Here is a 55,206-nt window from a genome sequence, read left to right on the forward strand (position 1 = left end):
CCGCGGCGTGGAGATCGATTCGGCCGTGGCCGACGGTCCGCAGGCGGTGATCCTGCCGCAGGTGACGTTCGGTATCGCCGTGCGCATGGCGGTGATGAGTATTTTGGCTGGTAATCAGGGCTGATAGCCCAAGGACGAGTAAGCAAGCATGACGACACTACATATCAAGAACGGCCACCTGATCGACCCCGCCAACGGCATCGATGGCTTGCAAGACCTGTTCATCGCCGACGGCAAGGTGCTGGCCGTGGGCAGCGCCCCGGCCGGCTTCACCGCCGACACCACGTTCGACGCGGCCGGGCTGGTGGTTTCCCCCGGCCTGGTCGACCTGTCGGCCCGCCTGCGCGAACCTGGCTACGAATACAAGGCGACGCTGGAATCGGAATTGCAGGCGGCGCTGCAAGGCGGCGTGACGAGCCTGGTCTGCCCGCCCGACACCGATCCCGTACTCGACGAGCCGGGCCTGGTGGAGATGCTGAAATACCGCGCCAAGACGCAGAACAAGGCGCACGTGCACCCGCTGGGCGCACTGACCATGGGATTGAAGGGCAAGTCGCTGACGGAAATGGCGGAACTGACGGAAGCGGGCTGCATCGGCTTTGCGCAGGCGGAAGAGCCGATCGAGGACACCACCGTGCTGCTGCGCGCCATGCAGTATGCGAACACCTTCGGCTACACCGTCTGGCTGCGTCCGCAGGATCCGCACATCGGCCGCGGCGGCATCGCCCACAGCGGCCCGCTGGCTTCGCGCCTGGGCCTGTCCGGCGTGCCCGTGATGTCCGAAACCATCGCGCTGCATACGATTTTCGAGTTGATGCGCGCCAGCCGCGCGCGCGTGCACCTGTGCCGCATCTCGTCGGCGGCGGGCCTGGAGCTGATCCGCGCCGCCAAGGCCGAAGGCTTGCCCGTCACCTGCGACGTGGGCGTGCACCATGTGCACCTGACGGACGCCGATATCGGCTTCTTCGACCCGAATGCGCGCGTCACGCCGCCGTTCCGCAGCCAGCGCGACCGCGATGCGATCCGCGCCGGCCTGTTTGACGGCACGGTCGACGCCATGTGCTCGGACCACACGCCGGTCGACGACGATGAAAAACTGCTGCCGTTCGGCGAAGCCTCGCCGGGCGCCACGGGCCTGGAGCTGCTGCTGTCGCTGGCCTTGAAATGGGCCGACGACTATGCGCTGGCACAGCCGCAGGCCGGTGCGCGTCCGCTGGCGCGCGCCGTGGCCAAGGTCACGTCCGACGCGGCCCGTGTCGCGGGTATCCCGGCCGGCAGCCTGGCCGTGGGCGAAGCGGCGGACATCTGCGTCTTCGACCCAGCCGCGCGCTGGACGGTGTCGTCGGCGTCGCTGGCCAGCCAGGGCAAGCACACGCCTTTCCTCGGCTATGAGCTGAGCGGCATCGTCAAGGCGACCATCGTTGCCGGACAGGTGGCGTTTCAGCGCTAATTATTTGTATCGGGGCCGCAGGTCGGATGAGCGGTACGCGTAATCCGACAAGTCCATGGCGGCTCCTTGTCGGCTTGCACCGCGCCTCACCGGCGCAGCCAGGCCGACCTACGTGGCTGTATGGATTTGCTTCCAACCTTGGTGTGATTTGAAACTTCTGCTTACCTACCGCCTCGCGCGCATCGCCATTCACCTGAGCTGCGGCATGGCCAAGAGCGCCGTGCTGTTTCCCTGGCTGGACCTGGAGGGGCGCAACCGGCGCATCCGCCGCTGGTCGACGCAGCTGCTCGATATCTGTGGCGTGCATGTGGCGCAGCCGGCGGCCAGCCTGCCGGCGCTCGACCACGCGATGGTGGTGGCGAACCACGTTTCGTGGCTCGACATCTTCGTCATCAACGCCGTCCATCCCTGCCGTTTCGTCGCCAAGGCGGAAATCCGCGCCTGGCCCATCCTGGGCTGGCTGGCGGGGCGTGCCGGCACGATCTTCATCTCGCGCGGCAGCAAGCGCGACCTGCGGTTGATCTTCCAGGGCCTGGTCGACAAGCTGCAGGCGGGCGAGCGCATCGCGTTCTTCCCCGAAGGCACCACCGCCGCGCAAGGGCAGATCCTGCCGTTCCACGCCAACCTGTTCGAGGCGGCCATCGACGCGCAGGTGCCGGTGCAGCCGTTCGCGCTCGTGTATGTGGATGACAAGGGAGCGCTGCACCATGCCGTCGACTTCATCGGCGACATGAGCTTTGCGCAAAGCATGGTGGCGATCCTGAGCGGCCCGCCGATCACGGCGCGCCTGACCTGTCTGGCGCCGGTGGCGACCCTGGACGCGCACCGGCGCGAACTGGCGGCGGCAACGCAGGCGGCGGTGGCCGCCGCGCTGCCGCTGGACGAGGCGGCTTAGCCCTTCACATGCAGCCAGCGCGCATGGGCGGCGCGGGCCAGGTAGTCGAGGATGAAGCCTAGAATCCCGATCAGCACGATGGCGGCCATCAGCTCCGAGTACGCGAGGCGGTCGCGCGTATCGAGGATGAAGTAGCCGAGGCCGGCCGAGACGCCCAGCATTTCCGCCGGCACCAGCACGATCCAGATGATGCCGATGGCCAGGCGCACGCCCGTCAGGATGTCGGCCGTGATGCCCGGTAAAATCACCTTGAAGACGATCTCGCTGCGCGTGGCCGACAGGCTGCGCGCCAGCAGCAGCCAGTTCGGATCGAGCCGCGCCACGCCGGCCGCCGTATTGAGCAGAATCGGCCAGACAGCGGCAAACGCCAGCAGGAAGTACACGGGCGCGTCGCCCACCCCCAGCACCATCACGGCGATCGGCATCCACGACAGCGGCGAAATCATGCGCAGCAGCTGGAACAGCGGCATGGCCGCGCCGGAAAAGCTCTTCGACATGGCCACCAGCACGCCCAGCGGCACGCCGATGACAATCGCCAGCCCCAGTCCCACGGCCACCCGTTGCAGGCTCAGTACCACGTGCAGCCAGATATCCGGGCCGCCCAGCATGTCCTTGAACGCCAGCGCCGTCGGTAGCGGCGCAAACGCGGTGGCGATCGGCGTGGATTTCTCCAGCGCCGTCACGCCCAGCGACCATAACAGCAAGGCACAGGCCAGCCCCACCAGGGGCAGGCCGAATTTCATCAACAACCTGCTCGTCATCGTCAGACCGCCACGGTTTCGCTGCGCAGCAGGTTGGCCCGCAAACCGAAGGCGGCCGGGCCGCCGACAGCCGTGATGGCCTTGCGCACGAAGCGGTCATCGACCAGGTCGCGTGCGGCGAACTTCGGATCGAGGTTGGCCAGGAAGCGGGTATCGCCTTCCACCTTGGTGCGGCCGATGGCGCGCACCAGTTCTTCCGTGTACGAGGCAAACGGATACGGCTGGAAGTCGATGCGGCGCTGCTGCCAGTTTTTGTGCACGATCAGGCCCTGCTTTTCGTAGCCGGCGTAGTCGGTGGTGGCCAGCACCTTGGTCAGCACCTGCAGCGGATGCGGCGTGTAGCGGTGCTCGCCCACGTTCGACAGCAGCTTGGCCGTGTCGACCTGGTTCGAGCGCGTCCACAGCTGCGCCTTGACGATGGCGTTGGTGACCTTTTGCGCCCATTCCGGACGCGTATTGATGTCGCGCTCGGAGAGGAAGGTGACGCAGCATGCATGGTTCTTCCACACGTCGCCCGAGAAGCGCAGGATCTTGCCGATGCCGGCGTTTTCCGCCGCCGCGTTGAACGGCTCGGCGACGATGTAGCCGGCGATCGACTTGCTGGCCAGCGCCGAGACCATTTCGGCCGGCGCCAGCACGATCAGGTTCACTTCGTTCGGCTTGATGGCGGCGTTGCGCGCGCGCGTGACCGGGGTCAGGCCGTTGGCGCTCAAAATCTGCTGCAGCAGGATGTTGTGGATCGAGTACCAGAACGGGATGGCGACCGTGCGCCCGCCCAGGGCGGACACCTTGTTGATCTCGTTGGCCACCGTCAGCGCTGAACCGTTGACGTGGTTCCAGGCGACGACTTTCGCGGGGAACTTGGCGCCATAGCGCACCCACAGGGTGGCCGGCGACAGCAGGTGGATCACGTTGACCTGGCCGGCCACGAAGGCTTCGATGATCTGTGCCCAGCTGCGGAACAGGCGCGGCGTTTCCGCCTGCAAGCCCTCGGCCTCGAACAGCTTGCGCGCGTGGGCGACGAGCAGCGGCGTGGCGTCGGTGATCGGCAGGTAGCCGATTTTCACGGGCTGGTCGTCGCCTTTCGGGCCTTGCTGGGCCATGGCGTCGCCGGCGAACAGCAGCGGCGAGGCGACGCTGGCGGTGGCCAGCGCCGACATGCGCAGGAAGTCGCGCCGCGTCAGGCCGCAGTCGCAGTCGGAAGAGGCGCAGATGTGCAGCGGTTTGTTATTTTCCTGGAAGGACATGGGAGTGCTCCGATTGGTTATAGGGGGGCGAAGGCTGGCTGCTGGTCCTGTCGTTGCAGGGTTTGCAGGGCGTCGAGGATATCCATCTTGAGGGCGATGACGTCGGCGCTGTGGCCTATGCGCGGCTGGTCGATGGCGACGGGCCATTCGCGCACGATGTTGCCTGGCTTGCCACCCATCAGCAGGATGCGGTCGGCCACGAGGATCGCTTCGTCGATATCGTGGGTGACGAGCAGCACGGCCGTATGCCAGCGGTGCACGACGTCGACCAGCAGCGATTGCATCTCGGCGCGCGTGATGGCGTCGAGCGCGGAAAACGGTTCGTCGGCAAACAGCAATTCCGGTTCGCGCGCCAGCGCGCGCGCCAGCGCCACGCGCTGCGCCATGCCGCCCGACAGCGCGGAAGGGTACAGTTTTTCGCGGCCCTTCAAGCCCACCGCGTCGATGGCTTGCGCCACGCGCGCCTGGTGCGCCTCGCGCGTCAGCTGCGGCTGGTGCTTGAAGTCCAGGCCGAAGCCGGCGTTGCCCGTGACGTTCAGCCAGGGCAAGAGGCTCGCTTGCTGGAAGACGAGGGCGCTGCGCGGGTCCGGCTCGCGCATGGGCGCGCCGAGGAACTGGATCTCGCCCGTCGATGGCGGCTGCAGGCCGGCCAGCACGCGCAACAGGCTCGATTTGCCGCAGCCGCTGCCACCGAGCAGGCAAACGATTTCACGCTTGCGCACGCCCAGCGCGACGTGCCGGAACACGGGCGCGGCGCCAGGATAGGCAAAGCTCAGGTCCTGCGCCTGCAGCGCCCAGTCCTGCGGTTCCGCTGCTGCCGTCATGCCTGTGCTCCCGCCGCCTTCGCGGCCTGCTGGCTGTCGAACAGCTGCAAGGCCGCCTGCAATTGCGTCAGGCTGGGAGTGACGATGGGGATGAACGAGGATTCGCGCCAGCGGCGGGCAAAGCCCTGCTGTTCGGCGTTCAGGTAGGCGCGCCCGCCCATCGCCTGCAGTTCCAGCATCAGCGCCTGTTGCAGCAGTTCTGCCAGCTGTATGCGCAGGCGGAACATGGCCGGTGCCTGCGTCTTGAAACGGCCATCGTGCACGCCGGCCAGCAGGGTGTCGACGGCCGTCGCCAGCGTCGTTTGCAGCGCCTCGATGCGCGGCGTGAGCTGGTTGCGCGAGCCGGCGGAAATTTGCGCCGCCTGCGCCAGGCTGGCGCGCGCCAGTCCGATCGACAGGCCGCACTGCATGCCGAGGAACGATGGGCGCACCTGCGGCAGCCAGGCCGGCGCGTTGTCGCTGATGATGTCAGCGGCGGGTATGTGCACCTGCGCCAGCTTGACGGACGCCGTATTGCTGCCGCGCAGGGCGATCAGGTCCAGGTCATCGCTGCGCTGCACGCCCGGCTCGCTGCTGTCGAACGCGACGATGACGGGGGGCGCGCCATCATTCGGCGCCACGGCGGCGGCGGCGACAAAGCCCGCCTTGCGCAAGTTCGTCACCCAGGCCAGGCCGCCATCGATCAGCAAGCCATCCTGGTGACGCGCGCCCGTGATTTGCAGCTGTTCGATGCCGGACAAGAATTTCATGGCGTTCGACAGGCCGCTGGCGCCCGCCTGCGTGCCTGCCAGCAGGGCCGGCAAGCGCCGCTCGGCCAGCGCGCGGTTCCCGCTTTGCAGCAGGAATTCGATGAAGCAGCGCTGGCCCCAGAAGACAAAGGCCGCCGTCACCGATTGCTCGGCCACCTTGGCGATGGCGTCGATGGCATCGCGCACGTCGCCGCCCGCGCCGCCATGTTCCTGCGGCACGCCGATGGCCAGCAGCTTGTCGCCGGCCAGCGCCGGCAGGACGGTTTCAGCCAGCTGCGACGATTGGTCGAGCTGGTCGGCATGCATGTGCAGCCAGTGAGTGAGGTTCGCCATCTCAGACGGCGCCGGGCAGGTAGGGCGTCAACTGCGGATTGACGGGCGTGCCGGCCAGGCTGTTGGAGAAATTGCACAGGGTGGCCAGGCTGATGCCCAGCACCACTTCCAGCGCCTGCTGTTCGTTGTAGCCGGCCGCCAGGAAGGCTTGATACTCGCTGTCGGCGACGGCGCCGCGCGTGGCGATGACGGCCGTGGCGAAGGCGGCGACGGCGTCCAGTTGCGCGTCGCCCGTTGGCTTGCCATGCTGCAGGGCGCGCACGAGATCGGGTGTCTGGCCGGCTTTTTTCAGCGAGATGGCGCTATGGCCGGCGATGCAGAAGTCGCAGCCGTGGATGCGCGCGGCCGTGATCTGCACCACTTCGCGCTCCATCAGGCTCAGGCTGGCGCGCGCATTGATGCCGGAGACGGTCAGATAGGTTTCCAGTGCCAGCGGGGCATTCGCCAGCACGCCGATCAGGTTGGGCAGGAAGCCATTGTTGGCGATGGCCTTTTCCACGAAGGGGCGGCTGTCGGCCGGGGCGGTGTCGAGGGTGTGCAGCGTCAGACGGGACATGGGGTACCTTGCTAAGTTAGTAAGTCACCCAGGCATTATATCGGCCATATCGTGCGTGCAACAGACGTGAGCGTCGCCCTTTTGTGCTCGTTCGTCTGCGATTTCCTGATCCTTGATCTCAGCTGGCCAGCTGGCGCAAGCGCTGGTCGCGCCGGTACGCGCCTGGCTGTTCGCCCGTGACCCGCTTGAAGGCGCGCGTAAACGCGGCGTGCGAACGGTAGCCCACCAGTTCGGCCGCGCGCTCGACGGATGCGCCATCGTGCAGCCGGCGCGCGGCGATCTTCATGCGCAGCATGAGCAAAAACTGGGCTGGCGAGTGGCCGCTGGCGCTGGCGAAATGCTTGCAGAAGCTGGCGCGCGACATGCAGGCCGCCTTGGCCATGTTCTCGATCGACCAGTCGTCGGCGGGCGCGTCGAGCATGCGTTCGAGCAGCGGCGAGAATTCGGGCCGGTACAACAGCGACAGCAGGCCGGCCGCCACGTGCTCGCCCTGCGCCACATGGCGTATCAGGTAAAAGAACAGCAGTTCGACCAGGCGGGCGATCAGCGGCGACGGCTGTTCAGGATCGCCGCCCGCTTCGCCGAGGATCAGGTCGAACAGCGAGGCGGCGGCGCTGAAGGCGGGGGCGTCGCCGCGTATCAGCAGGTAGGGCGGGAACGAGTCGACGATCAGTTTTGACGCCACGCCGCGGAACTGGAAGAAGCCGCAGGCGAGCGAGGTTGCCAGGCCGTTGGTGGGCGCCTGCAGCGGCAGCATCGCCTGCGCGCTGACGGCCTGCAGCGGATCGCTGTGGGGACTGAGGAAGTGCGGCAGGTCGCGCAACAGGAAGACGCCGTCGCGCGGGCCGAGGGCAATCGGCGCGGCACCATCGAAATGCAGGTAGCAGTGGCCATCGAGGACCAGGTGGAAGCTGCCCAGCTCCCGGCCGGCCGTGGAGGCGCGCCAGCGGCCGCAATACTGGCCCACGTGCAGCACGGCGGTGTCGAGCTCCAGGCTGCCAAGCAGCCAGCGTGCCAGCCTGTCGGTATCAGGATTCATCTGCGTGGAGGGGCAAAAATACCATCATACGATGGACGCGACGCGGTACCAACGACACATTTTGACTAAGCATATGCGGCCGCTGATTTACTGCTTGCCACTGTGTTGCTGAAACGCGGGACAGGCCACCTGCAGCAGCGAACGGTCTTCCAGGCACACGGCGGAGAGTTTTCCACCCCAGACGCAGCCGCTATCGAGGCCGATCAGGTGGGGCCGCAATTGCAGTCCCAGCGCCGACCAGTGGCCGAAGACCACCGTGTCGCCGGCGCTGCGCCGGCCCGGCACGTCGAACCACGGCAGCAGGCCTGAACCGGGCGGCGCACTGCCGCTTTCCTTCATCTTGAAATCCATCACGCCGTCCGGCGTGCAAAAACGCAGCCGCGTCATGGCATTGACGATGCAGCGCAGGCGGTCGGCACCCTGCAAGTCGTCGCGCCAGGCGGCCGGCTCGTTGCCGTACATCGTGCGCAGGAAACCGGCCCAGTCATCGCTGCGCAGCATGGCCGACACTTCGCCGCTCAAGGCCAGCGCCTGCTGCGCGCTCCATTGCGGCAGCAAGCCCGCATGCACGAGCAGATGGCCGTCATGCGCCAGCGCCAGGGGGCGGCAACGCAGCCAGGCGATCAATTCCTCGCGGTCGGGTGCATCGAGGATTTCGGCCAGCGTGTCGGACGCGTGCTGTGGACGGATGCCGTTGGCCACGGCCAGCAGGTGCAGGTCATGGTTGCCCAGCACGCTGTCGGCCAGGCCTTGCCGCGCCAGCGCATGGACATGGCGCAAGGTGGCCAGCGAGGCGGGGCCGCGGTTGATCAGGTCGCCCGCGAACAGGAGGCGGTAAGGGCCATCGGCTGCCGCCTGGATCTGTTCGATCAATTCGACAGTCTGTGCATGGCAGCCTTGCAGATCGCCGATAAAATAGGTTTTCATGTGTGCTGGGGATGGTGGATGGCTGGACGATCTCATTATTACATGCATGATGCCTGAAACCGGCTGCCTTGACGGCGACAGGCCGGATGGCGCGCCCGCCATGCCGGGAAGGGCGGCAGCATCGCCGATTATCGCGGCTGGCCATTTCCGTTTTATTCTGCCGCGGCCGCTATCGGAACACCGCGCGTGATACCGAGAATAAAATGCTGCCGCGGGCGATTACGTTATGCATGCCGTGCTGCCAGCATGGCAAATAGATCGCTGCTGAATAATATGCGCCGGCATGCTGCGGATTGGCTGGCTTGCACGCCGCCTTTCTTATAAGAAAGCGATGCGCGCTGTTTTGAGAAAAACGAATCCCGCCATGTTTATTGATTATCCATTTCGCCCTGCCGTCATATTCTTCATTTAATCTTAATGTTGGCCATGTAAATAAAATTCCGAATGCAAAGCTATGGCTGGTGATTATTCAGGCGGCACGCAGATATTTTTACAATGTAGTATATTTCATGGGATTTTATTATTACTCAGATTAACGTAAAGGATGTAAGTGATGGATCTGTCAACGATGACGATGCTGGAATTGCGTAAACTGGACGATGGCGTCAAGCAGGAATTGCAGGGCCGCGAACGTGACGATTTGAACAAGGCGCGCGAACAGATCATGGCGATTGCGCAGCAGGCAGGCATTCCACTGAAGCAATTGATACTCGACGGCCTGCATCCGCGCACGGGCAAGGTCGCGGTGCGCTATCGCCATCCGGACAATGCGGCCGAGCAGTGGACAGGCCGTGGCCGCCAGCCGTTGTGGGTCAGGCAGTGGGTGGAATCGGGCAAGTCCATCGATCTGCTGCGCGTATAATCCGGTATACTTTTGGCGCAGTTGCAAGCGTATGCCTGCCATGCACCATACCTTGGGCCCAACTTCATACCGACCAAACCATGCTTCCACTGTCAAGAACGATCTTCAAAGCCTACGATATTCGCGGCATCATCGCTCAAACCCTCGATGCCGGCGTAGCCCACAAGATTGGACAGGCGTTTGGCGCGGCGGCCCTGGAAAAGGGAGAAAAGCGGGTAGTGATCGGCCGCGATGGCCGGCTGTCCGGCCCCGAATTGACGGTGGCACTGGCGCAGGGCCTGCAGGCCGCAGGCGTCGACGTGATCGACCTGGGCGTGGTGGCCACGCCGATGGTGTACTTCGGTACCAATGTGCTCGATACGCGCTCCGGCATCATGGTCACGGGCAGCCACAATCCGCGCGACTACAACGGTTTCAAGATGGTGCTGGATGGCGAAGCGATACACGGCGAGGCGATCCAGGCACTGTACCACCGCATCGTGGCGCAGGACGGCGGCACCACTGACATTGCCCGTGTGGGCAGCTACGCCACGCACGACATCCGCGCCGCCTACCTGGAGCGCATCCTCGGCGACGTGAAGCTGGCGCGCCCGATCAAGATCGCCGTCGATTGCGGCAATGGCGTCGCTGGCGCGTTCGCGGGCGATCTGTTCCGCGGCCTGGGCTGCGATGTCATCGAGTTGTTCTGCGACGTCGATGGCAATTTCCCCAATCACCACCCCGATCCGGCGCATCCGGAAAACCTGCAGGACCTGATCCGCTGCCTGGCCGGGACGGATGCCGAAATCGGCATCGCCTTCGACGGCGACGGCGACCGCCTGGGCGTGGTCACCAAGGATGGCCAGATCATCTACCCTGACCGCCAGATGATGCTGTTTGCGGCCGACGTGCTGAGTCGCCATCCGGGCGCGCAAATCCTGTATGACGTGAAATGCACGCGCCACCTGGCGCCGTGGATCAGCAAGCATGGCGGCGTGCCGTTGATGTGCAAGACGGGCCACTCGCTGGTGAAAGCCGAGCTGCGCGCGACGGGGGCGCCGCTGGGCGGCGAAATGAGCGGCCATATCTTCTTCAAGGACCGCTGGTATGGCTTCGACGACGGCCTGTATGCGGCTGCGCGCCTGCTGGAAATCCTCACGCGCGAGGCCGATCCTTCCGCTTTGCTGAATAGCCTGCCGCAGTCTGACAGCACGCCTGAATTGCAGCTGGAACTGGAGGAGGGCGAGAACGTCGCGCTGATGGACGTGCTGCGCCGCGACGCCGTCTTTCCCGGCAATGAACGGATCATCACCATCGATGGCTTGCGCGTGGAGTACGCCGACGGTTTCGGCCTGGCCCGCTCGTCGAACACCACGCCGGTGATCGTCATGCGCTTCGAGGCGGAAACGCCGGCAGCCCTGGCGCGCATACAGGATCAGTTCAAGCGCGTGATCCTCGCTGCCAAGCCTGACGCTGTCCTGCCGTTCTGACGCCATGACCGCTCAATCCGGCGCACAGGCGCCCCTGAAAATCCTGCTGGTGCGCGTTTCCTCGTTGGGCGACGTGCTGCACAACCTGCCGATGGTGCATGACATCGCCCGTCATTATCCGGACGCCACCATCGACTGGGTGGTCGAGGAGGGCTACACGAGCCTGGTGCGCCTGAATTCGCGTGTCGGCACCATCTTCCCATTCGCGCTGCGGCGCTGGCGCAAGAGCCTGGGCAAGAAAGAGACGCGCGCGGAAATTGCCGCCTTTTTCCGCAGCCTGCGCCAGACGCGCTACGATTATGTGTTCGATACCCAGGGCTTGCTCAAGACAGGCATCATCATGGGCGCCGCGCGCCTGGCGCCGGGCGGCCAGAAAGTCGGCCTGGCCAACGGCAGCGAAGGCTCGGGCTACGAAGGCATCTCGCGCCTGTTTCACACGAAAAGCATACCCCTCGACCCGCGCACGCATGCGGTAGCGCGTGGCCGGCTGGTGGCCGCTGCCGCCCTGGGCTACACGGTCGACACGCCGGCCGATTTCGGCTTGCCGGAAGTATCAGGCAGCGAGCCGCGCCCGGACTGGATGGGTGAGGCGCCGTATGCCGTGTATTTCCATGGTACGGCGCGCGACGCCAAGAAATGGGCGCCGGAAAACTGGATCGCCCTTGGCCACGCGCTCTCGCCCATGCCGATTTTGCTGCCCTGGGGTTCGCCCAAGGAGAAGCTTGAGGCCGAATTGCTGGCGGCGAGCCTGCCGAATGCGCGCGTGCTGCCGAAACTGTCGATGAGCGACGCCACCATGCTGGCGCGCCGCGCCGCGCTGGTAATCGGCGTCGATACGGGCCTGACGCATATCGCCGCCGCCTTTTTGCGGCCAACGGTGGAAATCTATGCCGATTCGCCGCTGTGGAAAACGGAAGGCAACTGGTCGCCGAAAATCATCAACCTGGGCGATAAAGGTACGCCGCCCGGCGTGCCGGAAGTGCTGGCCGCGGCACAGCGCCTGCTGGCCGACTATCCTCCCGCCTGACTTCAACGTTCAAATCATCATGCGACTTCTTTATACCCTTGCCTGGTGGCTGGCCTTGCCACTGGTGCTGGCGCGGCTGTGGCTGCGCGGCCGCCAGGAGCCCGGCTATCGCCAGCACTGGGGCGAACGCCTCGGCTTCTATGGCCGCCGGCCTGCCCCTGTTCCTCCTACGATCTGGCTGCACGCCGTCTCCGTCGGCGAGACGCGCGCGGCCGAGCCGCTGATCGATGCGCTGCTGGCTGAATGGCCCGCTTGCCGCATCGTCCTCACGCACATGACGCCGACGGGGCGCGCCACGGGTAAGTCGCTGTTCGCCAAGCACGGCGCACGCCTCGTGCAAAGCTACCTGCCCTACGATACGGGCACCATGCCGGCCAGTTTCATCCGTCACTTTGCGCCGCGCATCTGCATCCTGATGGAGACGGAAGTGTGGCCGAACCTGATCCACCAATGCAATCGCCACGGCGTGCCGGTGGTGCTGGCCAATGCGCGCCTGTCGCAGCGTTCGCTGGGCAAGGCGCAGCGCCTGGGCAAGCTGATAGGCGACGCCGCGCGCGGCATCACGCTGGTGGCGGCGCAGACGCAGGACGACGCGCAGCGCGTGCGCCAGCTGGGCGTGCCGGACGTGGTGGTCACGGGCAGCATCAAGTTTGACGTCGTCGTACCCGATGCCGCGCTGGCGACCGGAGCGTGGCTGCGCGGCGCCATCGGCGCCCGCCCCGTGCTGCTGTGCGCCAGCACGCGCGAAGGGGAGGAGCCATTGATCCTCGACGCCTGGCTGCGCGCCAGCCTGCCTGCCGGCGCGCTGCTGCTGATCGTGCCGCGCCACCCGCAGCGCTTCGACGAGGTGGAAAAAATGGTGCTGGCGCACGGCCTGGCCGTGCAGCGCCGCTCCAGCCTGACCGGGGATGGCGTCGTGGCGGCGGGCACGCAGGTGCTGCTGGGCGATACCATGGGCGAGATGTTTGCCTATTACGCGGCTTGCGACTGCGCGTTTGTCGGCGGCAGCCTGCTGCCGCTGGGCGGGCAAAACCTGATCGAGCCGGCGGCGCTGGGCAAGCCCGTGCTGATCGGGCCGCATACCTTCAATTTTGCGCTGGTGACGGAGCAGGCGATTGCCGCCGGCGGCGCCGCGCTGGTGGCCGATGCCGATGCCTTGATGACGCAAGCGTCGGCACTGCTGCGGGATCCGGCGCGCCTGGCGGCGATGGGAGCTAAAGCGCTGGCGTTCGCGGCGCAGCACCGCGGCGCCACGCCGCGCACGATAGCGGCCATCAAGCCCCTGTTGCCGTGATGGATGCACGGCCAACAATGTTGTCGGATTACGGCCTGCGGCCTAATCCGACCTACTGCCGTGATCGAGGTAGGTTGGATTAGGGCCTGCACGTAATCCGACAGGCGACTACTGCCGTGATCGAGGTAGGTCGGATTAGCGCTTGCGCGTAATCCGACAGGCGATGCCAACAATGTTGTTTACGCGAACAGGACTGGCAGCTCCTGCGAGCGCTTCCTCAGCGCCTGCTTGGCGCCGTCGTAATCGGGATAGATCGATTCCACGGTGGCCCAGAAGCGGGGGCTGTGGTTCATTTCCAGCAGGTGCGACAATTCGTGCGCGACCACGTAGTCGACCAGCGGCAGGGCGAAATGGATCAGGCGCCAGTTCAGGCGGATCTTGCGCTCGATGGTGCAGCTGCCCCAGCGCGTACCGGCCGAGGACAGCGACAGCGAGTCGTAGCGCACGCCCAGCTTGTCCGCATACAGGTCCAGCCGCGCCTCGAACAGCTGGCGCGCCTCGTGCTGGAACCAGGCTTTCACTTTTTCCTTCAATTGCTGTTCGCTGCCTGCGGGTGTGACCCATACGTGCAGCTCGTTCGTCTCGCGCTGGAAGCTGGCGCGGTGGCGCGGCGCCTGGTGCAATCGCAGGGTGATTTCGCCACCGAGATAGGGCAGCGTGGCGCCATCGATCCATTCCATCGGGGCCCGCTGCTGGCGCTGCACCTTGCGCTCGCCCCGTTCCAGCAGCTTCGAGACGATCCAGCCCTGCTTGGCGCGGATGGCGCTGTCGATTTCGGCCAGGGTGACGCGCTTGGGCGCCGTGACGCGCAAGCCGTTATCGTCGATCATGAAGCCGATGGAACGGCGCGTGGAGCGGCGCAGGGCAAATTCGACCAGGTGGCTGCCCAGCTGCAGCTGGCGCAACGGCGGGCCGTCGGCGGTGCGTGGCGGGGAAGGCAGGGCAGGGGGAGCGGGAACAGGAACAGCGATGGGCGAGACGGGCGCCACGGGCGGCGGCGCAAGGTGGACCGGCGCCACCACGGGCGGCGCTGGCGGTGCCGTGGGGCGCACCGCCGGGGGCGTGCTGGTCGAGACGTCGTGCGCGAACAGATCCAGTTGCTGGTCGCCGACCTTGATGGTCTTCATCTGCTGGCGCAGGGTCGGCTCCTGGATGACCGCGCTGATGCCGTCTAGCCAGCGTTGTAGGCGTGAGGCGAAATGACGCGCATTTCTGATTCTATCCAATTTTCCACCTGTTGCATCATGCTGTCCGGGGTGTGCCCTTCCGGCGAAATCGGTTTGCCTATCGAGACGGTGATCAATCCCGGGCGTTTGAGGAATGACTGCTTGGGCCAGCATTCGCCTGAATTATGCGCAATCGGCACCACCACGGCGCCCGTGGCAATGGCCAGGCGCGTGCCGCCGCTCTTGTACTTGCCCGTCTGGCCCACCGGGATGCGGGTGCCTTCGGGGAACATGATAATCCATTGGCCGTCCGCCAGGCGGCGCTTGCCATGCGCGACCACGCTCTTGAACGCATGCTTGCCCTGTTTGCGGTCGATCGGGATCATGCGCAGCAGCGCCATGGCCCAGCCGAAGAACGGGATGTACAGGATCTCCTTCTTGAACACATATACCAGCGGACGGGGCAGGCTGGGCAGCAGGAAGATGGTTTCCCAGGCCGACTGGTGCTTCGACAGCACGATGGCCGGCGCGTCGGGGAAGTTCTCGGCGCCCTTGACTTCGTAGCGGATGCCGCAAATGACCTTGGCACACCACAGGATAAACACATTCCAGCGCGAGGTGACCCAATAGCGCTTGTTGTAGCTCAATGGCGCGGCAAAAAAGCACACGCAGGCCCAGACGATGGTGGCCACGATCATGATGATCATGAACAGCAGGGAGCGCAGGAACAGGGAAATATTACGCAATGCGGTTCTCCGAAGATTAGATACTGAATGCTACGGTGGGCGCCGGTACGGCTGGCGCCTTGAGCAGGTGGCCGACCACGGCCGCCAGGTCGGGGAAGACCTGGGTGCCGGGTGGCAGGCCGCCCGTCTCGTTGGTTTTTTCGCCCTTGCCCGTCAATACCAGGTAGGGCGTGCAGCCGCTGATGAAACCGGCCTGCAGGTCGCGCAGCGAATCGCCAACGGTCGGCACGCCTTTCAGGCTGGTGTTGTAGCGCTGCGAAATTTCATGGAACATGCCTGGCTTGGGCTTGCGGCAGTCGCAATTGTCCGCACCCGCATGCGGGCAAAAGAAGATGGCATCGATATCGGCGCCCACCTGCTGCGCCAGCGTGTGCATCTTCTGGTGGATCGCGTTCAAGACCGTCATGTCGAAGTACTCGCGCGCGATGCCCGACTGGTTCGAGGCGATCACCACGCGATAGCCTGCCTGGTTCAGGCGGGCGATCGCTTCGAGCGAGCCGGGAATCGGCAGCCATTCGGCCGGCGACTTGATGAAGTCCGGCGAGTCATGATTAATGACGCCGTCGCGGTCGAGAATAATCAGTTTCAGCGCCGGAATGCCCATTATGCCGCCAGCTTGGAAATGTCGGCCACGCGGTTCATCATGCCGTGCAGCGACGACAGCAATGCCAGGCGGTTGTTGCGCAGGGCGACATCCTCGGCCATCACCATGACGTCGTTGAAGAAGCCGTCGACGTCGTCGCGCAGCTGCGCCAGCGTTTGCAGGGTGCCCGCAAAATCGCCCTTGGCAAACGCCGCGTCGATTTCCGGCTGCACGCGCGAGACGGCGGCGGCGAGTTTTTTCTCCGCCTCGTCCTGCAGCAGCGCCACGTTGACGCCGCCGGCAGCCACCTGGCTTACGGCTTCCTCGTTCTTTTTCAGGATATTCGTGATGCGCTTGTTGGCGGCGGCCAGCGAGGCGCTTTCCGGCAGGGCGGCAAAGGCCTGCACTGCCTCCAGGCGCTGCACGATGTCGTCCAGGCGGTCGGGATTCTGCGCCACGACGGCTTCGATTTCATTCGGCGAGAAGCCGCGCTCGCGCAGGATGCCGCGCAGGCGGTCGAGCATGAAGGTGGTGACATCCGCCACCGGATCCTTGAAGCCGGGGATGGCGGCAAATTGCGCGGCCGCGTCGGCCAGCAAGCCCTGGATCGACAGGGGCAGGCGCTTTTCCAGCAGCATGCGCAGCACGCCGAGGGCATGGCGGCGCAGCGCGAACGGGTCCTTGTCGCCCGTCGGCGCCAGGCCGATGGACCAGATGCCGACCAGGGTTTCGAGCTTGTCGGCCAGCGCCACGGCGGTGCCAGTGGCGGTGGTCGGCAGGCTGTCGCCGGCAAAGCGCGGCTGGTAGTGCTCGGAGGCGGCCAGCGCCACTTCCTCGGCTTCGGCGTCATGGCGCGCGTAATACGTGCCCATGATGCCTTGCAGCTCGGGGAATTCGCCCACCATGTCGGTCAGCAGGTCGGCCTTGGCCAGCAGGGCGCCGCGTTCGGCCAGGGCCACGTCGTAGTGCAATTTGGCGGCGATGGCGCCGGCCAGCGACTTGACGCGCTCCGTGCGGGTCGCCTGCGTGCCCAGCTTGTTGTGATAGACGACATTGGCCAGCAGCGGCAGGCGCGCTGCCAGCGTCTTCTTCTTGTCCTGCTCGAAGAAGAACTTGGCGTCCGACAGGCGCGGTCGCACCACGCGCTCGTTGCCGCCGATGATGTGCTCGGGCGTGTCCGTTGCGATGTTCGAGACGATCAGGAAGCGCGAGCGCAGCTTGCCGTCGCTGTCGGTCAGGGCGAAGTACTTCTGGTTCGTCTGCATGGTGAGGATCAGGCATTCCTGCGGCACGGCCAGGAATTCTTCCTCGAAGTGGCATTCATACACGACTGGCCATTCGACCAGGGCCGTCACTTCGTCGAGCAGCGCCTCGGGCATCAGCACCTGGTCGGCGCCAGCCTTGTCCAGCAACTGGGCGCGGATGCGCTCCTTGCGTTCCTCGTTGCTGGCGATGACGCTGGCGTTGAGGATCAGCGAGGCCGCATAGTTTTCCGCGTGCGCGATGGTGATCGGCGCGCCATCGGTGAGGAAGCGGTGGCCCAGCGTCGTGCGGCCGGCGGCGAGGCCCAGCAGGGTCAGGGGCAGCACGTTGATGCCGTGCAGGGCGATCAGGCTGTGGGCCGGGCGCACGAATTGCACGGTGGTGCCGTCCGGGCGCTGGTAGCTCATCAGTTTTGGAATCGGCAGCTTGGCGGCCGCTTCCGTCAATGCCGCCTGCGCGCCGGTGGCGAGCTGGCTGCCTGGCGCCGTGTACGTGTAGAAGAAGCTTTCGGCCTTGCCGTCGACGGCGCGTTCCAGCTCGGCCAGCGTCAGTTCGGGGAAGCCCAGTGCGGCCAGTTTCTTGGCCAGCGGCGGCGTGCCGTTGCCGTTCGCGTCCAGCGCCACGGAGACGGGCAAGACCTTTTCGCGGATCGATTTGTCGGGCGAGACTTCGCGTACATTGGTGATGGAGACGGCCAGGCGGCGCGGCGAGGCGTAGCTGGTGGCGACGCTGTCGGCTTCCAGGAAGTCGCGCGATTTCAGTCCGTTGACGATGCCGGCGGCAAAGGCGGCGCCCAGTTTGGCCAGCGCTTTCGGCGGCAGTTCTTCGGTCAGCAGTTCGATGAGCAGTGTTTGGTTCATGGTGTTCTTGTCTGGTACGGCGGTGTGGAGGCTCGAATTAGGCGGCGGATTGGTCTGCGGCGGGCAGCATCGGGAAACCGAGGCGCTCGCGCGAGTCGTAATACGCTTGCGCCACCAGGCGCGACAGGGTGCGCACGCGGCCGATGTAGGCGGCGCGTTCCGTCACCGAAATGGCGCCGCGCGCATCGAGCATGTTGAAGCTGTGCGACGCCTTCATGATCTTTTCGTAGGCGGGCAGGGTCAGCTGCAGCTCGATCAGGCGCTTGGCTTCCGCTTCGTAGTTGCCGAATTGTTCGAACAGCAAGTCCGTATTCGCGTGTTCGAAGTTGTAGGTCGATTGCTCCACTTCGTTCTGGTGGAAGACGTCGCCGTAGGTCAGTTTCTTGGTCGTGCCGTTTTCTTCCCACTCGGTCCACACCAGGTCGTACACGTTTTCCACGCCTTGCAGGTACATGGCCAGGCGTTCGATGCCGTAGGTGATCTCGCCCAGCACGGGCTTGCAATCGAGGCCGCCCACTTGCTGGAAGTAGGTAAACTGGGTCACTTCCATGCCGTTCAGCCAGACTTCCCAGCCCAGGCCCCAGGCGCCCAGGGTCGGGCTTTCCCAGTCGTCTTCGACGAAGCGCACGTCATTCTGCTTCAAGTCCAGGCCCAGCGCGGCCAGCGAGCCCAGATACAGGTCGAGGATGTTTTCCGGCGCCGGCTTCAGGACCACCTGGTACTGGTAGTAGTGCTGCATGCGGTTCGGGTTTTCGCCATAGCGGCCATCTTTCGGCCGGCGCGACGGCTGCACATACGCGGCGCGCCAGGGTTCCGGGCCGATCGCGCGCAGGAAGGTGCCGGTGTGGAAGGTGCCGGCGCCGACTTCCATGTCGTAGGGCTGGAGCAGGGCGCAACCTTGCTTGTCCCAATAGGTTTGCAAGGTCAGGATAATTTGTTGAAATGTGAGCATCGTATGAGTTCGCCGCGCGGACAGGCTGCGCGCTGTAAGGGGTTTGCTTGAAGCCCGGGCGCCTGTTTGGAAAGCGCGTCCGGGCCGGGGTTTTGCTAATTTTAGCGGTTTTTACGGGCCCACTGTGACTCTTCGGGCAATATCGGCCGCTTATTCCTGCCTGGCGGCGCCACGGCGGGCGGCGCGCGACAGCAGGAAGGCCGTCAGCAGGGCCAGCGCGGCCAGGGCCAGCACCAGTTTGTTACCGTACAGGATGTATGGCGTCATGCCGCCCATGCCCTGCACCTTGGCCGCCAGCGTGGCTTGCTGTTCCGGCGGCAGCAGGCTTTGCACCACGCCCTTGCCGTCGATGACGGCCGTGGCGCCCGTGTTCGTCGAGCGCAGCATCGGGCGGCCCGTTTCCAGGCTGCGCATCTGCGAAATCTGCAGATGCTGCGGGATGGCGATCGAGTCGCCGAACCACGCCAGGTTCGAGATATTCAGCAGCACCGACGCCGATTGCTTGCCGCTGCGGTGGGCGCTGGCCAGCTGGCCGGCGATTTCCTCGCCAAACAGGTCTTCATAGCAGATATTCGGCAGCACCAGCTGGTCGCGCACGGGCAAAGGCGCTTGCACTTCGGCGCCGCGGCCCATGTCGCCCAGCGGGATGGCCATCATGGCGACAAACCAGTGCAGGCCAGGCGGCACGAATTCGCCGAACGGCACCAGGTGGTGCTTGCGGTACTGGTAGTACGGGCCCGGCGTGCTGTTGGGCGTGATCCCCAGCGCCGCATTGTAGAAGCGCTGCTGCTCGTCGAGCACGGGCATGCCGACCAGGATCGTGCTGCCCGTCTGCTGCGCGTACGTGGCCAGGTTGTCGAGATAGCCGGCCGGCAGCTGGTGCGGCAGCACCGTGACGGCCGTCTCCGGCGTGGCGATCAGGTCGGCCGGGGCGCTGGTGATGGCGTTCTGGTACATCTGCAGGGCGCCGAGCACGAAGCCGGGGTCGAATTTCTGCTGCTGCGGCACATTGCCCTGCAACAGGCGCACCGTGATCGGACGTCCCACCGGGTGGGTCCAGTTCACGTATTGCAGGCCGATACCGGCCGCGTACAGCGCCACCAGGCCGCCCAGCGCGTTCCAGCGCGTGCGGTGCGTCAGCAAGAGCAGGGCGCCGGCGGACAGGGCGGCCAGCCAGCCCAAGCCATACGCGCCGACGATGGGGGCAAAGCCGCTCAGCGGGCCGGTATTGTGGGCGTAGCCCGTAGCCAGCCACGGGAAGCCCGTAAACAGCCAGCCGCGCGTCCATTCGAACAGGGTCCACAGGGATGGCAAGATCAACAGCGTCATTGCCGGCAGCGACAGCACCCAGCGGCGGCGCAGCCAGGCGGCCGCGCCCATGGCCAGCGCCACGTAGATGGCCATCAGCAGCGCGAGCAGGGCCACGGCGATGACGGCGATCGGCGCGGCCATGTCGCCATAGCGGTGCATGGAGATATACAGCCAGTGCGTGCCGGCCGCGCACCAGCCGAAGCCATAGGCCCAGCCGATCAGCGCACCGCTTTTCACGCTCGCGGCGCGCAGCACCTGGTAGAACAGCACGCCCAGGCTGAGGATTTGCAGCGGCCAGTAGCCGAAAGGGGCGAACGCCAGCACGGCGACGGCGCCGGCGATGGCGGCAGTCAGCATGCGCGCCCACGTGCTGCGGGGCGGTTTGGCGGGGGCGTTGGGGTCGGCGCGTCTGAAACGCATTTACAGCACGCGCATGTCAGAGTTCCAGTTCCGGCACGTTGGGCAGGCGCTCGACGAGCAGCACGTGCACCTGGCGCGCATCGGCGCGCAGCACCTCGAAGCGCAGGTTGCCCAGGTCGAAGATATCGCCCTTGTGCGCCATGCGGCCCAGGTACTTCGAGACCAGGCCGCCGATGGTGTCGACGTCGTCGTCCACCAGGTGGCTGCCCACTTCCTCGTTGAATTGTTCGATTTCCGTCAGCGCCTTGACGCGCCAGCGGGGGCCGAACTGGCCTTCCTTGAGCGACAGGATATTGTCCTCGGCTTCGTCGAAGTCGTATTCGTCCTCGATGTCGCCGACGATCTGTTCCAGCACGTCTTCGATGGTGATCAGGCCGGCGACGCCGCTGTATTCATCGACGACGATGGCCATGTGATTGTGGTTGGCGCGGAAATCGCGCAGCAGCACATTCAGGCGTTTCGATTCGGGGATGAAGATGGCGGGGCGCAGCATGTCGCGGACGTCGAAAGTTTCTTCCGCGTAATAACGCAGCAAGTCTTTCGCCAGCAGGATGCCGATAACCTTGTCGCGCTCGCCTTCGATCGCGGGGAAGCGCGAGTGGGCGGTGGACAGGACTTCGGGCATCCATTCCTCGATCGGCTTGCTGATGTCGATGACATCCATTTGCGAGCGGGGAATCATGATGTCGCGCGCACAGAGATCCGATACCTGGAACACGCCTTCGATCATCGACAGGGCGTCGGCGTCGATCAGCTTGCGTTCATGCGCATCGTGTAGAACATCGAGCAATTCTGCACGGTTCTCTGGCTCGGGGGAAATGAGTGCGGTCAGGCGTTCAAACAGTGACCGGTGGGGCTTGACGTCAGTTCTGACGCCACTAGGGTGCTCGGGCATAGGAGGCGTGAGCCGTTGTTGCGAAGGGATATAGGATACACCAAAAGTGGGGCGCTACCGGATTTCCCCGCTTTTGATGTAAATTTAATACGCATAATGCGCCGTAGCGCGACGTTTCAAGCCTCCGGGCCCAGCACGCGGGCGCGCAAGTCCGCCACGTCCGCCTGCCAGTCGGCGTAATGCTCGCTGTCCTGCCACAGCTGGCGCAGTTCCGACGCATCGGCCGTGATGCGCTCGAAGGCCAGGCGCGCCTTGTCCAGCAGCGGCGGCGTGACTTTTTTCTTGCAGGCCGCTACCCATTCGTCCACTTCCGCGGTGGCCGGGTCATCCTCGCCCGGTTTTCCCCGCAGGCGGGCGATCACTTCCAGCGCGGCCAGCGCCTCGGCGGCGAACGGCGCCTCGAGTTCGGCTTGCGGGCTGTCGATGACGTTGTCGAGCGTCGTCTCGACCAGTTCCAGGGTTTTATATTCGTGCAAGTCCTGCGCCCAATCCATGGCGTAGTCGTTGCCGAAGGCGTCAGTGGCCCAGGTTCCCATGCGCTTACTCCTTGTACGGGTCGGTAATGCCGAGCTTGGCCAGGATTTCCGTTTCCAGCCCTTCCATCTCGCTTGCTTCCTCGTCATCCATGTGGTCGTAGCCTTGCGCATGCAGCACGCCATGCACGATCAGGTGGGCCGTGTGTTCTTCCACGCTCTTCTTTTGCTCCTGCGCTTCTTTTTCCAGCACGTCCGTGCACAGGATGATGTCGGCGCGCGTCGGCTCGTCGTCGCCCAGCTCTTCGCCTTCGTTGTAGGCAAAGGTCAGCACGTTGGTGGCGTAGTCCTTTTCGCGGTAGTCGCGGTTCAGGGTACGGCCTTCCTCGGCGTCGACGAAGCGGATGGTGAATTCGGCCGGGGCGAACAGGGCCGCCTTGACCCAGCGGCGCACTTTCGGGCGCGTGATCAGGGTTTCCAGGCGGGCGTCCGGGTATTGCACGGACAGGGACAGTTTATTTTTTTCGGACATTTTTGGCGCTGGCTGGTTTCAATAGGGGGAGCAACTGGGCGGCGTCGGCACTGGCTGCCTGCGCCGTTTCATAGGCGTCGACGATGCGGGCGACGAGCGGATGGCGCACCACGTCGGTGCTGTTAAATTGCGTGAAGCCGATGCCGCGCACGTCTTTCAGCACGTGCACGGCGTCGATCAGGCCGCTCGTCTGGCTCTTGTGCAGGTCGACCTGCGTGACGTCGCCCGTCACCACGGCCTTGCTGCCAAAGCCGATGCGTGTCAGGAACATCTTCATCTGTTCGACGGTGGTGTTCTGCGCCTCGTCGAGGATGACGAAGGCGTGGTTCAGGGTGCGCCCGCGCATGTAGGCCAGCGGGGCGATCTCGATCACCTGTTTTTCAAACAGTTTTTGCGTGCGGTCAAAGCCCAGCAAATCATACAGCGCATCGTACAGGGGACGCAGGTAGGGATCGACCTTTTGCGCCAGGTCGCCCGGCAGGAAGCCCAGGCGCTCGCCCGCTTCGACGGCGGGGCGCGTCAGGATGATGCGCTTGACGGCGTCGCGTTCGAGCGCGTCGACGGCGCAGGCGACGGCCAGGTAGGTCTTGCCCGTGCCGGCCGGGCCCACGCCGAAGCTGATGTCGTGTTCGAGGATGTCGCGCAGGTAGGCGATCTGGTGCGGCGTGCGCCCGCGCAGGTCGCTGCGCCGCGTCTTCAGCACGGGGCTGGCGATGTCCGGCTCGACGAAGGTGCTGACGGGCGCGTTGGCATGGTGTTCCGAGGCGGCGGACAGGCCCGCGCGCTGCTCCACCAGGGCCAGCTGAACTTCTTCCAGCGGCACGACCTTGTTGGCGATGGCGTAGAACTGTTCGAGGATTTCCACGGCGCGCGCGGCATTGCTGCCGCCGACGATGAATTTCTCGCCGCGGCGGAAGATCGTCACGTCGAGGGCGGCGGAAATCTGGCGCAGGTTTTCATCGAGCGGTCCGCACAGGTGCGCCAGGCGCGTGTTGTCGAGCGGTTCGGGGATGAAATAATGCGGCTGTATCGGGGCTTTGGTTTTCAACTGGCTCTTTTCAATGCTTGGGCGCCGGCGACGAGTTCGCCGCGCAGGGTGTAGGAATGGCTTTCGGTGATGCGCACGTCGACCAGCTGGCCGATCAGTTGCAAACCGTCGGGGCCGGCGTCGAAATTGACCACGCGGTTGTTTTCCGTGCGGCCTTGCAGTTCGCGATCAATCGTGTCCTTCTTCGAGCGGCCTTCGACGAGGATGGTTTGCACCGTGCCGACCATGGCCAGGCTGTACTTACGCGTGTTGGCGTCGATGGCTGCCTGCAGTTGTTGTAAGCGGGCAAGTTTTACGTCGTGCGGCGTGTCGTCTTCCAGGTTGGCGGCCGGCGTGCCGGGGCGCTTGCTGAAGATGAAGCTGTAACTGTTGTCGAAGCCGACGTCGGCGATCAGTTTCATCATGGCGTCGAAGTCGGCCTGGGTTTCACCGGGGAAACCGACGATGAAATCCGAGGAAATGGCCATGTTCGGGCGCACGGCGCGGATGCGGCGGATGATGGACTTGTATTCGAGGCCCGTGTAGCCGCGCTTCATGGCGCCCAGCACCTTGTCGGAGCCGTGCTGCGCAGGCAGGTACAGGTGGTCGACCAGCTGCGGGATCTTCGCGTAGGCGTCGATCAGGCGCTGCGTGAATTCCTTCGGATGGCTGGTGACGAAGCGCATGCGTTCGATGCCGGGAATGTCGGCCACGTATTCGAGCAGCAGGGCGAAGTCGGCGATGTCGCCGCCTTCCATCGCGCCGCGGTAGGCATTCACGTTCTGTCCCAGCAGGGTGATTTCCTTGACGCCCTGGGCGGCCAGCCCGGCCACTTCCGTCAGCACGTCCTCGAAGCGGCGCGACACTTCCTCGCCGCGCGTGTAGGGCACCACGCAATAGCTGCAGTACTTGCTGCAACCTTCCATGATGGAGACGAAGGCCGAGGCGCCCTCCACCTTGGCCGGCGGCATGTGGTCGAACTTTTCGATTTCGGGGAAGCTGATGTCGACTTGCGAGGCGCCGCTGGCGCGGCGCAGCTCGATCATCTGCGGCAGGCGGTGCAGCGTCTGCGGGCCGAACACCATGTCGACATACGGCGCGCGCTTGACGATGGCGTCGCCTTCCTGCGAGGCCACGCAGCCGCCCACGCCGATCAACAGGTGCGGCTTGGCCAGCTTCAGCTCGCGCAGGCGGCCCAGGTCGGAAAACACTTTTTCCTGCGCCTTTTCGCGCACGGAGCAGGTATTGAGCAGGATGACGTCGGCGTCTTCCGGGTGCTCGGTGCGCACCAGGCCATCGGAGGCGCCCAGCACATCGGCCATCTTGTCCGAGTCGTACTCGTTCATCTGGCAGCCGAAGGTTTTGATGAATACTTTTTTCTGCATGGAGTCTGGCGCTTATCGGTAAATGTGGCGGCAAATAAGATGGCTGGGCAGGATGCTGTCGGGCAGGGGAGCGCTCAGGGCGGGGCGCGGTGGATGACCGGCCGGGCGTCTCTGGCTGCCCGGTGGCAGGCTCGCTGCAAGTTCAGTCCATAGTTTAGCGTAAATCGCCGGGACGGGCCATGTCGTGCTTACCTTGCCGACAAGATTTCGAGATGGAAACGTTGACGATGATGGCGATGCTGCAAAGCATTTATTGCCCTGCGTCACCATTGATTTGTAACAAGTTGCTGCAAGGCCTTGTGTGCGCCCGCAGGCATCCTAATGTGTTGAAAAGGCATCGTTGTTAAGCCAACCAGCACCTTGATTGATCTTTAACAATCAAGAAGGTTGCGCGAGGCGCGGATGCTGCCTGTTTGGGCTAGTATATTGCCTTATATGCAATTCATTTCATCGGATTGCAGTGCTATTTACTCACGCGGCAAGCTGCGCACGTTGGCTGGACGTGGCTGTGCGAGTCCTGTGCAGGCAGTGCGATAGGAGGGGAGGGGCTGACGGTTTTGAAATACTTTTAAACACTCTAAGCCAGCCTTAAGTTCGTATCGGCATTATTTTCAACATTCACTAGACGAGGAAAAATCATGGCACATCATGCATTAGCATCGCAAGAGACGTACAACCCTAACCACCTGCTCGATATTCTGCTGAGCAAGATGCAGCTGAAAAACGACGCAGCCCTGTCGCGCCTGCTCGAAGTGGCGCCACCGGTCATCAGCAAGATCCGCCACCACCGCTTGCCGGTCGGCGCGTCGCTGCTGATCCGCATGCACGAAGTGACGGGCATGAGCATCCGCGACCTGCGTGACTTGATGGGCGACCGCCGCACCAAGTACCGTTTGTCCGACGCCCAGGGCCGTCCAAAAGCGGAAGACCGCGGCGATGCGCAAGAATCGAATTACGCGCACTGATGTGGCGGTCGCGCGCTGACTGTTCCGCTTGCGTAGCTGCTGGCGGCAACAGGCTGGCGTGGACCGGGCAGGATGGATGTGTTGCAGTACCCATAACGGCTTTCGCCTCCAGGCGAGGGCCGTTTGCGTTTGCGGCTTTGTCTGCCGAGCCAGCTTGATGGCGTCAGCTTAGCAAGGCCGTGGTGATTTCGTCGTAGCGCAATTCCGTTTCGCGGAACAGCTGCAGATACGTTTCCTCGCCCAGGCCCAGCGCATCCCAGGCCACCGGCGACACGCGCGGCACCATGTCGTCGCCCGCCTGCGCCAGGTCGAGCGCGCAGACGATGGCATTGGCCACGTGGATCAGTGCGGCCAGGAAACCTGCCCCCGGCGCTTCCGGCTGCAGGTAGTTGCCGATCGCCAGGCGCATGGTGTCGGAGAAATTCCAGTGTTCGGCCAGCGCCACGCCCGCCTGTACATGGTCGACGCCGAGCACGGCTTGCTCCGCTTCGAGCAGGCTGCAATCGTGCGCCGCCTGGTGGGCGATGACTTGCGCGTATTGCGTGGGGAAACTGCTGACCAGCACGAGGCGGCCGATGTTGTGCAGCAAGCCGGCCGTAAACGCGTAATCCTGGTTGAAGCGGATCTGCCGCGCCAGCACCTTGGCGCAGCCGGCCGTGGCCACCGAGTGGCGCCAGAACGCCTTGTCGTCGAAGCCGGGACAGCGGCCCTCGGGGAAGCAGCCCGTGATGGCGGCCGAGGTGATCAGGCTGCGCGTAGTCTGGAAGCCCAGATAGGTAATCGCTTGCTGGATGGTGGTGGCCTTCACCTGCAAGCCGTATTGCGAGGAGTTGGCCAGGCGCAAGGTCTTCGCCGTCAGGGCCTGGTCGTACGACACTTTCTTGGCCAGCACGGAAATATCCACGTCGTCCTGGTCGATGCTGTTCAACAGCTCCATGACCACGGCGGGCAGCGACGGCAGGTCATCGAGGTGGGCGACGATATCGTCGAGCGTCAGCTGGGTGCTCATGCCGCACCTCCCGTGCCGAGGCGATAATTGCTGACATAGCTGCGCAGCAAGGTGGTGGCCGCCTCGGCGGGATCGTCGGGGTCATGCTTGCGGAACAGGTAAGCGAGCCGTTCGCGGTCGGCGGCCTGCTGCGCGGCGATGGCTTCCGGCGAGGGCGGCGGCGCCTGGATCGGCAGCATGTCGATGCCGTGGCGTGGCATCAGGGCCAGCATGTTTTCCGTCAGCACGGCGCCTTGCGGCAACAGCACGTGTCCATGCGCATCGAGCAAGACGTCCGACAGGATCATGCCAGGACGAACTTGTTCCAAAGGTAAGTGTTGATGCGTGACCGGCATGACGACTCCTTATGATGATTGCGGGATATTACCATTGCCATGTCGCAATGTCTCAACCTGGATCAATGCCCCTGCTGGCGGCAGGGTGCTGTAAATCTTGCCAATAAGCATGTCATACCGTACATTTCAAGTTGTGCTGACGTGTTGCTGACGTATCTGTGCCCGCGCCGCGGGCCAGCGACCGGCCAGGCGCGGGGGAGTGTTGATTGATGGTGAGTATCCAAGTCCGGCTGACTCTGCTTTTCGTCGTGATCGTCACCCTGGTGCTGGGCATTTCCGGCAGCTATACCCAATATACCCTGAGCAAGGAACTGGAATCGGGCAGCGCGCGCCTGCGCAGCGGCGTGCTCACGCGCTTGCAGACGAGCCTGCCATCGGCCCTGTGGGATCTCGACAAATCCAAGGTCGACAGCATCGTGGCGGCGGAAATGTTGCCGCCCGAACTGGTCGGCATCCGCGTCTACGATGCCTCCGTAGGCCTGTTCGCCGGTGAAGTGCGCGACGCCTCGGGCACCCTGGTACCGCTGGAAACGGACGTCGCCATCGGCGGCACGCCCGTCGAGGCGCCGCTCGTGTTCCGCGACGCCGTGGCTGCGGCCAGCGGCGGCAAGCCCGTCATCGTGGGCAAGGTCATCGTCAATTTCAGCCGCGAGCAGATCGACGCGGCGCTGCGCAGCGAAGTGCGGCGCAAGGTGGTGGAAGTGTTGCTGCTTGACATCATTCTCGTCGGTGCACTGGTGCTGAGCCTGCGCATCGTCTTCGGCCCCCTGAAACAGTTGCGCGACGGCTTGTTCGACCTGGCCACGCGCGGCAGCGATGAAGTCGAAGAGCTGCCGGAAAGCCGGCGCGACGAACTGGGCGACGTGATCCGCGGCTTCAATGCCGTGCAGCGCAAGCTCAAGTCCATCATCGAGGGCAGCCGCCAGGCCGAGGACGTGGCGCGCCGCTCGCAGCAGGAGACGGCGCAGGCCATGGACGAGCTGCGCCGCGCGCAGGAGTCGCTGCTGCAGTCGGAGCGGCTGGCGTCGCTGGGCAGCCTGGTGGCCGGCGTGGCCCATGAAATCAATACCCCGGTCGGCATCGCGCTGACCAGCGCCTCCGTGCTGAAGGAAGCCACCGACGCCATCAGCGAGGCCGTGGCCGGCGGCAGCGTGAAAAAGACCGATATCGTGCGCTATCTGGAGACGGCCGGCGAGAGCGCGCGCCTGATCATGAACAATGCCTACCGCGCCGCGCACCTGATCCACAGTTTCAAGCAGATCGCCGTCGACCAGGTCAGCGAGGCGCGCCGTTTGTTCGAATTGCGCGATTATATCGGCGAGGTGATCTCCAGCCTGCAGCCGACGCTGAAGAAGACGCGCATCGATATCGTCATCGATTGTCCGCCAGACATCATGTTCGACAGTTATCCGGGCGCGCTGGCGCAGGTGCTGACCAACCTGGTCTTGAACTGCGTCGAGCATGCGTTCGATGCGGACACGGATGGCAGCATCCGCATCGGCGTGCGCTGCGACCGCGACTGGATTGAAATGCAGGTGCGCGACAATGGCCGCGGCATCGCGCCGGACATGCTCGACCGCGTGTTCGACCCGTTTGTCACCACGCGGCGCGGGCAGGGCGGCACGGGACTGGGACTGAACATCGTGTTCAACTTGATCGCCAAGCAATTTGGCGGCACCATCACGGTCAGCAGCACCCTGGGACAGGGCGCCACGTTCCTGTTGCGACTGCCCCGCGTGACGCCGTTGCCGGAAGGCGCCGCCAGCGCCGCTGCCGGTCAGGCATAGGCAAGGAGAACGACATGACAGAGGTATACAGCGGGCAGCAAGTGGCGTTCTTGCGTGGCATCAATGTCGGCCGTGCCAAGCGCGTGGCCATGGCCGACTTGCGCAAGCTACTGGGCGATCTGGGCTTCACGAATGTGCGCACCGTGCTCAACAGCGGTAACGTCGTGTTCGAGGCGGGCAGGGTGGCGCCGGCAGAGGCGGCGGCCGGCATCGAGGAAGCGCTGGTATTGAAGCTGGGCGTGGCGGCGCGCGTGACGGTGCTGTCGGCCGGCCAGTTTGCCGAGCTGATCGAACAGAACACGCTGGCGCCGGCGGCCGATGCGGCCCGCCTGCTGGCGCTGGTGCTGAACAGGCCATCCGATGCCCAGCGCCTGGCGCCGTTGCTGCAGCAGTCGTGGCAGCCGGAAGCGCTGGCGCTGGGCCAGTGGGCCGCATATGCCTGGTGTCCCGATGGCGTGCTGGCCAGCAAGGTGGTGGCGGCGCTGGGCGTCTTGCTTGGTGACGGCGTCACCTCGCGCAACTGGGCCACCATGCAAAAATTGAAACTGCTGCTGGACGGGCCGGACGCGGCAGCCACATCCTCACTAGCCAAGGAGCCATGATGCCGCAGATTACAGGCGAATTCGACGTCACGATCACCCCGGAAACCTTGTCGGACACGGCGGCGCAGTCGGGGCTGGGGCGTTTGTCGCTGGACAAGCGCTACCATGGCGCCCTCGATGCCCGCGCGCAGGGCGAGATGCTCAGCGCGCGCGCCGGTGTGGCCGGCTCGGCCGGCTATGTGGCGCTGGAGCGTGTCGAGGGCACGCTTGATGGCCGCCAGGGCAGCTTTTACCTGCAGCACAGCGGCAGCATGGCGCGCGGCACGCCCAGCCTGTCGGTGACGGTGGTGCCCGATACGGGCACGGGCCAGTTGCAAGGCTTGCATGGCAGCCTGGCCATCCGCATCGCGGACGGCAAGCATTATTACGATTTCACGTACGACATTTCTGAGGCGCCATGAACTGGGATATCGTGAAAGGCGTCTTGATCGTGCTCGTCGCCATCAGCGTGGTAGTGACGGCCTTCGTGCTGATTTCCGCCTCCGGACCGGACAAGGCGGGCTGCATCGCGCGCGCCCTGAAATCGGGTATTCCTGTGGGCAACATTGAACGGGTCTGCCGCTTGCTGGAGAAGTAAAAAAAATTCCGCGCAAGGCGGAATTTTTCTGCTGCAGCGGCATCAAGTCGCTGGCATGGACTCACGTATCGAATTTTTCCTGTTTTTCGCCATGCACGCTCAAGGCCAGCAAGCCCAATCCCACCAGCAGCATCGAGTACATGCTCGCTTCCGGCACGGGCGCCGGCATGCTGGCCTGCTGGGCGGGCGCCGCCGTGGCGGGTTTCGCTGGCGCCAGGGCGCCATGGCGGATGCCGGCGTTGCTCCAGTGCGGCGCCGCAGTCGCGCTGCTGGCCAGCAGGCGGGCATACGGCAAGTCCGGCGTTTCCCAGCCGGGATTATTATTCAGACTAATGCTTTCATCGATCGTGACGCGCTCGCCGGCGTCGTGCAGCTTGTCGCTCGTGGCGTCGCTGTCTGCCGCCGCACTCCATGCACTGGCCGACAAGGCCAGCATGGCCACGCATAGCGGCTGAAATATCCCCATCTCGATCTCCCTGTGTTCACCGCGCGGCGCAGCTGAAACCAGCTGGCGCCTGGGCGGACAATCCACCTGTACGGGGGTGGATCCTGGTTTTTCTGACGACTCTTCATTACAGCACAAATCGTGGCAATTTTGGTATGTATATTTCCTCTTTATTACGAATTTTTGTCATTTTGATAGCGCTGCCGCTATCGTCTTCGCGCACCTTGCATGAGCACGCTATCGGCTACAAAACAGGGCAAAAAAACACTGTTGTTTTTTTGTGCGAATCGCCAGCAGGAAAACAGTATATTGATTAGTATATTGTTTATCGGAGGATGTACACACTTACCGCCTGTGGGAGGGCATGATGGATACGGTCGCAACGCAACAGACAGAATATAACCTCGACGCCATGCGCGGCTCGGCCTATAAAGCCAGTTCGCTGCTCAAGGCCATGGGCAACGCGGACCGCCTGATGCTGCTGTGCCAGCTGTCGCAGGGCGAGCACTGCGTCAGCGACCTCGAGCAAAAGGTGGGCATAGTCCAGCCGACCCTGTCGCAGCAGCTGGGCGTGTTGCGCGAGGAAATGCTGGTGGCCACGCGACGCGACGGCAAGCAGATCTATTACCGCGTCGCCAGCCCGCCCGTGCTGGCCGTGCTGCAAGTGCTGTATGCGCAATTTTGCGCGCCGCGCCCGCCGTTCAACGACGAAGCAGACTAAGCGTTGTCATGACGATAGACTGGCAGCATTTCACGCCGTGGACGTCGCTGGCCGGCGGCATGCTGATTGGCCTGGCCGCGGCCCTGCTGATCCTCTTCAATGGCCGCATCGCCGGCATCAGCGGCATCGTCGCTGGCCTGCTGCGTCCGCGCCGGGGCGACCTGGGCTGGCGCATCGCCTTCCTCGCCGGCCTCGTCGGCTCGCCCCTGTTGTGGCAGCTGTGGCAAGCCTTGCCGCCCGTGCGCATCGGGGCGGACACGCCGGCCCTGGTCGTCGCGGGCCTGCTGGTCGGCGTGGGCGTTCGCTATGGCGCCGGCTGTACCAGCGGCCACGGCGTGTGCGGCCTGTCGCGCCTGTCGCCGCGCTCGCTGGCGGCCACTTGTGCCTTCATGGCGGCCGGTTTTCTCACCGTCTACCTGCTGCGCCACCTATGAACACACTGCTGTTTTCCCTGTTGAGCGGCCTCGTCTTTGGACTGGGCCTGATCGTGTCCGGCATGAGCAATCCCGCCAAGGTGCTTGGTTTCCTCGACCTGGCCGGCGCCTGGGACCCGTCGCTGGCGCTGGTGATGGGCGGCGCCATCGGCGTGGCCCTGCCCGCCTTCTGGCTGGCACGGCGGCGCACGACTGCCATCCTGGGCGAGCCCATGCAATTGCCGGCGGCGCGGCGTATCGACCGGCGCCTGCTGCTGGGCAGCCTGGCCTTTGGCGCAGGCTGGGGCATCGCCGGTTTCTGTCCCGGCCCCGCGCTCGTGTCCTTGCTGGCGGGGCAGCCCAAGGCGTGGATTTTCGTGGCTGCCATGCTGGCCGGCATGACCATCTTCGAACTGCTGGCGTGGCGCAAGGGCCGCCGCGAGGCCGCGCCTGCCGCCTGAGGCGCGGTACAATCTGGCGCATCGCCACTCTGGATACCCGCTTACATGAAGAACGTGATTTTCCGCGCCGGCGCGCGCGCCGCCCTGTTGTGCAGCGTGCTGGCGCTGACCGCCTGCGGCAGCTTGCTGAAGAAAGACGCGCCGCCCGCTCCCGCGCCTGTCGCCGACGCCTTGCCCAATCCGCAAGTGCTGCTGCTGGGCGAAGTTCAGGACAATGCGCAAGGCCACCGTTTGCGCGTCGCGGAGTTGCAGCGCCGCCTGGCGGCCGGCTGGCGTCCCGTCATTGTCATGGAGCAGTTTGACCGCAATAACCAGGACTTGCTGACGCGCGCTGCGCGCGAATGCGCGGATCCCGACTGCATCATCCGCGTGATGGAACAGCCGCGCTGGGACTGGAGCTTGTACCGGCCCGTGCTGGACCTCGTCATCAGCTACCAGCTGCCTCTGGTGGCCGGCAACCTGTCGCCGGCCGATGCCTCGCGCATCGTGCGCGACGGCATCCAATGGTCGATGCCGCCGGCCATGGTCGCCACTTACCTGGCCGCGCCCGTGCCGGCCGATATTCTGGAAGGGCAGCAGAAGGACATCCAGGCGGCCCGCTGCAACATGCTGCCGGAGATGATGGTGGCCGGTGTCGTCAACGCCCAGGTGGCGCGCGACATCTGGATGGCCAAGCTGATACGCGACCAGGCGCCGCGCGATGTGGTGCTGATCGCTGGCAATGACCACGTGCGCAAGGACATCGGCGTGCCGCGCTGGCTGAAGCTGGCCGACCCGCAACTGAACGTGCGCAGCATCGGCTACCTGGAACAGGGTAGTAGCGGCTACAAGGGCGCGTTTGACTTGACGCAAACGATGCCGGCGCAGCCGCGTCCCGACCCGTGCGCGAAGTTTAAACAATAATCACTGCTGCACCCGCACCAGGGCGCTGACCCGGCTTGCCGTATCGAGCAGTTTCGGCAAGCTGTGTTCGAGCAGCTGCGCCACGGACGGCCCCGCCGTCTGGCCGCTGACGTTGATCGCCGCTACCACCTTGCCGCTGCGGTCGAACACGGGCGCGGCCAGCGCCACCAGGCCCTGTTCCAGTTCTTCCTGCACCAGGCTCCAGCCCTGGCGGCGCACTTGCGCAATCTCTGCCATCAGGGCGTCGATATCGACCAGCGTGGCTGGCGTCAGTTTCAGTAGCGCCATCTTCGACAGCCGCGCGCGCAGCACGTCCGGCGCCAGGTCCGACAGCAGCACCCTGCCCATCGACGTGCAATACGCGGGCAGGCGGCTGCCGATGCCCAGGTTGATCGACATGGTGCGGTGCGCGGACAGGCGCACGACATAGACGATGTCGTCGCCGTCGAGCACGGTGGCCGAGCACGACTGGCGCAACGATGCCATCAATTCTTCCAGCAGCGGCTGCGCCTGCGTCCATACGGGCAGCGATGACAGATATGCGTAGCCCAGGTCGAGCACCTTCGGCGTCAGGCGGAACAGCCTTCCGTCCGCTTCCACATAACCGAGATGCAGCAGGGTGTGCAGGATGCGCCGCGCGCCGGCGCGCGTCAGCTGCGCCCGTTCCGCCACTTCACTGAGGGTTTGCCGCGGCGCCTCGGCGCCAAAGCTGCGCAGCACGGCCAGGCCGCGCGCGAACGATTGCACATAGCTGTCGCCAGGACGCGGCGCGCCGTCGGCGTCAAGGCTGGCTTCGGTGGAAGGGGGCGTGCTGCTGCGTTCGATCATGGCGATTCCAATTGGTCAAGGTGGCAATTATAGCCATGCTGGCGGCGGCAACGGCAAATTGACAAGCGCGTCGATCAGGCATATTCTCACGAATAAGTTCTAAATACGAATATTTGTTCGATATACGAACAAATGACCGATGGGTTTTATTTGTAGGAGGCAGGCAATGATCGACAAACTGCGTTCCAGCGTCTTTGACGCGCTGGCCGATATCCACGATGGCGCCACCGTCATGATTGGCGGCTTCGGCGGCGCCGGCCAGCCGGCCGAGCTGATCGACGGCTTGATCGCCCACGGCGCGCGCGAGCTCGTCATCGTCAACAACAACGCGGGCAATGGCGACACGGGCCTGGCCGCCCTGCTGAACAACGGGCAGGTGCGCAAGATCATCTGCTCGTTTCCGCGCCAGGCCGATTCCCATGTGTTCGACGCCCTGTACCGCGCGGGCAAGCTGGAACTGGAACTGGTGCCGCAGGGCAATCTGGCCGAGCGCATCCGCGCCGCCGGCGCCGGCATCGGCGGCTTCTTCACTCCCACCGGCTATGGCACGGATTTGGCCAAGGGCAAGGAAACGCGCGAGATCGACGGCCGCATGTATGTGTTCGAGTCGCCCATCCATGCCGACTTCGCGCTGATCAAGGCGGAGCAGGGCGACCGCTGGGGCAACCTCACCTACCGCAAGACGGCGCGCAACTTCGGCCCGATCATGGCCATGGCCGCGACAGTCAGTATTGCTTCCGTGCATGAAGTTGCCGAACTGGGCAGCATCGACCCGGAACACGTCATCACGCCGGGCCTGTTCGTGCAGCGCATCGTGCAAGTGCCGCGCACGGCCACCGGCCCCGCCGGCTTCAAAGCCGCTTGAGGAGTATCAACATGAATAAATGGAATCGAGACCAGATGGCGGCCCGCGTGGCGGCCGACATCCATGAAGGCAGTGTCGTCAACCTGGGCATCGGCTTGCCGACGCTGGTGGCCAACCACTTGCCGGCCGGCGCCGACATCATCTTGCACAGCGAAAACGGCGTGATCGGCATGGGCCCGGCGCCCGCGCCCGGCGAGGAAGACTACGACCTGATCAACGCGGGCAAGCAAGCCGTCACCCTGCTGGCGGGCGGCAGCTATTTCCACCATGCCGACAGCTTTGCCATGATGCGCGGCGGCCACCTGGACATTTGCGTGCTGGGCGCCTTCCAGGTGTCCGCCACGGGCGACCTGGCCAACTGGCACACGGGCGCGCCGGACGCCATCCCCGCCGTGGGCGGGGCCATGGACCTGGCCATCGGCGCGAAAAAGACCTGGGTCATGATGGAATTGCTGACCAAGACGGGTGAAAGCAAGCTGGTGCAGGCCTGCACCTATCCGCTGACGGGCATCGCCTGCGTCAGCCGCATCTACAGCGACCTGGCCGTGCTCGACCTGGGACCGGCTGGCGCCACGGTCGTCGAACTGGTCGATGGCTTGAATTTTGCACAGTTGCAAGCACTGACGGCCGTGCCGCTGACGGACGGCCGCGCCCCTTAAGCCTCTCTCTTTAACTTTCTTGGAGGAAAGAACATGACCCACGCATATATCTGCGACGCCCAGCGCACGCCATTCGGCCGCTACGGCGGCGGACTGGCCGGCGTGCGCGCCGACGACCTGGGCGCCGTGCCCATCCGTGCCTTGATGGCGCGCAACCCGGATGTGGACTGGACCGCCGTCACCGACGTGCTGTACGGCTGCGCCAACCAGGCGGGCGAGGACAACCGCAACGTGGCGCGCATGGCCGCCTTGCTGGCCGGCCTGCCCGACAGCGTGCCGGGTTCCACCCTGAACCGTTTGTGCGGCTCGGGGCTGGACGCCATCGGCAGCGCCGCGCGCTTCATCAAGAGCGGCGAAGCGGGCTTGCTGATCGCCGGCGGCGTGGAAAGCATGAGCCGCGCGCCGTTCGTCATGGGCAAGGCCGACAGCGCCTTTGCGCGCGGCATGAAAATGGAAGACACGACCATCGGCTGGCGTTTCATCAACCCCTTGATGAAGGCGCAATACGGCGTCGATTCGATGCCGGAAACGGCGGAAAACGTGGCGCTGGACTTTGGCATCAGCCGCGCGGACCAGGACGCGTTCGCCCTGGCCAGCCAGGTCAAGGCGCTGGCGGCGCAGCAGGCGGGCGTGTTCGACAGCGAGATCTGCCCCGTCAGCATCGCCCAGAAGAAGGGCGAACCGATCCTCGTGGCCCGCGACGAGCACCCGCGCGCCACCACCCTGGAAACCTTGACGAAACTCAAGCCCGTCGTGCGCGCCGATGGCACGGTCACGGCCGGCAACGCGTCCGGCGTCAACGATGGCGCGGCGGCCCTGCTGCTGGCCGATGAAGTCAACGCGGCGCGCTTCGGCCTGACGCCGCGCGCGCGCGTGGTGGCCATGGCGACGGCCGGCGTCGCGCCGCGCATCATGGGCATCGGTCCCGCGCCTGCCACCCTGAAAGTGCTGGCCATGACGGGCTTGACCCTGGCCGACTTCGACGTCATCGAACTCAATGAAGCGTTTGCCGCGCAGGGGCTGGCCGTGCTGCGCCAGCTGGGCTTGCAGGACGACGACCCCCGCGTCAACCCGAACGGCGGCGCCATCGCCCTCGGCCATCCGCTGGGCGCCTCGGGCGCGCGCCTGGCCATGACGGCCGTCAACCAGCTGCACCGCACGGGCGGGCGCTATGCCTTATGCACCATGTGCATCGGCGTGGGCCAGGGCATCGCGCTGGTGCTGGAACGGGTCTGACCTGCAGCGCACCCGGGCAGGGGCCATGCACTGTGCACTGACACAAGATGCGGCATCGGCATCGGCCAGGGCATCGCGCTGGTGCTGGAGCGGGTGTGAGCTGCAGCGCACCCGGGCAGGGGCCATGCACTGTGCACTGACACAAGATGCGGCATCGGCATCGGACAGGGCATTGCGCTGGTGCTGGAACGGGTGTGATTCCGCGCGTCCGACGGCGAAAAAAAAGTTGCCGGCGATACGTATTAACGCGTATGCCGACCGGCTTTTTGACCTCGATCAAGGGCGTATGATGCAAAACCAGGCTGGCCGATGTTCTGCATCGGGCCGCCTGGCACTGGCTTCCGGGCCGTTTTTTGAATACAAGAAGACTGATATGACATCCCACGATACTCCGCATGACGTTGCGCAGCTGACTTCCCAGCAGCGCATCAAGGCCATCATTGGCGCTTCCTCCGGTAACCTGGTCGAGTGGTTCGACTTCTATATTTATTCCTTCTGCGCGCTGTATTTCTCGCACGCCTTCTTCCCTTCCGGCAATCCCACCACGCAGCTGCTGCAGACGGCCGGCATCTTTGCCGCCGGCTTCCTCATGCGCCCCGTGGGCGGCTGGCTGTTCGGCCGCATTGCCGACAAGTACGGCCGCCGCCAGTCGATGATGATTTCCGTGCTGATGATGTGCGGCGGCTCGCTGATGATCGCCGTCATGCCCACCTATGACACGATCGGCGCCTTCGCCCCGTTCCTGCTGCTGGTGGCGCGCCTGTTCCAGGGACTGTCCGTGGGCGGCGAGTACGGCACCAGCGCCACCTACATGAGCGAAGTGTCGGAATCGGGCAAGCGCGGTTTCTTTGCCTCGTTCCAGTACGTGACCCTGATCGGCGGCCAGCTGCTGGCGCTGCTGGTGCTGGTGGTCTTGCAGCAATTGCTGACCCTGGAAGAATTGCGCGCCTGGGGCTGGCGCATTCCGTTCGTCTTCGGCGCGCTGGCGGCCCTCGTGTCGCTGAACCTGCGTAAATCCCTGACGGAAACGACCACCGCCAGCGAGCGCAAGGACAAGGATGCGGGCAGCCTGCGCGGCTTGCTCAAGCACAAACGCGCCTTCATCACGGTGCTGGGCTTTACGGCCGGCGGTTCGCTCGTGTTCTACACCTTCACCACGTACATGCAGAAATACCTGGTCAATACGGCCGGCATGGATACCAAGACGGCCAGCGCCGTCATGACCTGCGCCCTGCTCGTGTACATGGTGCTGCAACCCGTGTTCGGCGCCCTGTCCGACCGCATCGGCCGCCGCACCTCGATGCTGTTCTTCGGCGGCCTGGCTACCCTGTGCGTGTTGCCGATCATGCATGCCCTGAAGGATATTTCCAGCCCGTACGCGGCGTTTGGCCTGATCATCATCGCCCTGGCCATCATCAGCTTCTACACCTCGATCAGCGGCTTGATCAAGGCGGAAATGTTCCCCGTCGAAGTGCGCGCGCTGGGCGTGGGCCTGTCGTACGCGGTCGCCAACGCCATGTTCGGCGGTTCGGCCGAATACGTGGCGCTGCAGTTCAAGGCCTGGCACGTGGAAGAGTATTTCTATTGGTACGTGACCATCATGTGCCTGATTTCCTTCATCGTCGCCATCCGCATGCCGGACCCGAGTCGCTCGGGACTGCTGAAGTAAGCTTGCCGTAAAATAGGGGGACACTGCGGTGTCCCTTTTTCATCGCCGCCTTTTTATTGTGCCGATCAGGAGTTTCCATGCCGTATGTCATTCCCGCAGCCATCCAGCCCAGCGTTCCCGTCGCCGGCAGCACCGACAGCTTTCCCGTCCACCGCATCTATTGCGTGGGCCGCAACTATGTCGACCATGCCCAGGAAATGGGCCACACGGGCCGCGAGGCGCCGTTTTTCTTCATGAAACCCAACGACGCCGTGTTGCCCGTGCCTGCCGGCACGACGGGCGCATTGCCGTATCCGGCGCAGACGCAGGATTTCCAGCACGAGATGGAGCTGGTGGTGGCCATCGGCAAGGGCGGCAGCGATATCGGCATCGACGAGGCCATGGCGCACGTGTGGGGCTACGCCGTGGGCCTGGACATGACGCGCCGCGACGTGCAGGGCGCGGCGAAAAAGCTGGGCCGTCCATGGGAGACGGGCAAGGCCTTCGAATGCTCGGCGCCCATCGGCCCCATCACGCCGGCCGCGCAGGCGGGCGACGTCAGGCAGGCCGCCATCACCCTGCACGTGAATGGCGAGCTGCGCCAGGGCAGCAACATCGCCATGCTGATCTGGAACGTGGCCGAAACCATCGCCGACCTGTCGACCTACTTTACCCTGCAACCGGGCGACCTGATCTATACGGGCACGCCGGCCGGCGTGGCGGCCGTGCAGCGCGGCGACGAGCTGGTGGGCGCCATCGATGGCCTCGGCGAATTGCGCGTCAAAGTGGTGTAAAGCGCGCTGGCGCACAACACGACGAGCCCGCATGGCGCACAATCGCCTTGCGGGCTTTTATATGGCATCAAGGAGATATGCATGCTGAGCGAGACCTATTCTGTAGCGCAACCGACGCGCGCCGAGATCGACGCCCTGGCGGGGCCGGCCCTGCTGGAATTCGGCACGGGCTGGTGCGGCCATTGCCGCGCCACCCAGGCGCCGCTGGCCGCCGCGTTTGCAGCGCACCCCGGGGTGCCGCATGTGCGCGTGGAAGACGGCCCCGGCCGCGCCCTGGGCCGTTCATTCAAGGTGAAACTGTGGCCGACCCTGATCTTCCTCAAGGATGGCCAGGAAGTGGCGCGCCTCGTGCGCCCGCTCGACAGCGCCGAGATTGAGCAGGCTTTTGCATTGATTGATGCGTAGGTCGGCTTGGCGCAGCGTAAGCCGACACCACCGCACTACATGCTCTAACACAACTTCTTGCCGCACCGCAGCACTGCGCGTATCATAGGCCGCTTACAGCAAGATCAACCGCATCCTTGACCGGATGCAGGCGCGATCATCGCCGGCCCGCTCCATCCGGAGGGGCCGCAGGCAAGGATTCACCACAAATGACCGATGCCGCGATGCCGACGCGCGGGTCTGGTACGGAATGCCTGGCGATACGCCGGGCCTGATACACGTCGCCCATCCCCTGACGCCTTTCCTGCCGTGCCCCGGGCAACCGGATGGCGCACGACCGTTGTTTCTCTAAATCAGCACTGATCACGGCGCGATAGCGCGCGTTGCCGGCAGTTCGCTACGGCAACAAAAACCGTTGTTTTTTGTTTGCAAATTTAATAGCAAATGCGCGGCAAATGCCCGCATGCAAGGCTATGATATGCGAACGACACGGAGACAACGTGCTGTGCTGCTGCCTGAAAAAACATCCAGAGAATGGCCTTTAGACACCCTCCCCAAGGAGCGCAGTAAATGAGCACCCCCCCCAAGAAAAATTCCCCCGGCACGGTGCTGTTCGCCAGCCTGATCGGCACCACCATCGAGTTCTTTGACTTTTATATCTACGCCACCGCCGCCGTGCTGGTGTTCCCGAAACTGTTCTTCCCCGCCGGCGACCCGTCGGCCGCCGTGCTGCAATCGCTGGCCACGTTCGCCATCGCCTTCTTTGCCCGCCCCATCGGCTCTGCCGTGTTCGGCCACTTCGGCGACCGCATCGGCCGCAAGGCGACCCTGGTGGCCGCCTTGCTGACCATGGGCATTTCCACCGTCATCATCGGCTTGCTGCCGACCTATGCGGCCATCGGCACCCTGGCGCCATTGCTGCTGGCGCTGTGCCGTTTCGGCCAGGGCCTGGGCCTGGGCGGCGAATGGGGCGGCGCGGTGCTGCTGGCCACGGAAAACGCGCCACCGGGCAAGCGCGCCTGGTACGGCATGTTCCCGCAGCTCGGTGCGCCGATCGGTTTCTTCCTGTCGGGCGGCATCTTCCTGCTGCTCAGCGAAACCATGACCGATGAGCAATTCTTCAGCTATGGCTGGCGCATCCCGTTCCTCGCCAGCGCGCTGCTGGTCATCGTCGGCCTGTACGTGCGCCTGAAGATCACGGAAACGCCGGACTTCCAGAAAGTCATCGACAAGAACGAGGTCGTGAAACTGCCGGTGGCCACCGTGTTCCGCCAGCACGGCCGCATGCTGTTTCTGGGCACCATCATCGCCCTGGCCACCTTCGTGCTGTTCTACCTGATGACGGTGTTCGCGCTGAGCTGGGGCACGACCAAGCTGGGCTTCACGCGCAAGGAATTCCTCGTCGTGCAGCTGTTTGCCGTGCTGTTCTTCGCCCTGACGATTCCATTCTCGGCCGTGCTGGCCGACCGCCGCGGCCGCCGTGCGACCATGATCTGGGTTTCCGTCGCCATCGCCATCTTCGGCCTGGTGCTGGCACCGATGTTCGGTTCGGGCGTGACGTGGGAAGTGACGCTGTTCATGGCCGTCGGCCTCGGCTTGATGGGCATGACCTACGGCCCGCTGGGCACCATGCTGTCCGAGCTGTTCCCGCCCGAAGTGCGCTACACGGGCGCGTCGCTGACGTTCAACCTGGCCGGTATCCTGGGCGCTTCGCTGGCGCCGTATATCGCCACCTGGCTGGCCACGAATTATGGCTTGCAGTACGTCGGCTATTACCTGTCGCTGGCCGCCGTGCTGACCCTGGGTGCCTTGCTGATGGTGGGCAAGCCACAGGCGGGCAAGGAAGCCTGGCAGTAAACGCGCACGCTGTTTGAGCACCGCGCAAGCCGCCAGCCTTCCAGCTGGCGGCTTTTTTTTCACCGTGACGGCGCCGCCACGTGGCCGTAGCAGGCCTTCAGTCCCGTGTAGTCGTAGAACACGCTGCCCGGCGCGATGCGGGCGCCGTCGCAGGACGCCTGGAACGGCGTTTCCTTTTCGTTGTACAGCAGGCGCACGATCAGCTGGCCTGCCGCATTGCGGTACACATCCCACTGCAGGTTGGCCGCCAGCGGCGATACCTGCGCGCCGCGCCATCGGCTGTTGGCATAGCTGTAGGGTATGGCCTCCGGCAGGGGCGCCAGCGCCTGCTGCAAACCCATGGCCGAGGCCAGCGGAATGATCATCTCGGCATGCGTGAAGCGCAGCTTGGCCGCATGGCGCAAGTCACCGCCGGCCAGCGCATCGACCTCCCTGAAGAAATCCTCGCGCAGCGCCAGGGCGAAGCGCCAGGTCACGCCGGCGCTGTCCGTGGTGGACGGCCCCTTCTGATAAAAATCCTCGTGGTCGGCCACCGCAGCGTAGTAGCGCGCGTCGTCGGCCGGCATGTAGCGGCTGAAATCGGCCGCCACCTCGTGGCGCATGCCGGCGGCGATGGCGTACAGCTCATACAGTTTCGTGGCGGCCGCATTGACGCTGCGGATGGCCGTCTTGCCGCTGCCCGTCAGGGTGCGCGTGAATTTGCCATCCGCGCTGGTAAACGTGTAGCTGCCCGTGTCCGCATAGCTGGTGCGGCCGCCGTCAAACTGCGCCAGGAAGGCTGGCGTAAACAGCCGTTCGAGCACCTGGCGCGCATGCCTGGCCGCCGCCGGCTGCCTGGCGGGGGCCGCCGTCAGGGTGTCGAGCCGCTTGGTCCTGATGTAGTGCTGGTAGGCCTGGCTGGCCTCATACGTGGCGAAATACGGGCTGGCGCGATCGGTGACGCGGTCCGTCTGCGGCGCCAGCTTGTGCGCGTACAGCAGGAAGCGGTTGACGCCATCGGGCTGTAATGTCGGCTGCACCCCGGAGGCGCGTCCCTGCGGATACGGCGCCGGCGCGGGCGGCAGATACAGCAGCGGCGCGAGCGCCGGCGCATGCTCGAGCAGCGACTGCGTGAAGAAGCGCGCGCTGTCGCGGGCGCGGTCCACGCCCGAGTGGATGGTGACGAGCTGGCGCGGCGCCGTGGTCGCATCCTGTTCCAGCTGCGCAAACAGGGCGGGCAGGCGCGCCAGCAGGCGCACGGCCAGCTGCCGGTGTTCGGCTATGCCCGTCTGCGACAGATTGCCATAGCCGGGCCGCTCGATGCCGGCCACGCCATAGCCGAGCAGGGCGTTGGCCTGCATCAGGGCCAGGATGTCCGGCCCCAGTTCGCGTCCCAGCGGTGTCAGGGCATCCTGCGCGGCCGCCTGCCGCCACATCGCGTACAGGGCCGCGTCGCCCTTCATGCCGGTCAGGCCGCGCGCGCCATGGCGCGCCACCAGCTGCGTGAAAATGGGCTGGAAGCCGGCCGGCGGCGTGGCATACGTGGCCGGATCCTGCTGCGGCGCGTAGGGCGTCTTGGTCTGGTAATAGCCATCCTGGGCCAGGGCGGGACTGGCGTACAGGGCGAAGGCCAGGGCCAGCGGCATGCTGGACGGGGGAAGCGAGAGGGGCATGGTTTTTGTGCGGATGGTTTCTTGAATGCAAGCCTAGCACCGAACGAAAAAAAAGCGGGCACGGCTGAATGCCGGCCCGCCTGTGCTGTCATTGCAGGGCGTCAGCCTACCACTTCGGCGTGTACTTCAGGGTGAACTGCACATTGCGCGGGTCGCCATAGTAGTTATTCGACCCGGTGGTGTTGTAGGACGGGATGATGTAGCGCTTGTCGAACATATTGTTGAGGTTCAGCGACACGGCCACTTGCGGCGTGGCTTGCCAGCCCAGGCGTGCATTCCAGATCGAGAAGCCGGCGACGTTGAAGGTGCGCTCGGTATCGACGGTATGGCTTTGCAGGTTGGCGCCGGCACCCACGCTGAACTTGTCCCACGCGCCTGGCAGGGTATAGCTGGACCAAAGGCGCAGCATGTGCTTCGGCGTCCAGGTGGAGAAGACCTGGCCCTTGTTGTCCGGATCGTCGAGGTAGGTCGTCGTCGTGTAGGCGTAGCCGGCCGACAGCTGCAGGCCGCGCGCCACTTCGCCCGACACTTCCGCTTCCAGACCCTGGCTGCGCACCTTGCCCGAGGCGCGCGAGCAGTACCAGCCATCGCAGGCGAAACCGGCAGCATAATCGGTGACGGCGCGGTCCTTGTGGTCATAGCGGAACACGGCCAGCGAGGTGTTGACCTTGCCGTCCAGCAGTTCGCCCTTGATGCCGCCCTCGTAGCTGCTGCCCGTGATGGGCTTGAGGGTGCGGCCGGCCACATCGTGGTTCGTCTGCGGCTGGAACACGTCTGCATAGCTGGCATAGGCCGACCATTGCGGCGTCAGTGCATAGATCAGACCCACCGATGGCGTGAACTTGGCCGTAGTGCGGGTAGCGTCGCGGTAGCCGTCCGGCGTGGCATACAGGAAGTCGTACCAGCTGAAGCGCCCGCCCAGCAGGGCTTTCAGATTGCTCGTCAGCTGGCCGTTCCAGGTGCCATACAGGCCTTTCTGGCGCATGTCGTAGGTGCTGTAGCTGGTCACACCCGCTGGGCGCGCGGCGATGGTGTCGAAATCCTGCCATGGCCGATTGTGCTTGATATTGAAGATATCCGCGCCCGTTTCCCACGCGCGCGCATAGCGGTCGTTCGACGTCATGCTGACATAGCTGGCGCCGACGACGACTTCCTGCGCGATGCCCAGGCCATCGAATTTGCCGCGCACGAAGGCGTCGATGCCGCGCTTGCGGTTGTCGAAATCGGTGGAAAAGTCGCCATAGCGCGCGCCGCTGCCATCGGGATTGATTTCAAAGGCCGTGCGCTGGTGCGTGGAGCTGGTGCTTTCATTCATGCCCAGCGCCGAAGCCTTCAGGCTCCATTGCGTATTGAAGTGGTGTTCCAGGTCCAGGTAGACGGTGCTCTGTTCCACCAGGCTGCGGTTCCAGTCGGCACCCGTGAAGGTGGAGCGCGGCAGCGGCAGTTCGCTGCCGTCCGCGTAGCGGGGCAGGCCGATGAAGGTGGGGCGGCCGTATGCTTTCACATGGCTGGCGGCCAGGCCGACGGTGGTGGCGGGCGCCAGGTCGTAGTCGAGCGCCGCGTACAGGGTGCGGTTCTTGCTCCACACCTGGTCGATGAAGGAGTGGCTGTCGTCTTCATCGACGATGGCGCGCCCGCGCAGCGTGCCTTCCGCATTCAGCGGGCTGCTGATGTCGAGCTGGGCGCCATAGTGGTCCCACGAGCCGGCGCGTCCCGTCAGCGTGATCGCGCGCGTGGCCAGCGGGCGCTTGCGCACCAGGTTGACGGAGCCGCCCGGGCTGCCCGTGCCGACCAGCATGCCCGAGGCGCCGCGCAGCACTTCCAGGCGGTCGTAGATGACCATGTTTTCCTGGCCCCAGTTGCCCAGCGCGTAGGTGTTGCGGTCGATCGGCACGCCATCGTACTGCCACTGGTCGATCTGGAAGCCGCGCGCCGTGATCACCACGCCCGGTCCCACGCCATGCACGCCGACCACGCCGGTGACGTTGTTGACGGCTTCGCGCAAGTCCGTGATGCCCTGGTCGTCCAGGCGCTGGCGCGTCAGCACGCTCACCGATTGCGGGATGTCCTTCATCGACTGTTCGCCCTTGCCGATGGTGAGCTTGCGCGCCGTGTAGGAGCCGCTGCCTTCGGTGGTGGCGCCCTGTTCGGCCTGGCCGACGATGGTAATCGATGGCATGGTGCGCTCGGCAGCGGAGGCGGAGGTGGCCGCCGCCGTGGGCGCGGTTGCCGGCGCGGCCACCAGCACATAGCCGGTCGGCGTCTTGCCGATGACGTAGCCGCTGCCGCGCAGCAGCGCGGCGAAACCGTCATCGATGGCGTAACTGCCCTGCAGGCCGGCCGTGCTCAAGCCTTGCACCTTGGCTGCATCGATGACGATGGACACGCCCGCCTGCTGCGCATAGCGGTTCAGGGCGCCAGCCAGCGGGCCGGCGGGAATGCTGTAGCTGGCGGTGGCAGCCGCCGTTTGCGCAACTGCTTGCGCGTGCATGCCGGCACTTGCCAGCAGCAGGGCGGCCAGGGCCAGCGGGCGCAAACGCGTGCGCAAGGGGTTCTGGGACGAAACGGGAACGGCAGGAAGGTACATGGTGACAGCCTTTTTTGAATGATCTCAGCTGCCTTGACGCACGAGATGCGCAAAGTGGAACCGTGCATGCAAAATTTTTATTTATTTTTTGCTGCGCCGCCGGCGGGCGCGTCCACCATCACCAGGTAGCGCGTCAGCATGCGGATGCGCAGCTGCGGGAAATTGTCGATCAGCAACTGCAGCGCCTTGTCGGTGTCGTCCAGCGGCAGCACGGCTGCCACGCGGATGCCGGCGATCTGCGTGCGGTCGTAATGCAGCTGGCCGGGGCGGTGGCGCGCCAGTTCGTCCAGCACCTCGGCCAGCGGCTGGTCGTCGACCACCAGCTGGTGCGCGCGCCACGCGTCCTGCACGCTGGCCGCATCGATGGCGGTCAGTGGCCCCACGCCATCGGACGTGATGCGCGCGCGCTGGCCTGCCTGTACCACGGTGGCCGGATGCTGCGCTACCTGCGCCGACACTTTCGATTCCAGCATGCTCAATATCGTGGCGCCGTCGTCCCTGTGCACGGTGAAGCGCGTGCCGAGCGCGCGGATCGCCGCCTGGCCGCTGTCGACGATGAAGGGGCGCTGCGCATCCTTGGCGACGTCGACGAGGATGTCGCCACGCACCAGTTCCACATGCCGCTCGCCCGCGCTGAAATGCACGTTGACGGCGCTGTGGCTGCCCAGGGTCAGGCGGCTGCCGTCGGCCAGGGTGTGCGTGCGCCATTGACCGGTGGGGCTGCGCAGGTCGGCCAGCAGGTAGGCGGGGCGTTCGCTGGCGACCATGGCGGTTGTCAGCACCAGCACGGCCACGGCGCCGGCGGCGGCCAGCTGGCGCAGGCGCTGGCGGGGACGCTTGGGCGCGATGGCGGCCAGCGCGGCGCGCGCGGGGCGGTGGTCGCCACCGGCCGGTGCGCGCACGGCGCTCAACTGGCCCAGCAGGTTTTCCATGCCGGCCGCCGCCGTCGCATGCAGCGGATCGGCTGCCTTCCACGCCGCGTAGCCGGCCCGCGCCTGTTCGCGCTCGGCCGGATCGTCCGCGCTCAGCTGCACGATCCAGTGGGCGGCCTGTTCGGCGGCGACATCCGTGCGCGCGCTGCTCATGCCGCCATACCGGGACAGGCGTGGCGGCATGCCAGCAAGGCTTGCACCAGGTATTTTTGCACCATGCGCGTGGAGACGTTCAGCTGCGCCGCCACCGCCGCCTGCGGCTGCTCTTCCAGGTAGTGCAGCAAGAAGGCGTCGCGCGCCTTGGCGTTCACGCCGGCCAGCGCGCCGGCGATCTGCTCGAGCGCCTGCATGGCCATCAGGATCTCGTCCGGCGACGGCGCGCCGGGCAGGCTGTCGGCCAGCGCGGCCAGTTCCGCCAGGTAGGCGCGCTCGAGCAGTTGCCGGCGCGCGCGGTCGAGCAGCAGGCGCTTCGCCGTCGTCGACAGGTAGGCGCGCGGCTCGCGCATGCCGAACAGCGCATCGCGCGAGGCGATGATGCGCAAAAACGTGTCTTGCGCCACGTCGGCCGCGCCGTGCGGGCAACTGAGCTTGCGGCGCAGCCAGCCCACCAGCCAGCCGTGATGCTCGCTGTAGAGCGACTGCACTTGCTGTTGCAGGCTGGACGGGATGGTGGACATGGCGGGCGGGTAAAAACTATAAATGAGAATTATTCTCATTGTAATCGCTGGCGCCGTCCCGCGACAATCCCTAATGGATGCGAAGGGCGCAGGTGTTGCGTGCAGGCCGCAATGTGGCACGCGCTGAAATGAAAAAACCCGCCGCTGCACGAGGCAGGGGCGGGTTGATCAATACTGCAAATTCTTGGTGGTGATAGGTGGACTTGAACCACCGACCCCAGCATTATGAATGCTGTGCTCTAACCAACTGAGCTATATCACCAAACAGACCGGTTCGCACCGGATGCTGGTTATACAACAATGGCCCAGTTTGACTGCCGCTGGGCCATTGCCGATTGTTCTTTGGTGGTGATAGGTGGACTTGAACCACCGACCCCAGCATTATGAATGCTGTGCTCTAACCAACTGAGCTATATCACCCAACAGCCGAGCATTATCCAGTCTTCTGTTTTCCTTGTCAATGCCGGCGCAAAAAAATGTGCGGATTTTTCTGCGTGCACATCGGTGGTGGTTACTTTAGCAAGGGCTGGATCTGCGCCAGCATGGACGAGGCCGGATCGGCGCCCAGGCAGTCGATGACGATGCGTTCCGGCATGGAGCGCAGCCAGGTCAGCTGGCGTTTGGCCAGCTGGCGCGTGGCGATGATGCCCGTCTCGCGCAAGGCGGCGCGGTCGATGCGGCCATCGAGGTATTCCCAGGCCTGGCGGTAGCCCACGCAGCGCATCGACGGCAGGCCCGGATGCAGGTCGCCGCGGCGGCGCAGCTGCTCCACTTCATCGAGCAAGGCGTCGTCTTTCAGCATGAGGTCGAAGCGCGTGGCGATGCGCGCGTGCAGCACGGCGCGGTCCGACGGTTCCAGCGCGAACGACTGCAGCTGGAACGGCAGCACGGTCTTTTCGCGGCGGTCCAGCAGGGCCGACATGGGCTGGCCGGACAGGGCGATGATTTCCAGCGCGCGGCCGATGCGCTGCGCATCGGCAGGCGCCAGACGCGCGGCTGTGACGGGATCCTGCTCTGCCAGGCGCGCATGCATGGCGGGCCAGCCGATGGCGGCGGCGTCCTCTTCCAGCTGGGCGCGCAGTGCGGGATCGGCGCCGGGCAAATCGTCGAGGCCATCGGCCAGGCCCTTGAAGTACAGCATGGTGCCGCCGACGAGCAGCGGCAGCTTGCCGCGCGCCGTGATCTCCGTCACCAGGCGCAGGGTGTCGTTGCGGAACTGCGCCACCGAATACGCATCGAGCGGGTCGATGATGTCGATCAGGTGATGGGGGACGGCCGCCAGTTCTTCTTTCGAGGGCTTGGCCGTGCCGATATCCATGCCCCGGTAGACGAGGGCAGAATCGACGGAAATGATCTCGGACGGGATGGCCTGGGCGATGGCCAGCGCGCTGGCCGTCTTGCCGCTGGCCGTGGGGCCCATGATGGCGACGGCCAGGGGGAGATGAGGAGTGTTTTGCATGTTGACTCTTGTAAGGTGGTGCGTAGGTGGGCTTGGCGCAAGCGCAAGCCGACGTGATGCCGCCGCTGCAGTGTCGGATGACGCTGCGCTAATCCGACCTGCTGTTTACTGGCCGCGCAGGAACAGTTTATCCAGCGCGTTGATCTCGACCTGCACCCACGTCGGGCGACCGTGGTTGCACTGGTCGGCGCGTTCCGTGCTCTCCATCTGGCGCAGCAGGGCGTTCATTTCCTGTACCGACAGGATGCGGTTGGCGCGCACGGCCGTGTGGCAGGCCAGGGTGCCCAGCAATTCGTTCTGGCGCTCGATCAGCACGCGCGAGCCGCCGTATTCGCGTACGTCGCGCAGCACGTCGCGCGCCAGAGTTTGCGCGTCGGCATTCTTCAGCAGCGTCGGCACGGAACGCACGGCCAGGGTGGTGGGCGAGAGGGCGGCGATGTCGAAGCCCAGCGCTTTCAGCGTGTCCTGGTTTTCATTCGCCGTCGACACTTCGATGGCGTCCGCGTAGAACGTCACGGGGATCAGCAGTGACTGCACCTGCATGTCCTGGCCCGACACCTGCGCCTGCAGCGCGTTTTTCAGCTGTTCGTACAGGATGCGCTCGTGCGCGGCGTGCATGTCGACCAGCACCAGTCCCTTGGTGTTCTGCGCCAGGATATAGATGCCGTGCAGCTGGGCCAGGGCGAAGCCCAGCGGATATTCTTCGCGCGCCATCGCTTCGGGCGAGGCGATGTAGGGCTCCACCTGCGTGACCGGCGAGGATGCGCTGCCGCCACCGAACAGGGCGCCATACGCGGAGGTGTCCTGCGCCACGCCCGGCGCATCGGCAAAGAAGGGGCGGGCCGCGCCGGGCGTGGCCGGTGCAAAGGTGTTCGTAAACTGCGCGCCGAACGAGGTCTGCGTCTGTTCGCGGCGCCAGATGCCGGGGCCGCCCGCGCCGCTGTCGCCACTCAGGGTGGAGGCGGCGGGCAGGGGCGCCGGCACGCTGCCGAAGGCCGTGGCCGACGTCTGCGCCAGCGCGCGCTGCACGGCGTGGAAGACGAACTGGTGCACGGAACGGCTGTCGCGGAAGCGTACTTCGATCTTCGACGGGTGCACGTTGACGTCCACCAGGGCCGGGTCGAGGTCGAGCGCCAGCACATAGGACGGGAAGCGGTCGCCGTGCAGTACATCCTGGTACGCCATGCGCACGGCGTGCACCAGCAGCTTGTCGCGCACGAAGCGTCCGTTGACGTAAAAGAACTGGCCATCGGCGCGTGCCTTGGACGCCGTCGGCAGGCCGGCGAAGCCGTGCAGGCGCAAGGTGCCGGCCGATTCGTCCAGCGCCAGGCGCGCTTCGGCAAAATCGTTGCCGAGGATGTGGGCGCTGCGCTTGGCCAGCTCGCTGATATTCCACTGGTCGATGGTGCGCCCGTTGTGCGACAGCGAGAACGAGACGTCGGGCCGCGCCAGCGCGATGCGGCGCACGACTTCGGCGCAGTGGCCGTATTCCGTCTGTTCCGACTTCAAAAACTTGCGCCGCGCGGGCGTATTGAAATACAGGTCTTGCACGTCCACCGTGGTGCCGTGCGCGCCCGACGACGGCGAAACGCTGCCATTGTGCGAGCCGACGATTTCCCACGCATGGGCCGCATCGGCCGTGCGCGAAGTCAGCGTGACGGCGGCCACGGAGGCAATGGACGCCAGCGCCTCGCCGCGAAAACCCAGCGTGCCCACGTTTTCCAGGTCGCTCAGCGAGGCGATTTTCGACGTGGCGTGGCGCGCCAGGGCCAGCGGCAACTGCTCCTTGTCGATGCCGCGCCCGTTGTCGGTGATGGCGATGCGTTTCACGCCGCCTTCTTCCAGGCGCACGGTGATTTGCGTGGCGCCCGAGTCGAGCGCGTTTTCCAGCAGCTCCTTGACCACGGCCGATGGCCGCTCGACCACCTCGCCGGCGGCGATTTGCGAAATCAACTGGTCAGGCAAGGCCTGGATCGGGCGGTGGGGCGTGATGGGAGCGTTCATGCTGCGATTATAGCGGGTTCGCATCGGGAGGTCGGGCCGGGTCCGTTGCTGCCGGCCCGCCTCCCTATGGATTTACTTCGCCACTTCCCGCACCGGTATCGGCGCATTGCACAGGTCGATGTGGCCGGCGGCGACCTTGCTCCACGGGCCGCCACGGTTGCGCTGGGCTTCCAGCACGGCCTGGTAGGCGGCGCTATCGGTGCGCATCACTTCCAGGTTGCTGCGCTGTGCCAACGGCATGTCGGCGGCCAGGCGGATCGCCTTGATCGGCACGTTTTTCTCGGGGCTGTCATAAAAGCCCATCGGGCCGGCGCCGCGCGGCAGCGTCGACAGCAGGGGCATGCCGGCGACGACGCGGCCGACGACGGTGATGTCGCGGTCCAGGTGGCGCGGCGACTGGCCGATGACGGCATACAGCTCCGTGCCGCCGCCGCTGTCGCTGCCCGTGTCGCGTCCCACGCCCACGGTGGCATAGCAATGGGTGAGCCAGGCCGTGCCGCTTTTCGGGTCGCGCGCGGACGGGAAGCCGTTCGAATGCCCCACTTGCGGCGCATAGCCATCAGCGTCCGGGAGGCGCGTGAAGCTCTTGATGTTTTTCAGGGGCACCGTGAATTCGCCGGGCAGGGTGCGCTGGGCGTGCTGGATCGGCTTGGGATTCTTTTCGTTCGGATCGCCCCACTGCGCCACCCAGTTGTCCTGCGCGCGCGTGATGGCCAGGCCATCGTAGTACTGCTCGGCCACCAGGGCCTTGATATTGGCCACGTGTTTCGGCGCGAAGTCGGGTGCCAGTTCCATTACCACGCGGCCGGCGGGAATTTCCAGGTACAGGGTATTGTTCGGGTCCAGCGGGCGCCAGTCGGACGGCTTCGAGGCCTTGATGGCGTCGGCAAGCGTCGCCTTGGCGGGCAGCTCGGCGGGCGCCTTGATCTGCACAGGCGCTGCGTGGGCGGACAGCTGGGCAAGGCCCAGCACGGTGGCCATGGTCAGGCCGTTCAGTGGATGCAGACGCATGTTGTACTCTCCTGGTCGGCGCGGATTGCGCCGGTCAGAAAGTGTATACCGGAATGGCAATATTTCGTTGGAAAAACATTGCAGGGCGCATGCTTGGCATGCCGGGAGCACAGCCGGCCTGGGCACTTTGGCAGGCTCGTTCCTTAACCTTTACTTAAATTGCCACGCGCGCAAGGGCGCCGCATAATTAATCAACAAATATCGGGCCGGGGACTGCCGTTGCGCCGGCCGGGTGGTGTATGATTCCGCCGCTACCTTTAGGGAAAAATATATGGATTTTGTGCAATTCCTCGACATGATCGTGCATGTCGACAAGACGTTGGGTATCTTGATCGAGCAGTACGGCACCCTCGTGTATGCGGTGCTGTTTGCCATTATTTTTTGCGAAACAGGCCTCGTCGTGCTGTTTTTCTTCCCTGGGGACACCTTATTGTTTATCGCCGGCGCATTTTGCGCGACGGGACAGATGCACCTGGGCTTGCTGATCTTCCTGCTCGTCACGGCCGCCATCACGGGCAACACGCTCAATTACTGGATAGGCGAGGCCATCGGGCAGAGGGTATTTACCCACGATTACCGCTGGATCAACAAGGACGCCATGCGCCGTACGCATGAATTCTTTGAAAAGCACGGCGGCAAGACCATCATCCTGGCCCGTTTCGTGCCGGTGGTGCGCACCTTTGCGCCGTTCGTCGCCGGTATTTCCGACATGACGCATGCGCGCTTCCAGATGTACAACGTGACGGGCGCCCTGCTGTGGGTGGTGGGCCTGGTGACGGCCGGTTACTTCTTCGGCAATATCCCGTGGATCCGCGACCACCTGACCCTGATCGTCCTGATCGGCGTGGGCGCCGCCGTCGTGCCGGTGGTGCTGGGCGGCATGTGGAAGCTCTACAAGCGCATGGTCGGCAAGTCGGCGTAATTGCCGCAAAGATCCAGGGCAAGCACGCTGCGGCGCCGTCCGCAGCTGGCCCTGGATCCTGTTTTCTCTTCGGTACTTCCGTATTGCTCCTGCCCTGATTCAAGTTTTGTTGCTTTCCAGCCGTAAACCAGAGGGTATTCTTACTTTCTGGATTTCCATGCGACATTTGAGCGCCCTGTTAGCTTGCAGCCTTGCCGTGATGACGGCCATGGCAAGCGCCAAAGATGCCCCCGCCCCGGCGACCGCCGCCGCATCCACGCCAGCCAGCGCGCCGGTGTCGGCGTCGGCGCGCGCGGCCGCCATGAAAACCCTGACCGAATCGGTGAAGGGCAAGGAGGCCAAGGCGCCCGTCACCGTCGCGCCGACGGCGCGCGAGAAGGAAGAAGCGGCCGAAGTCGACCTGTCCGAACGCATCGCGGCGCGCCTGGCGGAAATGCGCGCCACCCAGGCGGCCCGCGCCGCCGCGCGTGCCAAGCGCGCGGCCGTCGTGAAGGCGGCGCCGCCGCCACCGCCACCCGTGCCGCGTGGCACGCACTGGTCGTACGAGGGCGAGAGCGGTCCGGCCAACTGGAGCAAGATCAATGTCGACTGGGCCAAGTGCGGCAATGGCAGCCGCCAGTCGCCGATCGATATCCGCGACGGCATGAAGGTCGAACTCGAGCAGATCAGTTTTGATTACCACCCGTCGTCGTTCAATGTGGTCGACAACGGCCACACGGTGCAGGTGGGTGTCAGCGGCGGCAATTACATCACGGTGCAGAACCGCATGTTCGAGCTGCAGCAATTCCACTTCCACCGTCCGTCGGAAGAGCGCATCAACGGCAAGGCGTTCGAGATGGTGGTGCACCTGGTGCACCGCGATGCGGAAGGGCGGCAGGCCGTGCTGGCCTTGCTGCTGGAGCGGGGCGCGCCGCAAGCGACCATCCAGACCGTGTGGAACAATCTGCCGCTGGAAAAATTCGAGACCATGCACCCGTCCATCCTGCTTGATCCGGCCGAGATGCTGCCGACGCGGCGCGATTACTACACCTACATGGGATCGATGACGGAGCCGCCCTGCAGCGAGGGCGTGCTGTGGATGGTGATGAAGCAGCCGGTGCAGGCGTCGCCGGCGCAGATGGCGCTGTTCAGCCGCCTGTATCCCTTGAATGCGCGGCCGATTCAGCCTGCCAATGGCCGCATCATCAAGGAATCGAATTAAGAGCGGGATTAAGAGCGCCTGAGAAAAGCCCATGGCGTTGTTACCCCGCCTCGTCGTACATGCGTACTGCCTTCGGCGAGGCGCCTAGCCCTGGACTTTTTCAGTCACTCTTATGTAAATTCAAGGTGCTGGCGCCCGGTCCATCCGGCGCCGGCGGCCAGCGTATCTGGCTGGATCAGGGCCGGCTCGATGCAGATGAAGCGCCGGTATTCGTCGTCGGCCAGGTCGGGCAGGGCGGCCGCGTCCTGCGCGCCCGGGTTCCACACGACGGCGTCCGTAAAGCCCTGCTGCTCCAGGCGCAGGGTGGCGGCGCCCGCCTGCAGGGTCAGGGCGCCCGGCAGCTGGTAATAGATGCGGTCCAGCTTGTCGGCAAGCTGCAGCAGCTCTTCCGCCTGCAGGGCGTCCTGCGGCGTCTCGTCCGAGTAGCGCACGCGCTGCAGGCCGGCGATGCGTGCCGCATCCAGCTGTTCAATCGCAAAATAGGTATGCAGGGCGGCCGAGAACGGGAACGCCTGCTCGCCCGTGTTCTGCACGGACAGGCTCAGGTCCAGCGCTTGCCCCTTGACGGCCACGCGCAGGCGCAGGGTGAAGGCGAACGGCCAGGCGGCGGCGATCGCTTCGGGCAGATCGGACTGGGTCAAGGTAAATTCCGCATACGCGGCGCCATCGGCTTCGCCGCTGGCGGCCAGCTGCCAGGTCGCCACGCGCGCAAAGCCGTGGCGCATGCCCGTGCCGCGCGCGCCGAACTGGGGGAAGATCACCGGGACGCCGCCACGGATGGCGCGGCTGCCGTCAAGGGCGGAATCGCGGCTGCAAAACAAACGCTCCTGGCCATCGCTGGTACGCCATGAGACCAGGTGGCCGCCGTACAGGGTGACGGTCGCCTGCGCGCCGTCGGCCGCGCGGATGGTCACGGCCGGCAACTGGCCAAAGGTACTCTTGCTCATGCTAGGCTTTCATGTCAGGTCAGGCGGCTTTTCGCCAGCGGCGGATTCTTCGCAAAGTAATTCTTGATGCCCGTGACGATGGCGTCGGCCATCTGGTCCTGGTAGCCGTTGTCGGTCAGCTTGGCTTCCTCTTCCGGATTCGAGATGAAGGCCGTCTCGATCAGGATGGAGGGAATGTCGGGCGCCTTCAGCACGGCGAAGCCGGCCTGTTCGACGGAGCCCTTGTGCAGGCGGTTGATGCCGCCGATCTCGCGCAGCACGGCCTTGCCCAGCTTCATG

At 65.0% G+C, this 55,206-nt stretch carries 56 protein-coding genes and 2 tRNA genes (2 of these 58 only partly in view); 25 read left to right on the forward strand and 33 right to left on the reverse strand.

Translation table 11 applies throughout. From position 1 onward, the window contains the following. The 3 genes from O0880_RS02580 to O0880_RS02590 all read left to right on the forward strand — a co-directional run. Positions 1–124: the final stretch of an aspartate carbamoyltransferase catalytic subunit gene (locus tag O0880_RS02580; protein WP_034746695.1), read on the forward strand. The gene continues 842 nt to the left of window position 1, outside the view; 124 of the gene's 966 nt are visible here — the last part of the coding sequence; its start codon lies beyond the left edge, outside the window; its stop codon occupies positions 122–124. A 24-nt stretch (positions 125–148) separates the two neighbouring features. Continuing rightward, on the forward strand, positions 149–1,450 hold the full coding sequence (locus tag O0880_RS02585; RefSeq protein ID WP_289884876.1) for a dihydroorotase: 1,302 nt from the start codon (positions 149–151) through the stop codon (positions 1,448–1,450). 148 nt (positions 1,451–1,598) lie between these two features. After that, complete coding sequence (locus tag O0880_RS02590; protein ID WP_071322050.1) at positions 1,599–2,345, forward strand: lysophospholipid acyltransferase family protein; 747 nt, start codon at positions 1,599–1,601, stop codon at positions 2,343–2,345. Here the strand turns inward: O0880_RS02590 and O0880_RS02595 are convergent. The 7 genes from O0880_RS02595 to O0880_RS02625 form a co-directional block, all read right to left on the reverse strand. Next, positions 2,342–3,106, reverse strand: coding sequence for an ABC transporter permease (locus O0880_RS02595; RefSeq protein ID WP_289884879.1), 765 nt, complete (start codon positions 3,104–3,106; stop codon positions 2,342–2,344). The genes O0880_RS02590 and O0880_RS02595 overlap by 4 nt on opposite strands. 2 nt (positions 3,107–3,108) lie before the next feature. Then, a complete protein-coding gene (locus O0880_RS02600) occupies positions 3,109–4,353 on the reverse strand; it encodes an ABC transporter substrate-binding protein (protein ID WP_289884881.1) in 1,245 nt (414 codons plus the stop codon). A 17-nt stretch (positions 4,354–4,370) separates the two neighbouring features. Continuing rightward, complete coding sequence (locus O0880_RS02605; protein WP_289884883.1) at positions 4,371–5,177, reverse strand: ABC transporter ATP-binding protein; 807 nt, start codon at positions 5,175–5,177, stop codon at positions 4,371–4,373. Further along, entirely contained in the window at positions 5,174–6,259 is a 1,086-nt protein-coding gene (locus O0880_RS02610) for an acyl-CoA dehydrogenase family protein (protein ID WP_289884885.1), read from the reverse strand. The genes O0880_RS02605 and O0880_RS02610 overlap by 4 nt, the downstream gene beginning before the upstream one ends. A 1-nt stretch (position 6,260) precedes the next feature. After that, positions 6,261–6,815 (reverse strand): carboxymuconolactone decarboxylase family protein, encoded by a 555-nt coding sequence (locus O0880_RS02615; protein ID WP_289884888.1) that lies wholly within the window; start codon positions 6,813–6,815, stop codon positions 6,261–6,263. A gap of 118 nt (positions 6,816–6,933) precedes the next feature. Further along, positions 6,934–7,854 (reverse strand): AraC family transcriptional regulator, encoded by a 921-nt coding sequence (locus tag O0880_RS02620; protein ID WP_071322055.1) that lies wholly within the window; start codon positions 7,852–7,854, stop codon positions 6,934–6,936. 87 nt (positions 7,855–7,941) lie between these two features. Continuing rightward, complete coding sequence (locus tag O0880_RS02625; protein ID WP_071322056.1) at positions 7,942–8,781, reverse strand: symmetrical bis(5'-nucleosyl)-tetraphosphatase; 840 nt, start codon at positions 8,779–8,781, stop codon at positions 7,942–7,944. A 553-nt stretch (positions 8,782–9,334) separates the two neighbouring features. Here O0880_RS02625 and O0880_RS02630 point away from each other — a divergent pair. From O0880_RS02630 to waaA, 4 genes are all read left to right on the forward strand, one after another. Next, complete coding sequence (locus O0880_RS02630) at positions 9,335–9,643, forward strand: H-NS histone family protein (protein WP_071322057.1); 309 nt, start codon at positions 9,335–9,337, stop codon at positions 9,641–9,643. Positions 9,644–9,723: 80 nt separating this feature from the next. Then, on the forward strand, positions 9,724–11,112 hold the full coding sequence (locus tag O0880_RS02635; RefSeq protein ID WP_289884889.1) for a phosphomannomutase/phosphoglucomutase: 1,389 nt from the start codon (positions 9,724–9,726) through the stop codon (positions 11,110–11,112). Positions 11,113–11,116: 4 nt separating this feature from the next. Further along, complete coding sequence (waaC, locus tag O0880_RS02640; RefSeq protein WP_289884890.1) at positions 11,117–12,139, forward strand: lipopolysaccharide heptosyltransferase I; 1,023 nt, start codon at positions 11,117–11,119, stop codon at positions 12,137–12,139. A 19-nt stretch (positions 12,140–12,158) separates the two neighbouring features. Further along, positions 12,159–13,433, forward strand: a complete 1,275-nt coding sequence (gene waaA / locus O0880_RS02645; protein WP_289884891.1) for a lipid IV(A) 3-deoxy-D-manno-octulosonic acid transferase — start codon at positions 12,159–12,161, stop codon at positions 13,431–13,433. 179 nt (positions 13,434–13,612) lie between these two features. Here the strand turns inward: waaA and O0880_RS02650 are convergent, their stop codons facing one another. From O0880_RS02650 to miaB, 11 genes are all read right to left on the reverse strand, one after another. After that, positions 13,613–14,560 carry a SprT family zinc-dependent metalloprotease gene (locus O0880_RS02650; protein WP_289887277.1) on the reverse strand — a complete coding sequence of 316 codons (948 nt, stop codon included), beginning with the start codon at positions 14,558–14,560 and terminating at the stop codon, positions 13,613–13,615. A 44-nt stretch (positions 14,561–14,604) separates the two neighbouring features. Further along, positions 14,605–15,345, reverse strand: a complete 741-nt coding sequence (locus tag O0880_RS02655) for a lysophospholipid acyltransferase family protein (RefSeq protein ID WP_071322062.1) — start codon at positions 15,343–15,345, stop codon at positions 14,605–14,607. A gap of 16 nt (positions 15,346–15,361) precedes the next feature. Beyond that, entirely contained in the window at positions 15,362–15,949 is a 588-nt protein-coding gene (gene gmhB, locus O0880_RS02660; protein ID WP_289884892.1) for a D-glycero-beta-D-manno-heptose 1,7-bisphosphate 7-phosphatase, read from the reverse strand. Next, entirely contained in the window at positions 15,949–18,051 is a 2,103-nt protein-coding gene (gene glyS, locus O0880_RS02665) for a glycine--tRNA ligase subunit beta (RefSeq protein ID WP_289884893.1), read from the reverse strand. Before glyS ends, gmhB begins: the two co-directional genes overlap by 1 nt. Positions 18,052–18,088: 37 nt before the next feature. Beyond that, the gene (gene glyQ, locus O0880_RS02670) at positions 18,089–19,003 is read right to left on the reverse strand and encodes a glycine--tRNA ligase subunit alpha (RefSeq protein ID WP_071322065.1); all 915 of its coding nucleotides are present in this window, start codon (positions 19,001–19,003) and stop codon (positions 18,089–18,091) included. Between the two features lie 150 nt (positions 19,004–19,153). Beyond that, positions 19,154–20,734, reverse strand: coding sequence for an apolipoprotein N-acyltransferase (gene lnt, locus O0880_RS02675; protein WP_071322066.1), 1,581 nt, complete (start codon positions 20,732–20,734; stop codon positions 19,154–19,156). 16 nt (positions 20,735–20,750) lie between these two features. Beyond that, a complete protein-coding gene (locus tag O0880_RS02680; RefSeq protein WP_071075558.1) occupies positions 20,751–21,629 on the reverse strand; it encodes a transporter associated domain-containing protein in 879 nt (292 codons plus the stop codon). Positions 21,630–21,745: 116 nt separating this feature from the next. Continuing rightward, positions 21,746–22,165 carry a DUF4259 domain-containing protein gene (locus tag O0880_RS02685; protein WP_289884894.1) on the reverse strand — a complete coding sequence of 140 codons (420 nt, stop codon included), beginning with the start codon at positions 22,163–22,165 and terminating at the stop codon, positions 21,746–21,748. Between the two features lie 4 nt (positions 22,166–22,169). Continuing rightward, on the reverse strand, positions 22,170–22,634 hold the full coding sequence (ybeY, locus tag O0880_RS02690; protein WP_289884895.1) for an rRNA maturation RNase YbeY: 465 nt from the start codon (positions 22,632–22,634) through the stop codon (positions 22,170–22,172). Then, entirely contained in the window at positions 22,618–23,682 is a 1,065-nt protein-coding gene (locus O0880_RS02695; protein WP_071322069.1) for a PhoH family protein, read from the reverse strand. Before O0880_RS02695 ends, ybeY begins: the two co-directional genes overlap by 17 nt. Beyond that, positions 23,679–25,046: a tRNA (N6-isopentenyl adenosine(37)-C2)-methylthiotransferase MiaB gene (miaB, locus tag O0880_RS02700; RefSeq protein WP_071322070.1), complete on the reverse strand. Its 1,368-nt coding sequence runs from the start codon at positions 25,044–25,046 to the stop codon at positions 23,679–23,681. Before miaB ends, O0880_RS02695 begins: the two co-directional genes overlap by 4 nt. Before the next feature lie 638 nt (positions 25,047–25,684). Here miaB and O0880_RS02705 point away from each other — a divergent pair. Next, complete coding sequence (locus O0880_RS02705; RefSeq protein WP_071322071.1) at positions 25,685–26,011, forward strand: hypothetical protein; 327 nt, start codon at positions 25,685–25,687, stop codon at positions 26,009–26,011. Positions 26,012–26,174: 163 nt separating this feature from the next. Here O0880_RS02705 and O0880_RS02710 read toward each other — a convergent pair whose 3' ends face one another. Both O0880_RS02710 and O0880_RS02715 read right to left on the reverse strand, forming a co-directional pair. Further along, positions 26,175–27,020 (reverse strand): HDOD domain-containing protein, encoded by an 846-nt coding sequence (locus O0880_RS02710; protein WP_071322072.1) that lies wholly within the window; start codon positions 27,018–27,020, stop codon positions 26,175–26,177. Then, complete coding sequence (locus O0880_RS02715) at positions 27,017–27,355, reverse strand: hypothetical protein (RefSeq protein ID WP_071322073.1); 339 nt, start codon at positions 27,353–27,355, stop codon at positions 27,017–27,019. The genes O0880_RS02710 and O0880_RS02715 overlap by 4 nt, the downstream gene beginning before the upstream one ends. A gap of 209 nt (positions 27,356–27,564) precedes the next feature. Here O0880_RS02715 and O0880_RS02720 point away from each other — a divergent pair, with 209 nt between their 5' ends. From O0880_RS02720 to O0880_RS02735, 4 genes are read left to right on the forward strand one after another with little or no spacing between them, the layout of a single operon-like run. Then, positions 27,565–29,142: a HAMP domain-containing sensor histidine kinase gene (locus tag O0880_RS02720; RefSeq protein ID WP_071322074.1), complete on the forward strand. Its 1,578-nt coding sequence runs from the start codon at positions 27,565–27,567 to the stop codon at positions 29,140–29,142. Between the two features lie 14 nt (positions 29,143–29,156). After that, positions 29,157–29,744, forward strand: a complete 588-nt coding sequence (locus O0880_RS02725; protein ID WP_289884898.1) for a DUF1697 domain-containing protein — start codon at positions 29,157–29,159, stop codon at positions 29,742–29,744. Beyond that, the gene (locus tag O0880_RS02730; protein ID WP_289884899.1) at positions 29,741–30,145 is read left to right on the forward strand and encodes a DUF3224 domain-containing protein; all 405 of its coding nucleotides are present in this window, start codon (positions 29,741–29,743) and stop codon (positions 30,143–30,145) included. The genes O0880_RS02725 and O0880_RS02730 overlap by 4 nt, the downstream gene beginning before the upstream one ends. Next, positions 30,142–30,321: a hypothetical protein gene (locus tag O0880_RS02735; protein WP_071322077.1), complete on the forward strand. Its 180-nt coding sequence runs from the start codon at positions 30,142–30,144 to the stop codon at positions 30,319–30,321. The genes O0880_RS02730 and O0880_RS02735 overlap by 4 nt, the downstream gene beginning before the upstream one ends. A 61-nt stretch (positions 30,322–30,382) precedes the next feature. On the opposite strand, the gene O0880_RS02740 is transcribed toward O0880_RS02735, so the two are convergent. Beyond that, a complete protein-coding gene (locus O0880_RS02740; protein ID WP_156894670.1) occupies positions 30,383–30,787 on the reverse strand; it encodes a PEP-CTERM sorting domain-containing protein in 405 nt (134 codons plus the stop codon). A gap of 346 nt (positions 30,788–31,133) precedes the next feature. On the opposite strand from O0880_RS02740, the gene O0880_RS02745 reads away from it, so the two are divergent. Genes O0880_RS02745 through O0880_RS02760 form a run of 4 tightly spaced genes read left to right on the forward strand, consistent with a single transcriptional unit; the run spans position 31,134 to position 33,264 of the window. Beyond that, entirely contained in the window at positions 31,134–31,487 is a 354-nt protein-coding gene (locus O0880_RS02745) for a metalloregulator ArsR/SmtB family transcription factor (RefSeq protein ID WP_071326218.1), read from the forward strand. A gap of 8 nt (positions 31,488–31,495) precedes the next feature. Beyond that, positions 31,496–31,921, forward strand: coding sequence for a YeeE/YedE family protein (locus O0880_RS02750; RefSeq protein WP_289884900.1), 426 nt, complete (start codon positions 31,496–31,498; stop codon positions 31,919–31,921). Then, on the forward strand, positions 31,918–32,361 hold the full coding sequence (locus tag O0880_RS02755) for a YeeE/YedE family protein (protein WP_289884901.1): 444 nt from the start codon (positions 31,918–31,920) through the stop codon (positions 32,359–32,361). Before O0880_RS02750 ends, O0880_RS02755 begins: the two co-directional genes overlap by 4 nt. A 45-nt stretch (positions 32,362–32,406) precedes the next feature. Beyond that, positions 32,407–33,264, forward strand: a complete 858-nt coding sequence (locus O0880_RS02760; RefSeq protein WP_289884902.1) for a ChaN family lipoprotein — start codon at positions 32,407–32,409, stop codon at positions 33,262–33,264. On the opposite strand, the gene O0880_RS02765 is transcribed toward O0880_RS02760, so the two are convergent. After that, positions 33,265–34,092 (reverse strand): IclR family transcriptional regulator C-terminal domain-containing protein, encoded by an 828-nt coding sequence (locus O0880_RS02765; protein ID WP_289884903.1) that lies wholly within the window; start codon positions 34,090–34,092, stop codon positions 33,265–33,267. Between the two features lie 166 nt (positions 34,093–34,258). Between O0880_RS02765 and O0880_RS02770 the strand changes: the two genes are divergently transcribed. From O0880_RS02770 to O0880_RS02800, 7 genes are all read left to right on the forward strand, one after another. Then, on the forward strand, positions 34,259–34,957 hold the full coding sequence (locus tag O0880_RS02770) for a 3-oxoacid CoA-transferase subunit A (protein WP_289884904.1): 699 nt from the start codon (positions 34,259–34,261) through the stop codon (positions 34,955–34,957). An 11-nt stretch (positions 34,958–34,968) separates the two neighbouring features. Next, positions 34,969–35,616, forward strand: a complete 648-nt coding sequence (locus tag O0880_RS02775; RefSeq protein ID WP_289884905.1) for a 3-oxoacid CoA-transferase subunit B — start codon at positions 34,969–34,971, stop codon at positions 35,614–35,616. 33 nt (positions 35,617–35,649) lie between these two features. Beyond that, complete coding sequence (gene pcaF, locus O0880_RS02780) at positions 35,650–36,852, forward strand: 3-oxoadipyl-CoA thiolase (protein ID WP_289884906.1); 1,203 nt, start codon at positions 35,650–35,652, stop codon at positions 36,850–36,852. Positions 36,853–37,225: 373 nt separating this feature from the next. Further along, positions 37,226–38,521: an MFS family transporter gene (locus O0880_RS02785; RefSeq protein WP_071322085.1), complete on the forward strand. Its 1,296-nt coding sequence runs from the start codon at positions 37,226–37,228 to the stop codon at positions 38,519–38,521. 77 nt (positions 38,522–38,598) lie between these two features. Continuing rightward, on the forward strand, positions 38,599–39,294 hold the full coding sequence (locus tag O0880_RS02790) for a fumarylacetoacetate hydrolase family protein (RefSeq protein WP_289884908.1): 696 nt from the start codon (positions 38,599–38,601) through the stop codon (positions 39,292–39,294). 81 nt (positions 39,295–39,375) lie between these two features. Next, positions 39,376–39,699: a thioredoxin family protein gene (locus O0880_RS02795; RefSeq protein WP_071322087.1), complete on the forward strand. Its 324-nt coding sequence runs from the start codon at positions 39,376–39,378 to the stop codon at positions 39,697–39,699. 549 nt (positions 39,700–40,248) lie between these two features. Continuing rightward, positions 40,249–41,535 (forward strand): MFS transporter, encoded by a 1,287-nt coding sequence (locus O0880_RS02800; RefSeq protein WP_289884909.1) that lies wholly within the window; start codon positions 40,249–40,251, stop codon positions 41,533–41,535. 59 nt (positions 41,536–41,594) lie between these two features. On the opposite strand, the gene O0880_RS02805 is transcribed toward O0880_RS02800, so the two are convergent. The 9 genes from O0880_RS02805 to O0880_RS02845 all read right to left on the reverse strand — a co-directional run bounded on the left by O0880_RS02805 (position 41,595) and on the right by O0880_RS02845 (position 51,857). Beyond that, positions 41,595–43,187, reverse strand: coding sequence for a histidine-type phosphatase (locus O0880_RS02805; protein ID WP_289884910.1), 1,593 nt, complete (start codon positions 43,185–43,187; stop codon positions 41,595–41,597). Between the two features lie 106 nt (positions 43,188–43,293). Further along, positions 43,294–45,774, reverse strand: a complete 2,481-nt coding sequence (locus tag O0880_RS02810; RefSeq protein ID WP_289884911.1) for a TonB-dependent receptor — start codon at positions 45,772–45,774, stop codon at positions 43,294–43,296. Between the two features lie 77 nt (positions 45,775–45,851). Next, on the reverse strand, positions 45,852–46,889 hold the full coding sequence (locus tag O0880_RS02815; protein ID WP_289884912.1) for a FecR domain-containing protein: 1,038 nt from the start codon (positions 46,887–46,889) through the stop codon (positions 45,852–45,854). Continuing rightward, complete coding sequence (locus tag O0880_RS02820) at positions 46,856–47,383, reverse strand: sigma-70 family RNA polymerase sigma factor (RefSeq protein ID WP_071322091.1); 528 nt, start codon at positions 47,381–47,383, stop codon at positions 46,856–46,858. Before O0880_RS02820 ends, O0880_RS02815 begins: the two co-directional genes overlap by 34 nt. A gap of 185 nt (positions 47,384–47,568) precedes the next feature. Further along, positions 47,569–47,645 (reverse strand) — tRNA-Met (locus O0880_RS02825). An 81-nt stretch (positions 47,646–47,726) separates the two neighbouring features. Continuing rightward, positions 47,727–47,803: transfer RNA gene (locus tag O0880_RS02830), tRNA-Met, on the reverse strand. Between the two features lie 91 nt (positions 47,804–47,894). Then, positions 47,895–48,842, reverse strand: a complete 948-nt coding sequence (gene miaA / locus O0880_RS02835) for a tRNA (adenosine(37)-N6)-dimethylallyltransferase MiaA (RefSeq protein ID WP_289884914.1) — start codon at positions 48,840–48,842, stop codon at positions 47,895–47,897. 105 nt (positions 48,843–48,947) lie between these two features. Beyond that, the gene (mutL, locus tag O0880_RS02840; RefSeq protein WP_071322093.1) at positions 48,948–50,846 is read right to left on the reverse strand and encodes a DNA mismatch repair endonuclease MutL; all 1,899 of its coding nucleotides are present in this window, start codon (positions 50,844–50,846) and stop codon (positions 48,948–48,950) included. Positions 50,847–50,918: 72 nt separating this feature from the next. Continuing rightward, complete coding sequence (locus O0880_RS02845; protein ID WP_289884915.1) at positions 50,919–51,857, reverse strand: peptidylprolyl isomerase; 939 nt, start codon at positions 51,855–51,857, stop codon at positions 50,919–50,921. A 271-nt stretch (positions 51,858–52,128) separates the two neighbouring features. Here O0880_RS02845 and O0880_RS02850 point away from each other — a divergent pair, with 271 nt between their 5' ends. Then, complete coding sequence (locus O0880_RS02850) at positions 52,129–52,779, forward strand: VTT domain-containing protein (RefSeq protein WP_071322095.1); 651 nt, start codon at positions 52,129–52,131, stop codon at positions 52,777–52,779. A 157-nt stretch (positions 52,780–52,936) separates the two neighbouring features. Continuing rightward, positions 52,937–53,980: a carbonic anhydrase family protein gene (locus tag O0880_RS02855; RefSeq protein WP_071322096.1), complete on the forward strand. Its 1,044-nt coding sequence runs from the start codon at positions 52,937–52,939 to the stop codon at positions 53,978–53,980. Positions 53,981–54,090: 110 nt separating this feature from the next. Here the strand turns inward: O0880_RS02855 and O0880_RS02860 are convergent, their stop codons facing one another. Both O0880_RS02860 and O0880_RS02865 read right to left on the reverse strand, forming a co-directional pair. Further along, positions 54,091–54,927 (reverse strand): D-hexose-6-phosphate mutarotase, encoded by an 837-nt coding sequence (locus O0880_RS02860; RefSeq protein WP_289884920.1) that lies wholly within the window; start codon positions 54,925–54,927, stop codon positions 54,091–54,093. Between the two features lie 14 nt (positions 54,928–54,941). Next, a protein-coding gene (locus tag O0880_RS02865) for an N-acetylmuramoyl-L-alanine amidase (protein WP_289884921.1) crosses the window boundary here: on the reverse strand, positions 54,942–55,206 show its 3' end. It continues 1,130 nt past the right edge of the window; only the last 265 of its 1,395 coding nucleotides appear in the window; its start codon lies off the right edge, out of view; it ends in the stop codon at positions 54,942–54,944.

Source organism: Janthinobacterium sp. SUN118 (assembly GCF_030397695.1).
Classification (GTDB): domain Bacteria; phylum Pseudomonadota; class Gammaproteobacteria; order Burkholderiales; family Burkholderiaceae_D; genus Janthinobacterium.

Excerpts from the sequence above, each read along its gene's own strand:
- O0880_RS02800 (WP_289884909.1), top strand. The coding sequence starts at position 40,249 with ATGAGCACCCCCCCCAAGAAAAATTCCCCCGGCACGGTGCTGTTCGCC.
- O0880_RS02725 (WP_289884898.1), top strand. The coding sequence starts at position 29,157 with ATGACAGAGGTATACAGCGGGCAGCAAGTGGCGTTCTTGCGTGGCATC.
- lnt (WP_071322066.1), bottom strand. The coding sequence starts at position 20,734 with ATGCGTTTCAGACGCGCCGACCCCAACGCCCCCGCCAAACCGCCCCGC.
- miaA (WP_289884914.1), bottom strand. The coding sequence starts at position 48,842 with ATGCAAAACACTCCTCATCTCCCCCTGGCCGTCGCCATCATGGGCCCC.
- O0880_RS02850 (WP_071322095.1), top strand. The coding sequence starts at position 52,129 with ATGGATTTTGTGCAATTCCTCGACATGATCGTGCATGTCGACAAGACG.
- glyS (WP_289884893.1), bottom strand. The coding sequence starts at position 18,051 with ATGAACCAAACACTGCTCATCGAACTGCTGACCGAAGAACTGCCGCCG.
- O0880_RS02735 (WP_071322077.1), top strand. The coding sequence starts at position 30,142 with ATGAACTGGGATATCGTGAAAGGCGTCTTGATCGTGCTCGTCGCCATC.
- ybeY (WP_289884895.1), bottom strand. The coding sequence starts at position 22,634 with ATGTCCGAAAAAAATAAACTGTCCCTGTCCGTGCAATACCCGGACGCC.
- O0880_RS02790 (WP_289884908.1), top strand. The coding sequence starts at position 38,599 with ATGCCGTATGTCATTCCCGCAGCCATCCAGCCCAGCGTTCCCGTCGCC.
- O0880_RS02710 (WP_071322072.1), bottom strand. The coding sequence starts at position 27,020 with ATGAGCACCCAGCTGACGCTCGACGATATCGTCGCCCACCTCGATGAC.
- O0880_RS02625 (WP_071322056.1), bottom strand. The coding sequence starts at position 8,781 with ATGAAAACCTATTTTATCGGCGATCTGCAAGGCTGCCATGCACAGACT.
- O0880_RS02730 (WP_289884899.1), top strand. The coding sequence starts at position 29,741 with ATGATGCCGCAGATTACAGGCGAATTCGACGTCACGATCACCCCGGAA.
- O0880_RS02740 (WP_156894670.1), bottom strand. The coding sequence starts at position 30,787 with ATGGGGATATTTCAGCCGCTATGCGTGGCCATGCTGGCCTTGTCGGCC.
- waaC (WP_289884890.1), top strand. The coding sequence starts at position 11,117 with ATGACCGCTCAATCCGGCGCACAGGCGCCCCTGAAAATCCTGCTGGTG.
- O0880_RS02720 (WP_071322074.1), top strand. The coding sequence starts at position 27,565 with ATGGTGAGTATCCAAGTCCGGCTGACTCTGCTTTTCGTCGTGATCGTC.
- O0880_RS02610 (WP_289884885.1), bottom strand. The coding sequence starts at position 6,259 with ATGGCGAACCTCACTCACTGGCTGCACATGCATGCCGACCAGCTCGAC.
- pcaF (WP_289884906.1), top strand. The coding sequence starts at position 35,650 with ATGACCCACGCATATATCTGCGACGCCCAGCGCACGCCATTCGGCCGC.
- O0880_RS02845 (WP_289884915.1), bottom strand. The coding sequence starts at position 51,857 with ATGCGTCTGCATCCACTGAACGGCCTGACCATGGCCACCGTGCTGGGC.
- waaA (WP_289884891.1), top strand. The coding sequence starts at position 12,159 with ATGCGACTTCTTTATACCCTTGCCTGGTGGCTGGCCTTGCCACTGGTG.
- O0880_RS02755 (WP_289884901.1), top strand. The coding sequence starts at position 31,918 with ATGAACACACTGCTGTTTTCCCTGTTGAGCGGCCTCGTCTTTGGACTG.
- gmhB (WP_289884892.1), bottom strand. The coding sequence starts at position 15,949 with ATGGGCATTCCGGCGCTGAAACTGATTATTCTCGACCGCGACGGCGTC.
- O0880_RS02745 (WP_071326218.1), top strand. The coding sequence starts at position 31,134 with ATGGATACGGTCGCAACGCAACAGACAGAATATAACCTCGACGCCATG.
- O0880_RS02715 (WP_071322073.1), bottom strand. The coding sequence starts at position 27,355 with ATGCCGGTCACGCATCAACACTTACCTTTGGAACAAGTTCGTCCTGGC.
- O0880_RS02855 (WP_071322096.1), top strand. The coding sequence starts at position 52,937 with ATGCGACATTTGAGCGCCCTGTTAGCTTGCAGCCTTGCCGTGATGACG.
- O0880_RS02770 (WP_289884904.1), top strand. The coding sequence starts at position 34,259 with ATGATCGACAAACTGCGTTCCAGCGTCTTTGACGCGCTGGCCGATATC.
- miaB (WP_071322070.1), bottom strand. The coding sequence starts at position 25,046 with ATGCAGAAAAAAGTATTCATCAAAACCTTCGGCTGCCAGATGAACGAG.
- O0880_RS02860 (WP_289884920.1), bottom strand. The coding sequence starts at position 54,927 with ATGAGCAAGAGTACCTTTGGCCAGTTGCCGGCCGTGACCATCCGCGCG.
- O0880_RS02600 (WP_289884881.1), bottom strand. The coding sequence starts at position 4,353 with ATGTCCTTCCAGGAAAATAACAAACCGCTGCACATCTGCGCCTCTTCC.
- O0880_RS02615 (WP_289884888.1), bottom strand. The coding sequence starts at position 6,815 with ATGTCCCGTCTGACGCTGCACACCCTCGACACCGCCCCGGCCGACAGC.
- O0880_RS02585 (WP_289884876.1), top strand. The coding sequence starts at position 149 with ATGACGACACTACATATCAAGAACGGCCACCTGATCGACCCCGCCAAC.
- O0880_RS02785 (WP_071322085.1), top strand. The coding sequence starts at position 37,226 with ATGACATCCCACGATACTCCGCATGACGTTGCGCAGCTGACTTCCCAG.
- O0880_RS02775 (WP_289884905.1), top strand. The coding sequence starts at position 34,969 with ATGAATAAATGGAATCGAGACCAGATGGCGGCCCGCGTGGCGGCCGAC.
- O0880_RS02635 (WP_289884889.1), top strand. The coding sequence starts at position 9,724 with ATGCTTCCACTGTCAAGAACGATCTTCAAAGCCTACGATATTCGCGGC.
- O0880_RS02705 (WP_071322071.1), top strand. The coding sequence starts at position 25,685 with ATGGCACATCATGCATTAGCATCGCAAGAGACGTACAACCCTAACCAC.
- O0880_RS02760 (WP_289884902.1), top strand. The coding sequence starts at position 32,407 with ATGAAGAACGTGATTTTCCGCGCCGGCGCGCGCGCCGCCCTGTTGTGC.
- glyQ (WP_071322065.1), bottom strand. The coding sequence starts at position 19,003 with ATGCTCACATTTCAACAAATTATCCTGACCTTGCAAACCTATTGGGAC.
- O0880_RS02630 (WP_071322057.1), top strand. The coding sequence starts at position 9,335 with ATGGATCTGTCAACGATGACGATGCTGGAATTGCGTAAACTGGACGAT.
- O0880_RS02620 (WP_071322055.1), bottom strand. The coding sequence starts at position 7,854 with ATGAATCCTGATACCGACAGGCTGGCACGCTGGCTGCTTGGCAGCCTG.
- O0880_RS02605 (WP_289884883.1), bottom strand. The coding sequence starts at position 5,177 with ATGACGGCAGCAGCGGAACCGCAGGACTGGGCGCTGCAGGCGCAGGAC.
- O0880_RS02815 (WP_289884912.1), bottom strand. The coding sequence starts at position 46,889 with ATGCCGCCACGCCTGTCCCGGTATGGCGGCATGAGCAGCGCGCGCACG.
- O0880_RS02650 (WP_289887277.1), bottom strand. The coding sequence starts at position 14,560 with ATGAAGACCATCAAGGTCGGCGACCAGCAACTGGATCTGTTCGCGCAC.
- O0880_RS02595 (WP_289884879.1), bottom strand. The coding sequence starts at position 3,106 with ATGACGAGCAGGTTGTTGATGAAATTCGGCCTGCCCCTGGTGGGGCTG.
- O0880_RS02685 (WP_289884894.1), bottom strand. The coding sequence starts at position 22,165 with ATGGGAACCTGGGCCACTGACGCCTTCGGCAACGACTACGCCATGGAT.
- O0880_RS02765 (WP_289884903.1), bottom strand. The coding sequence starts at position 34,092 with ATGATCGAACGCAGCAGCACGCCCCCTTCCACCGAAGCCAGCCTTGAC.
- O0880_RS02795 (WP_071322087.1), top strand. The coding sequence starts at position 39,376 with ATGCTGAGCGAGACCTATTCTGTAGCGCAACCGACGCGCGCCGAGATC.
- mutL (WP_071322093.1), bottom strand. The coding sequence starts at position 50,846 with ATGAACGCTCCCATCACGCCCCACCGCCCGATCCAGGCCTTGCCTGAC.
- O0880_RS02750 (WP_289884900.1), top strand. The coding sequence starts at position 31,496 with ATGACGATAGACTGGCAGCATTTCACGCCGTGGACGTCGCTGGCCGGC.
- O0880_RS02820 (WP_071322091.1), bottom strand. The coding sequence starts at position 47,383 with ATGTCCACCATCCCGTCCAGCCTGCAACAGCAAGTGCAGTCGCTCTAC.
- O0880_RS02680 (WP_071075558.1), bottom strand. The coding sequence starts at position 21,629 with ATGCCCGAGCACCCTAGTGGCGTCAGAACTGACGTCAAGCCCCACCGG.
- O0880_RS02810 (WP_289884911.1), bottom strand. The coding sequence starts at position 45,774 with ATGTACCTTCCTGCCGTTCCCGTTTCGTCCCAGAACCCCTTGCGCACG.
- O0880_RS02805 (WP_289884910.1), bottom strand. The coding sequence starts at position 43,187 with ATGCCCCTCTCGCTTCCCCCGTCCAGCATGCCGCTGGCCCTGGCCTTC.